This is a genomic window from Acetatifactor aquisgranensis (assembly GCF_943193215.1).
GTDB lineage: Bacteria > Bacillota > Clostridia > Lachnospirales > Lachnospiraceae > Acetatifactor > Acetatifactor aquisgranensis.
On record NZ_CALPDH010000039.1, the window covers coordinates 1 to 41381 of the forward strand.

A 41381-nucleotide genomic window follows, 5' to 3' on the forward strand; every position below is an offset into this window, starting at 1 on the left:
CCGTGTACCGAACGGTACGCACGGTGGTGTGAGAGGTCGGAAATTTCTCAATTAGAGAAATTTCCTCCTACTCGATTATCTTAAAGAAATCTTAATCAATTGGCCTGTTTTTTGTTAATCGGTCTTTTGGTAGAATGTTTTTGTGATAATCATGATAATCATATGAGGGAAAGGTATGCGGACATGTACAATATTTTAATCTGTGACGATGAGAGGGATATCGTAAATGCACTGAAAATTTATCTGAATGACGCTAATTATAGGCTGTATGAGGCATTTGACGGCAGGGAGGCGCTGAAAATCGTGGAGGAGCGCGACATCCATCTGGTGCTGATGGATATTATGATGCCTGAGATGGACGGCATAGAGGCCATGGTGAAGATACGGGAGCGGAGCAATGTGCCCGTGATTCTGCTGACGGCCAAGTCCGAGGATGCCGACAAGATTTTAGGGCTGACGGTGGGGGCCGACGACTACATCACGAAGCCCTTTAATCCGGTGGAGGTGTCCGCCAGGGTGAGGTCCCAGCTGCGCAGGTATATGCAGCTGGGGGCCGGAAATGTGCGCCAGGAGGTGCTGCGGTGCGGCGGCATCGAGCTGGATGACACGGAGAAAAAGGTGCTGCTGGACGGGGACGAGGTGGCGCTGACGCCTACGGAATATGAGATTTTAAAGCTGCTGATGCAGCATCCCGGGCGGGTCTTCTCTCCCAAGGAGATTTACCAGAAGATATGGAACGATCTGCCCTATGGCAGTGAGAATACAGTGGCGGTACATATCCGGCATATCCGGGAGAAGCTGGAAATCAATCCGGCGGAGCCCAGATATCTTAAGGTGGTGTGGGGGCAGGGCTACAAGTGCGAGAAGAAGTTCTAAGTCTGTAAGAGGGGGCATAGCCCACCTCTTTCGTACGCAGAGTAAGAACTTCTAGGATTGTATCTATTTTTTTGCGCTGAGGAGGTTTTTGCCGGGGTGGGCGATGGGGGATGAGGTGGGAGGTGGTTTTGAGGGAAGGGCAGGGTTATGAGTGAGATTATTCGGGAGGTTGAGATGGAGAGAGGCAGGATTGGAACGGGGAAAGAAATGGACAGGCGGAGAGCGGATGCGCAGGAAATGGATGAACAGAGAGCGGATGCGCAGGAAATGGAAAGGCAGAGAATGGATGGGGAAGCTTTGGAGGGGATGGTTGCGGATGAGTGGGCGATGGACGAGTGGGAGGTAAAAGGAGGACGGAAAAAAAGAGGGCGGGGGGAGGGCAGGTATCGGCTGACGGGTTCCCTTGGCGCGAAAATAGTTGCTTTTTTCCTGCTGGCTGTCTCTGCGCTGATAGGAATCGCGGCTTTGGCCGGGTGCATCTGCCTTGAAGCGAACGATTTTTATGGGAACAGCCTGACGGAGGTGCTTTGGAGGCAGCTCCAGGGGCTTGCGTCCAGTGCGATATATGAGATAGCAGGGTATATCGAACAGGGAGATATAAGGGGTGCGAAAACGTTCTGCGAGGGCAGAAATATTGATGTGGAATTGATTCTGGAGAACACGATAGAAGAAGAGTCTGTTCTTTGGAGTACATGGGACGGCTATGATACTCCGTATATATCTGAAATGTATATTCAGTTCGATTTGCCGGACAGTGTATGGCTGGACGGCTACAAGCTGCAGGAAGATGAGCCGTACCTGATCCGGGTTTACGTGGATCCGAGTTTCCTGATAGATGATGATTTTCAGAGAACAACGGAAGTGGTCACAAAGGCCTATGATATCCGGTATATGCTGATATGGGCTGCAGTAGGGGGGATTGTCCTGTGCATTTTTCTGTTCGTGTTTCTGATGTGCGGCGCGGGACATCAGAACGGACGGGATGGCATCGTGCCCGGTGTGCTGGCATCGATTCACTTTGACGTGCTGACTTTTTTGTTCGCAATGATTGCCGTAGTGCCGAGCTTTATCGGGCTGAACGTACTCCGGTACGGCAACGATATGGCGCAGATTGCCCTGTTGGTTATCGGGGGAACTCTGCTGGTGGTCTGGGGAACGCTGTACTGTATGGAATTCGCGACGCGATTAAAGCGTGGGAATTGTTTCCGGTACACTCTGATTTATGCGGTGCTGCGAGGATGCTTCAGGTTGTGCTGGTTCCTGGGGCGGGGCATTGCGGCGATGCTGCGGGGGATTCCGCTGGTCCTGACGGTAGTGGTTGCCTATCTGGGGCTGTGCATCCTTGAATTTCTCGGTGTCATTGTGTTTATCCGGGAGAGCGCCGGCGTTTTCCTCTGGGCCATGGAGAAAGTGGCGCTGTTTCCCGTTATCATGTATATCGCGCTGGCCTGCAGGACGCTCCTGAAAGCAGGGCGCGCCCTGGCGGAGGGACAGGGGGACTACAAGGTGGACACTTCCCGGATGTTGGGCGAATTCAAGGAGCATGGGGAAAACCTGAACAGTCTGGGACAGGGGATTTCCAAGGCCGTGGCGGAGAGGCTGAGGAGCGAGCGCCTGAAGACGGAGCTGATCACCAATGTGTCTCATGATTTGAAGACACCATTGACTTCCATTATCAATTACGCGGATTTGATTTGTGAGGAGAGCATGGGCGGAGGACTTTCTGCGGCCAGGGAGGCTGCCAGGAGTGCGAAAGAGACATTTGAAGAGGCCCGCGGCGGAGTAATGGCAGGAAACCTGGGGGAGACAGAGAAAAGCCATGCCGCGCCTGCCGGGGGCGGCGCCGGGATTGTGGATGGAAGCCCTTTGGACAGGAGAGGCGGCAGCGATGTTTTTGCCGGGGACGGCATCGGAGACGGGAGTGCCCATACGGAACAGGGAAGAGGGATAACAGCCAATCCCCATGCGGATGTGTCCAGGATCGCGGAGTATGCGCAGGTGCTTCTCAGACAGTCCAGGCGGCTCAAGAAGCTGCTGGAGGATTTGCTGGAGGCCTCCAAGGCCACCACGGGAAATCTGGAGGTGAGTCTGGAACCCTGCGAGGTGGGGGTGCTTCTCTCCCAGGCGGTTGGGGAGTATCAGCAGAGGATGGAGGAAAAGCAGCTGGACCTGATTATCCGGCAGCCGGATGAAATCGGCAGAATCATGGCGGATGGCAGGCATCTGTGGAGGGTGTTCGATAATCTGCTGAATAATATCTGCAAATACGCTCAGGAAAGGTCTCGTGTCTATCTGAGCGTGGAGGAGCGGGACGGGTATGTGCGGATTATTTTCCGGAACATGTCCAAATATCCGCTGGACATCTCCGCGGAGGAGCTGGAGGAACGGTTCGTGCGTGGGGATAAGTCCCGGCATATGGAAGGGAACGGCCTGGGGCTGTCCATTGCGAAAAGCCTTGTGGAGCTGCAGGACGGGGAGATGGAGATTACCATTGACGGCGATTTGTTCAAAGTGACGCTGCGTTTTGCCGTGACTTGACAGGAAATTACTTGAAAGAGGGCTTGTTTCCGGACGGATATGTGGTAAAATAGAAATCAAGGAAATTTAATCTGTTGAGCAGTATAAATTTCATATGACGGAAAGGTTGGTGCAGTACTATGGGAAAAGCAAAGGTCTATTTTACCAGAGAAATCACTCCTGAGGCGATGGTACGGATGTATGAGGCCATGGGCGTGGAACTGCCGGGAAAGGTGGCAGTCAAGCTTCACTCAGGCGAAGTGGGGAACCAGAATTTCCTACGGCCGGATTTCATGAAGCCCGCGGTGGACCGCGTAAAGGGAACCATCGTGGAGTGCAATACGGCCTATGAGGGGGCGCGCAATACCACGGAGGCCCATAAGGAAACCATGAAGCTCCACGGCTGGACGGACATCGGCCCGGTGGATATCCTGGACGAGGACGGAGAGCTGGAGCTGGCCATACCGGAGGGCCTGAAAATCAAGAAGAATTTCGTGGGCGGGCATATGAGGAACTATGACTCCATGCTGGTGCTGTCCCATTTCAAGGGACATCCCATGGGCGGCTTTGGCGGGGCCCTGAAGAATATCTCCATCGGCCTGGCTTCCTCCCATGGCAAGGCCTATATCCACGGCGTGGGAGACGTGGAGAATTTCTGGAATTCCGACCATGACTCTTTCCTGGAATCCATGGCGGACGCCGGCAAATCCATCGTGGACTACTTCGGAGACAAAATTGTCTTCATCAACGTGATGAAGAACATGTCCGTGGACTGCGACTGCTGTGCCGTGGCGGAAGACCCTGCCATGGGGGACATCGGCATTCTGGCAGGCACGGATCCCGTGGCGCTGGACCAGGCCTGCCTTGACCTGGTGTATGCTTCCGACGACCCCGGCAGAGACCATCTGCTGGAGCGCATCGAGTCCAGGAACGGCGTGCATACCGTGGAGGCTGCCGCTAAGCTGGGCATCGGCAGCAGGGAGTATGAGCTGGTGGAGATGTAGGGGCCCGGGCATGGCCGGGCTTATGGCAAAGGAATGGATTCGCCTGAAAGGGTGGAAACCGCATATGGGCAGCGCTTTCATCTTGACGGTTTCAGGAATCAGTCTTACAGAGACTGACTATATCAAGGAATGACTGCTCCCGCAGCTGAAAGGCGTTTGTGGAACCGGTACTATGAGAGGAGGCGGCTGGCCGCCTCCTTTTGCTCTGTTTTCCGATACGGAATCACGTCCATTTGGCGGAGGACATGTATTTTTCCTCGCAGTACTTGCAGCGGTACACTTCCGTTTTCGCATCCGCCAGGCAGAAGATATGGGGCAGCTCCTGCTCGATGGAGGTGATGCATCTGGGGTTGTGGCACCGGATCACGTTCTTTATCTGCCTGGGCAGTGTCAGCACTTTTTTCTCCACGATTTCCCCATTCTTGATGACATTGACTGTGATGTTGTGGTCAATGAATGCCAGCACGTCCAGATCCAGCATGTCGATATCGCATTCCACTTTCAGGATATCTTTCTTGTCCATTTTGTTGCTCCGGGCGTTCTTGATGATGGCCACAGTGCAGTCCAGCTTGTCCAGCTGGAGATGTTCATAGATTTCCAGGCTCTTCCCGGCCTTGATGTGGTCCAGCACGAAGCCCTCCTCGATTTTTCCTACATTTAACATATGTCGATCCTTTCCCGATTTTTTTCAAATTTGAATGCCGATTTCCTGCGGGCATTTGTCCGCCGGCATTATACCTGGATTTCCAGCAGTGTCAGAATCAGGGCCATCCGCACGTAGACCCCGTACTTGGCCTGTCTGAAATAGGCTGCCCTTGGGTCAGAGTCCACTTCCACGGAGATCTCGTTGACCCTGGGGAGGGGATGGAGCACCAGCATGTCCTTTTTGGCCAGTGCCATTTTGTCGGAGTTCAGGATATAGAAATCCTTTAATCTCACGTAATCCTCTTCGTTGAAGAAACGCTCTTTCTGAACCCTGGTCATGTACAGGAGATCCAGCCGGGGCATCACATTCTCCAGGCGGATGACCTCTTCATAGGGAATTCCGTTTGCCTTGAGCATCTCAGTGATATAGTCCGGCACCCGCAGCTCTTCCGGGGAGATGAAGACAAATCGGATATCGTCATAGCGCACCAGCGCATTGATTAGGGAATGGACGGTGCGGCCGAACTTCAGGTCCCCGCACAGGCCTATGGTGAAGCCGCCCAGAGATCCTTTGAGGCTGCGGATGGTGAGGAGGTCCGTCAGGGTCTGGGTGGGATGCTGGTGCCCGCCGTCGCCCGCGTTTATGACAGGGATGTCGGATTTCTCCGCGGCCACCATGGGAGCGCCCTCCTTGGGGTGCCGCATGGCGCAGATGTCCGCGTAGCAGGAGATGATGCGGATGGTGTCGGACACGCTCTCGCCCTTGGAGGCGGAGGAGGAGGCCGCGTCGGAGAAGCCGATGACGCGCCCGCCCAGCCTGGTCATGGCGGATTCGAAGCTTAAGCGAGTGCGCGTGCTGGGTTCATAGAAGCAGGTGGCAAGAATCCGGCCGTCGCAGGCATGGGCGTATTTATCGGGATATCGTTCGATATCATTTGCCAGGTCGAAGAGCCTGTCCAGCTCGTTCGCGGTGAAGTCCAGAGGACTCATCAGATGTCTCATAAAGGTAACCTCTTTTCCGCGCTGCCGTTTCAGAACAATGTCTTCTTGAATTGAAGTCTGCATTGGTATTTCGGGAGGGAGGGCAGCGCTGGCATATGGCCGTCCCGAAAAAGGAGTCGAAGAGTTTGGCCTCTTCGACTCCTGATTATGACTGATGGGATAATAAATCCTCAACCGCCTTGCGTCTGGGAGCGGCGGGAGATTCTGCGGGATATCCAATGGGAATGAGAGCCGCCAGCTCCCTGTCCTCGGGGAGATCAAGCAGCTTCGCCGCCTCTTCTTCATCGAACAATCCCATGATAACAGTGCCGAGGCCCTGCTCGTGCGCGGCCAGGCAAAATGCCTCTCCGGCAGCTCCGGCATCATACATCTGCCATCTGTCGCCCTTGGGTGTGGAGAAAGAACCGTCCCGCTCATAGCCGCTGCGTCCCTTGATGATGGTGACGGCTATGACCATAGGCGCGCTCTCCATGATTTTCCCATTGCCGGGGAAAATAGCGGTACACTTTGCCAGTGCGGCCTTTTTCTCGCCCTCCACCGCGATGTAGCGGACAATCTGCGTATGCTTCCAGCTGGGGGCGTAGGACGCTGTCTCGACAACCTGTGCCAGCAGCTCGTGGGAGACAGGCTGATCGGTGAATTTACGGATGCTTCTGCGGCCTCTGATACATTCGTTTGCTGTCATGTGTGAACCTCCTTCGATTTTTTCCATGATACCATGTCCGGGGACGAGTTTCAAGTTTTACGGTTGTATTTTCTGAAAAAATAATCTATACTAGGGGAAACAGGAAAGGACGGTATGCGGTATGGAATATGTGGAAAGAAAGAGATGGGTGTTTTTCGGGCTTCCTTTTACCTTTACGAAATATATGATCAAGGAGGATATGATTACGGTGGCGGAGGGGTTCTTTAAGACCGTGGAGAACGACTGCTATATGTACAAAGTGCAGGATGTGACCCACAGCGCCAGCCTGGGGGAGAAGCTGTTCGGGCTGGGGACGGTGATATGCTATACCGGTGACACCACCCATCCCCAGCTGGTGCTGCAGCATATCAAACACTCCAGGGAAATCAAGGATTTCATCCTGAGGGAATCCGAGGAGGCCAGGATCAAGAGGCGCACGGTGAACATGCTGGACATCGGGCCGGACGGCGTGGACGATATGGATGACTAGTGAGCGGGAGGAAATGGCGGCGCGGGTCATGCTTGCCCGGATTCCCCGGTTTTGCCGCAGGAGAGCAGACGCTCGAACAGGAGCCCCGCGCAGAACCAGTAGGGGGCGAAGTCCAGGCGGATGACGCGCCCTATGTTCCAGCGGCTGCGGTGATAGTCCCAGGGGCAGGATTTGCGTCTGGAGAGCAGGCGACCGGTGAGGTATTCTATGGAGAAAATCAGTCCTGTGTAGGTAAGGCCCCGGGTCAGGGCGGATTTCCCCCGGAGCAGGCGGCTGACAGGGGACAGGATGGCGGCGCTGCCGTAGATGGGGAACATCCAGAGGGAGGTGTGCCCCTTTAGCGTCATGTCCCGGCGGCGCAGGGAGTCCATGGATGTGAAGAGGATTTCCAGGCACCAGCCGGTGAGGCCGCATTTCAGGAAGTTTTTCAGGAAACGTGTCAGGCATTGTGTCATAGGGAGGCTCCTTTTGGGGGTATTGTGGGCAGTCCCGGGGGTGAATGGGACTGTCGGTATCAGTATGGCACGGAAGGGAGAAAAATATTCCTGGAATATTTTCAGGACAGGGCTGGCATGGCAGTTTTTTGCAATCTGGAGTATATATCACAAAATGGCAATAGCTAGCATCTGGCCAAATGAGCCGGAAGCGACAGGGGAACGAGCCGGGAGAAGGCTGAAAGGACAGAGGAAAATGGGAGAAGGGATAGGAGAGAAGATACGGGCGGAATTGTGGGAACTACAGGATGAGGGCTACAGGGATTTCCATGCCAGGCTGATTCCCACAGTGCCGCCGGAGACGATTATCGGGGCGCGCACCCCGCAGGTGCGGAAACTTGCGAAGAAATGGGCGAAAGACCCCCAGATTGGGGAATTCCTGGCGCAGCTCCCCCATACATACTATGACGAAAACAATGTACACGCCTTTGTAGTCGAACAGTTCCGGGACTATGGGGAATGCCTGGAGCAGACGGAACGCTTCCTGCCCTACATCGACAACTGGGCCACCTGCGACATGATGGCTCCCAAGGTCTTCGCCAGGCATACGGAGGAGCTCCTGGAGCCGGTGCGCCGGTGGATTGCCTCCGCGGATACCTATACCGTCCGCTTCGGAGTGGGGATGCTGATGCGTTTCTATCTGGACGAAGCATTCCGGCCCCAGTACCCGGAATGGGTGGCGGGAATCGTCTCAGAGGAATACTACATCAATATGATGCGGGCATGGTATTTTGCCACGGCCCTGGCGAAGCAGTATGAGACCATCGTACCCTTTCTTGAGAAGAAGCGCCTGGATGCCTGGACGCACAACAAGGCCATCCAGAAAGCCTGCGAGAGCAACCGGGTGACGGCGGAGAGGAAACTCTACTTGAGGGGGCTGAAAGTGTGAGCGGCATGAAAGGAGCGGAAGGATTTGACATAGATGCCCCCTGGCTCTATGACGAATTGAAGAATTATGTAAAACCGCATCATTCGGTTGCGGTAGTTGCATTTTCGTTCCGGGGTAACCGTGTAAAGTCTTTGTCGGATTGGGACGCATTGTATGGCAGACTGAATGGTAAGTTTTACGGCGGAATCGTCGGTGGATTTGTCTCTTACGGTATCCCGGAGGATAAAATCACAAAGGCAGACGAGGCCGGTTAGGCTTTGTGCCGGAGGGACAGAAGCCGGAGTCCGGTGAGGAAAGCTGAAGAAGCTGAATCCGGCGCTGGGTCAGAGAGAGGACAGGTGGCAGATGAAGTATGCGGAAGCGCTTGACTTTATGGAGCAGATAGGGAAGTATGGCATTGTGCCCGGCCTGGAGGGCATCCGGGAGCTTTGCAGGCGGCTGGGGGATCCTCAGAGGGAGCTTCGGTTCGTCCATGTGGCGGGCACCAACGGCAAGGGATCCGTGTGCGCTTATATGTCCGCTGTGCTGCAGTGCGGCGGATACCGGGTGGGGAAGTATACTTCGCCTGCCGTGCTGGACTGGCGGGAGGAGATTCAGGTAAACGGAAGCTACATCGCCAAAGCGGCGGTGGGGCGGTATATGGAGCAGCTCAAGGCAGTGTGCGGCGAAATGGCGGCGGAAGGGCGGCCGCATCCTACGCCCTTTGAGGTGAAGACCGCCATGGCATTTTTGTATTTTCGGGACAAAAAATGCGATATCGTGGTGATGGAGACGGGGATGGGCGGGCTGTTAGATGCCACTAACATGGTGGAGGACACCTGCGTGGCCGTGTTGACTTCTGTCAGCATGGATCACATGGGATTTCTGGGGAAGACGCTGCCGGAGATTGCGGCGCAGAAGGCCGGAATCATCAAGAGGGGCTGTCATGTGGTGACGGCAGTGCAGGAGCCGGAGGTGATGGAGGTGCTTGCGGGTCGGGCGGCGGCCCTGGGCTGTCCCCTGACCGTGGCCGATGCGAGGGCAGCGGAGCATGTGCGCTTTGGCCTGGAAAAGCAGCGGTTCGATTACGGCGGGCTGAAAAAGCTGGAAATCACTTTGGCGGGACAGTGCCAGATTGAGAATGCAGTGACGGCGCTGGAAGGATTGCGGGCGTTGGGGATTGGAGCTTTGGGGGGCGCAGAGCCGGGAGCCGGGGCCTTGGAGAGCCGGGAGCCGGAAGCCGGGTGCTTGGAGAGCCGGGAGCCAGGGATTGGGGCTGCGGATGGCAGGGCTCCTGAGGATGAAGAGCCAGGAGGCAGGATCCGTAAGCGGGAATTCCCTGTGACGGAGGAAAAACTACGGCAGGGTATGGCACAGGCAGCCTGGCCGGGGCGCTTTGCGGTGGCGGGGCGGAAACCCTGCTTCATTCTGGACGGGGCGCACAATGAGGACGCCGCCAGGAAGCTTGCCCAGTCCCTGGAACTTTATTTTTCCGGCCGGAGAATCCTTTATATCATGGGGATGCTGCGGGACAAGGAATATGGCAAGGTGATTGAACTGACCCACAGCCTGGCCGACCAAATCATCACGGTGACGCCGCCGGGGAACCCAAGGGCCATGCCGGCCTATGAGCTGGCCGCCGCGGTGGCGCAGGTGCATGAGAAGGTGACCGCGGCGGACAGCCTGGAGGAGGCGGTGGAGATGGCCCGTCTCCTGGCGGATAAGGAGGATGTCATCGTGGCTTTCGGCTCCCTGTCCTACCTGGGCAGGATGCTGGAGATTGTCGGAGGAGGGATTCCGACAGGGGAGCTTAGATGACTACATAGATGAGAGCATGTATGATATGGAGCCGGATGTGTATGAGGCGTCCAGTCGGCACTATTCCTATGCGATGACAGATGTGGTGAACCACGATGCCTCCTATGGGAAGATACTTGTGCCGGAGGACTCCTGTGACCATGTGCCGGTCCCGTTCCTCTCATTGGGCGTCTCCGAGGTGAATGTGCCTGCGCTGCGGCATTTTGAGGGAAGCCTGAGGGAATATCTCGCTGCGGGGGGCTACGATACGGTCTTGATATGCTATACAGAGTTCATGATAGGCGCGCATGACGATCCACAGTCGGCAAATTACAGGATGTTCACTTTTGAGTGAGAGGTTCTGTACTGCCGGGGATCGGCGCTGGGAGGGGTGGATAGAAATGATAGATGCGGATAAAATCAAAGAGGCGGTCCGCCTCCTGCTGGAGGGAATCGGGGAGGATCCTGACAGAGAGGGACTGGCCGAGACGCCGGACAGAGTGGCCAGGATGTACGGGGAGCTGTTCTCCGGCATGGATGCGGATCCGGCGGAACCGCTGTCCAGAGTATTTCACATAGCAAATAGAGGGAGCGGACGTTCTGCGGGAGACGCGGCTGTGGAAGGCGGCGCCCTTGCCGGGGATATGATCCTGGAGAAGGATATTTTCTTCCATTCCATGTGCGAGCACCATATACTGCCGTTTTACGGCAGGGCCCATATCGCCTATATCCCGGATGGCAGGGTGCTGGGCCTGAGCAAGCTGGCCAGGACGGTGGAAATCTACGCCAGGAGGCTCCAGATTCAGGAGCAGATGACAGGGCAGATCGCGGATGCCATGATGGAACGTCTCTCTCCCCGGGGCGTGATGGTGGTGCTGGAGGCGGAACATATGTGCATGACCATGCGGGGGGTGAAGAAGCCGGGCAGCAAGACCGTCACGGTGGCGGCCAGGGGGGTATTCCGGGAGGATGACGCTCTGCAGGAGCGGTTCTTTCGGATGCTGCGGATGTAGCAGACGGTTGGCGGCGGGGTGGGGGCTGCGCTGTCCGGCCGCTGCTGCCGGGCTTGACAGGATGTATGCGTGTAAGCGCAGCACGGGCCCGCTGGACGGACTGCCCTGCGCGGACTGCCCGGGCCGAACCGGCAGGACGTTGAGGGGCAGCCCGTGGCCTCTGAGTTCCGCGCGCCTGCCTGTGAGGGGCTCCCGGCCTGGGGCCATTGCCGCAGAGAAGAAAAAGTTTCCACCTGTGCGGTTGGATGCTCATTCGAGCATCCAATGGCCCATCTGCATTGCAATAGCTTGCATGCAGACAAGCCATTGGATTGCAACCGCACAGGTGAAAAAATTTCCGGGAAGGACTTTTACATCCTTCCCGGAAATTTTTTAGGCCTGCATATGCCGAATCTCGTTATAGATTAGGACTCAGAAGATTCTTCGGAGTCAGCGCCCTCTTCGGATTCGGGATTCTCTTCGGAACCAGTGCCCTCCTCGGAGCCAGCAGCATCAGAGGACTCGGGAGCCTCCTCGGAGCCAGCGGCATCGGAGGACTCGGGAGCCTCCTCGGAGCCAGCGGCATCGGAGGACTCGGGAGCCTCCTCGGAGCCGGCGGCATCAGAGGACTCAGGAGCTTCTTCGGAACTTGTGACCTCAGAGGATTCCTCGGACACAACAGAGGACTCCACGGTGCTCTCTGTGCTGCTTTCCGCGGAGGATTCTCCGCCGCTGGGATTGCCGCCGCAGGCGGTCATGGCAAGCGCCATTGCAGTTGCGATAAATGTTGTTACGATTCTCTTTTTCATAATCATATCTCTCCTTTTATTGATTTATGTCTAACGGCAGCCAGGTGCAATCTGCCGTAGCCACCTGTCTCAATGCCTGCCCGAAGAACCAGGGGCAGTGCGCTTATGTATCCCCCCTGTATTGTCCCATTATACTCATTATCGGGTGGATATAGCAAGTGCCAGAATGCCGAATTTCTCGCTCTGTCCGGGTTTTGTGGTCATCAAAATTAAGCCCTGCCCCGGATTGGGGGAAGCTTTTTGACGGATAGCGGGAGAAGCAACGGGACAAAAATGTGCACTATGCCTATAAAATATTGGCGATTTCTTCGCATTTTGGGGGCAGAATCCGCTGTACAGGCCCGGAAAACCGCGGAATTTCCCTGTGTATGTCAGGGACATCATGATTTCCTGTGGGTGAGGGATGGATTTATCTGCCCGCCCATGGTATAATTCTAGGCGTGCCCCGGATGATACATCTTTGGCGGGGAGAGAGGGATTTTTATGCGGTACAGGTATTGCCCGAAAATGCCGGGGCATAAATTGAAATTTGGATAAAGGAAAGGCGGACAATAGCTTGAAAATCGGAAACAGGGAATTTCAGACCAAAGGACATACATACGTGATGGGAATCCTGAACGTGACCCCGGATTCCTTCTCGGACGGAGGGAAGTGGAACGACAGAGACAGGGCCCTGCGGCATGTGGAGGAGATGCTGGAGGAGGGGGCGGACATCATCGACATCGGCGGCGAGTCCACCCGGCCCGGCTACACGCTTCTGCCGGAGCATGAGGAAATCGAGAGGGTGGTTCCTGTAATCGAGGCTGTGAAGGCTGCTTTCGATGTGCCGGTGTCCCTGGATACCTACAAAGCCCGGGTGGCGTCGGCGGGAATCGCGGCCGGGGCAGACCTGATCAATGATGTCTGGGGATTGAAATATGATAGCTGGTCCCGCAATGGAGCGGACGCGCCGGACAACGGGGCGGGCGGCCAGGGGGGCAGCACAATGGCGCAGGTCATCGGAGAGAGCGGGCTGCCCTGCTGTCTGATGCACAATAGAAGAAATACAAATTATCGGGATTTCGTCCATGACGTCATCGGAGATTTGGAGGGGACTTTGCGGCTGGCGGAACAGGCCGGCATCGGCAGGGAGAGGATTATCTTAGACCCCGGCGTGGGATTCGCCAAAAGTTATGAGCAGAATCTGGAAATCATCCGCCGCATGGGGGAACTGGGGACGCTGGGCTGTCCGCTGCTGCTGGGCTGCAGCCGGAAGTCCGTGATAGGGCTGACCTTGGATCTGCCTGCGGATCAGAGGCTGGAGGGGACATTGGTGACCACCGTGGCCGGGGTCCTGCAGGGAGCCATGTTCGTAAGGGTGCATGACGTCAGGGAAAATGTGCGGGCCGTGCGGATGGCGGAGGCGATTTTTGCGGAATAACGAAATAAGTTCATGCCTGCCGATGCAGGCGGACAGGAGGAGAAATGTATTCGGAATGGGCAAAGGACGAGATACGCATTGAAGGCCTGGAAGTATTCGCGCACCACGGGGTATACGCCGAGGAAACGCAGAACGGACAGGTTTTCTATGTAAATACGACATTATATACAGATGTAAGCCAGGCGGGAAGAACGGACGATTTAGAACGAACCGTAAACTATGGAACGGTCTGCCGTTTTATCACCGACTGGATGCAGGAGAACACCTGCCTGTTGCTGGAAGCGGTGGCGGAGAAGATGGCGGCAGCGATTCTGCTGGAGTACAAAAGCCTGTCCGCCATAGAACTGGAAATCCAGAAGCCCCACGCGCCCATCCCGCTGCCCTTTGGGAACGTCTCCGTGAAAGTCCACAGAAGCTGGCACAAAGCGTACATCGCGGTGGGATCCAACCTGGGAAACCGGGAAGAGCATATCGCAGGCGCAGTGCGGGCCCTGAAAGAGCATTCCCTCATGATTCTGAAGAAGACCTCTGAACTGCTTGTCACCAAGCCTTACGGCGGCGTGGAGCAGGAAGACTTCCTGAATGGTGTTCTGGAAATCGAGACGCTCCTTGGCCCGGAACAGCTGCTGGATGCCCTTCATGAAATCGAGAATGCGGCCCGGCGCGAAAGGACAGTGCGGTGGGGCCCCAGGACGCTGGACTTGGACATTCTGTTTTACGACAGGCTCTGTTACGACAGCGACGATTTGAAGATACCCCATGTGGACTTGGAAAACAGGACATTCGTCCTGAAGCCCATGGCAGAAATGGAACCGTATTTCCGCCACCCCATAAGCGGAAAAACAATGACAGGGCTTTTGCGGGAATTGGAAGAGAGGGAGGTAATCCTTTAGGGATGCGTTTCCCCGGGATTTCCGGGTACAGGGGTTGGCATACCTGATAAAAACGAGTACATACAGGAATGCGACAATATCCTGATCGCCTCCCCAATCTATTTTTCCGAGCTGACCGGAAGGTTGCTGGATGTGGGAAGCAGGCTCCAGACATACTTCTGCGCCAGATTTTTCAGAAAAGGGGAACCAATCTTAAAACCGAAAAAAGGCGCAGTCATACTGGTCGGCGGCGGGGATGGCCACATGGAGAAAGCCTATGGCACAGCATGCACCCTGCTGCACCATATGAACTGCCGCCAGATCCACGAACCGGTATATAGCCACAACACCAACGAAAGACCCGCAGTCGAGGACGAAAGCGCGCTTTCGGGCCTGGACAGCATTCTGGATTTTTTCCACCTGTGCGGTTAAAATCTGCAGTCCACTAAAATCTGCTCCTTGTATTTCTGATATAAATATATTGCCGGATCAGAACGCTGCTATCATGCCTGACATGGACGCAACCGCTCAGAAATAACTTTTTCAGAGCCATTTCTGGTTCCAATCAATTATGGAGCAATTTGCAGAAATTGTTAAAATTTTGACAATATCTAAGAAGATTCGAGGTGAATTCACATGATGAAACATATCCGAGATAACGACTCAGTACAGTTGCCACAAACTGTTAGCGGATTGTGCTGAGGAGAAAGAAGACTGCTGACAGTCGCAGCTGTACTGCCTCAATGGAAACCATGACATGTGAGAAGGAGGACAGCTATGCGCTATATGAAGGAAATATTAAAAAAGAACAGAAATTGGGTACTTGTATACCTGGCTTTGGGGCTGGCCAGCGCGTTTCTGGCAAACTACAAGGCCGACTATTTTCAGAAGATCGTAGATGGTCTGACAGACAGGACGATAACATTTCATGGAATCCTGCTCTACGGCCTTGTCCTGATCGTGAGCTACGGCATGAACTATCTGGACAACTATCCGGACGCGAAGCTGGGAAACGAAATCTACCTGGATTTCAAATTGTTGGCATTGCGGAAAATCGGCAGGATGGACTATTCGGAATACCAGAGACTTGGAACCGGGAAACTGATACAGCAGATTGAAAACGGAGCCGATGCGGGAAAAGGCGTCCTCTATGGCTTTTGGTTCAGCGTGGTCAGGAACCTGGTTCCCACGATTCTGTTCAGCCTGTACTTTATCTGGAAGATAGACAGGAACATCACCTGTTTCCTCATGGCGGGATACCTCATCGTATTCCTGGTGACCAACCTGCTGCTGAAGGGTCTGTACCAGATAAAGGAGAACATCCTGACCAATGAGGAGGAACTGAACCATTTTCTCGTGCGGGGATTCATGGAAATGCCACTTTTCCGCATGAAGCGGCAGTTTCCGGGCGAAATCGGGAAAGCGTCCAAAGCCAAGCGCATCATCGTAGCGTCAAAGGTAAAAATGACCATGATACATGAAGCGTTTTTCACCATATTTGCGGTGCTGGTGGCCTGCCTGGACGTAGGAATCCTGGCCTATGCGTGGAAAAACAGCCACTTGTCCGTTGGGTCCGTGGTGGCGCTGATCACGCTGATTGACAATGCGTATACGCCTATCGCCATATTCAACGTCATTTATGTGCAGTACAAACTGAACAAAACGGCCTGGCAGCGCTTCGAGGGGCTGTTGGATCTGAAGGAGGACGGACAGCTTCAGGAGGGCATCTCGTTCCAGGGGCTTTCCAGGGAGATTCGTGTGGAGGATCTGTCCTATTCCTATGAAACATCTTCTGAAAGGATGCATTTTAACGATAAAAAACAAACTGTAAACAGAAAAACACTCCGGTCTGTGAGCCTGTCGATTCGAAAAGGGGAAAAAGTGGCATTTGTGGGAGAGTCGGGCTCCGGAAAATCCACGCTGGCGAAAATCCTGATTGGACTGCTCAAGTATGAGGAGGGAACCGTACTGCTGGATGAAGAGCCGCTGAAAACGCTTTCCCTGGAATCGCTGTATGAAAAAGTATCCTATCTGTCCCAGGACGCGCCCATATTTGACGGCACAATCCGGGAAAATCTGATATTTGACAGAGAAGTCCCGGAGGAAGACATCCGCGTGAGCCTGGAGGCGGCACAGCTGCTGCCCTTGCTTGCCACATTGGAGCAGGGACTGGACACCAGAGTCGGCGAAAAAGGCGCATGCCTGTCCGGCGGAGAAAAGCAGCGGCTGGCACTGGCCAGGCTCATGCTCGACCGTTCCGAGATCGTCGTCCTGGACGAGGCCACATCGGCATTGGACAATGTCACGGAACGCGCCGTCATGAAGAACGTCCTGGAGCGGGTGGCCCATGCCACGGTAATCGCCATCGCCCACCGCCTGTCCTCCATCAGCGGATTCGACCGGATTTATGTATTCCGGGAGGGCAGAATCGTGGGGGACGGGACTTTTGAGGAGCTGCTGGCAGACAACAGCTATTTCCGGGAATTGTACCGGAAAGAAAAGGAGAGAGCCGGGGAATGCTCCTAATGACATGCGCGGCGTCCGGGAACTGCGCGGGGAATGAATATACGCTTATACGGTATCCGGGGGAAGGGGCGGAAGGAGCCTCCCGGCGAAGCCGGCGCAAAGTCCCGTAAAAAGCCCTGTGACTATCCCGCTCAGGATAAGGAAAGGCAGGTAGGCCGCCACCCTGGCGGTTCTGGTAATCGCGAAAGCCACGGCCAGCTGGCCCAGATTGTGGGTCAGCCCGCCCATGGCCCCTGTGAGGAAGATAAGTTTTTTCTGTAGAACTTTCATCACCAGCGCCATGACGCACAGGCTGCACAGCCCGCCCGTCAGGCTATAGAGCAGGGACAGGGCCTGCCCGAACAAAAAAGCGGACAGCAGTATCCTGGAGACCAGCACCACAAGGGCGTCCCTGGCGGAGAACTGCCGCAGCAGAATCAAAGTGACGATATTGGCCAGCCCCAGCTTGATGCCCGGAATGGGCACCAGGGGCGGGATGGCGCTCTCTGCGGCAAAGATGGCCAGGGACAGGGTGGTGAAGAGGGCCAAAAGCGTAGTCTTTCTGACGGACATGGGGAAGCTCCTTTCTAGTAAGTGACCGCATCCGGCGCTGCAGCGTTTCCCGGGGAATCAGACACAGGCCGCAGCCGGATTACCAGCCGGTTGGGCAGGCATGTGATGGGCAGCCTGGAATCGCTGATGAAGCCCTGGTGGACGCAGAGCTTGTCAGGGCAGTCCGCGGAGATGATGGCAATGCTGCCGGGGCGGACTTCGATTTCGTTGACGCAGCCGTTTTCGCCCTCTACCGTAAAGGTATCCGGCTCATGGATATCGTCCAGCAGAATAGTTCTTATCAATATACCGTTCTGAAAAATGTCCGCGGCACAGCTTGTTTCTTCTTTCTCAGCCAGCAGAAAGAACAGGCTTGCTGCCGACAGGAGCAGAAGGAACGCTGCGATTGCGATAGCGGGTTTTTGACAGGCTGTGTTTTTTTTCATGGGAATGGCCTTTCTGTCAATAGACATCAATAGGGTACGCCGCAGGGCTGCCTTTAGTATAGCAAAAAGGAATGGGAAAATGAAGCTTTTTTTCAGGACAGCGATATGCTGTATTATAATGACGGTAATCCTCTGCTGCGGCTGCGGGGATGCCGGCCCGGGGGAGAGGACGGACAGAGCCGGGCAGAACACCGCCTCCTGGCAGTACATGGATACCGCCATGGGAACGGTAGTGCAGCAGACGATTTATGCAAAGGATCAGGAGACTGCGGAGGATTTTTCCCGGCAGGCCTTTGATTTGCTGTCGCGGCTGGAGAGCGAGGAGATTTCCTGGCGGCTGGACACTTCTGAGGTGTACCGCGCCAATGTGTCCGCGGGGAGCGGGGAAGGCTTTGGCCTTTCGGAAGATCTGTCCGGGCTTTTAGAGGCCTGCAAAGAGCTGTGGGAGCGTTCGGACGGGGCATTCGACGCCACGCTGGGGGCGGTGACGCGCCTGTGGAACATTGACAGCTGGGCAGTGGAAGAGGATACGGAAGAGTTCGCGCCGCCTGCGGAGGGGGAGCTGGAGCGGGCCCTGAGCACATGCGGCAGCCAAAGGATGCGGCTCGTATGGGAGGAGCCTGGGGAAAGCGGCCCGAAATTGGGAACCGATTCTGTGACAGAAGGCGATTCGGCTGCCGCGGCATCTGCCTCCTTGCAGGAGGGGAACGGGCAGGCGGGAAGATGCCGTCTCTATCTGCCGGAAGGGATGCAGCTTGACCTGGGCGCTGTGGGAAAAGGATTCGCCATGGAGAGGCTTTTGGGTCTGCTGGAGGATTCTTCTGACGTGACCGCGGCGGTGATATCCCTGGGCGGCAGCATCCTGACCTATGGGAGTAAGCCGGACGGGGGACCGTGGCGGGTGGGGATCGTCGATCCTTTCGACACGTCAGGCAGCGTCGGCACATTGACCCTGGAGGGGCAGTGGTGCGTTTCCACTTCAGGGGATTATGAGCGGTATGTGGAGGCGGACGGCGTGCGGTACCACCATATCCTGGACCCGAAGACCGGTATGCCCGCTGTCAGCGACGTGCGGGGCGTGACCATACTGATGAAGGACGGCCTGCTCAGCGACGGCCTGTCCACGGCCTGCTATATTCTCGGGCCGGAGAAAGGGATGGACCTGGCCGGGCAATACGGGGCAGAGGCGCTGTTCGTCATGGCCGACGGCAGGATAGAGATGTCGGAGGGGATGGAAGTGTATTTTACGGAAAATGAGAACAGGAGATAATACAGACTTATGGCAATCATAAAATTTATTGATTTTACTTATAAAAAGGGTTATAGTATAATAGCATAGTAAATGAAAACAATAGAATCCATACTTTGCGGGGATTCTATTTTCATGAATGAAATCCTGCCGCCTGGCGGCGGGGAATGGAGGAGAACTATGGTCAAGGCAATTGTAGGAGCCAACTGGGGCGATGAAGGAAAGGGCAAGATTACGGACATGATGGCGCAGGAGGCGGATATCGTAGTGCGGTTCCAGGGCGGCGCCAACGCGGGGCACACCATCGTGAACGATTACGGAAAATTCGCGCTGCACACGCTTCCCTCGGGGGTATTTTACAGCCATATCACAAATATCATAGGCAATGGAGTAGCGCTGAACATCCCGCTGCTGTTCAGGGAAGTGCAGTCTCTGGTGGAGAGGAATGTGCCCAGCCCGAAGCTTCTGGTATCCGACAGGGCGCAGATTGTGATGCCGTATCATATCCTGCTGGATCAGTATGAGGAAGAGCGCCTGGGAGGAAAGTCTTTCGGCTCCACGAAATCCGGCATTGCACCCTTTTATTCCGACAAATATGCCAAAATCGGCTTTCAGGTAAGTGAGCTTTTCGACGAGGAAATACTGGAGGAGAAGACACAGCGTGTCTGTGAGATGAAGAATGTGCTCTTTGAACATCTTTACCATAAGCCTGTAATCAACCCGGAAGAGCTTCTGGAGACGCTTCACGGATACAGGGATATGGTGGCTCCTTTTGTGGGCGATGTATCCGCCTTTTTGGACAGAGCACTGAAAGAGGGCAGGACAGTGCTGCTGGAGGGACAGCTGGGCACATTAAAGGATCCGGATCACGGCATCTACCCCATGGTGACATCTTCTTCCACGCTGGCGGCTTTCGGCGCTATCGGGGCAGGGCTGCCTCCCTATGAAATCAAGCAGATCGTGACGGTCTGCAAGGCATATTCTTCCGCGGTAGGCGCGGGGGCGTTTGTGTCGGAGCTGTTCGGCGACGAGGCGGAGGAGCTGCGCCGCAGGGGCGGAGACGGCGGGGAGTACGGCGCCACTACCGGACGGCCCAGGCGCGTTGGCTGGTTCGACTGCGTGGCCTCCAGGTATGGATGCCGCCTGCAGGGGACTACGGACGTGGCCTTTACCGTGCTGGACGTGCTGGGCTATCTGGACGAGATTCCCGTGTGCGTGGGCTATGAGATTGACGGAGAGGTCACCACGGATTTCCCGGTGACCGGCAGGCTGTCCAAGGCAAAGCCCGTATTCAGGACCATGCCCGGATGGAAATGCGACATCAGGGGCATCCGCAACTATGAGGAACTGCCGGAGAACTGCCGGAATTATATCGAGTTCATCGAGGGACAGATCGGCTATCCCATCACCATGGTCAGCAACGGGCCGGGCAGAGAGGACATCATTTACAGAAAATCAGCGCTGTAGGCGCGGGCCTGACGCATGCGGCAATGCCGCGCAGGCGGGAGGAGAGATATGGTCGGGAATCTGGAGTATTTCAAGGTGTTCTACTATACGGCCAGGCTGGGAAGCGTCACGGGAGCGGCCAGTGAGCTTTCCATCTCTCAGCCCGCGGTGAGCCAGTCCCTGAAAGCGCTGGAGCGCAGCCTTGGGGTGGCGCTGTTCCAGCGGGCCCCAAAGGGTGTCCGGCTGACCGGGGAGGGACAGCTTCTGTACTCCTATGTGGCGAAAGGCTACGAGGAGATAGAGCGGGGAGTGGAGAAAGTGAAACAGATGCTGAATCTGGAGCTGGGGGAGGTGCACATCGGCGCCAGCGACATGACCCTGCGCTTCTATCTGCTGCCTTTTCTGGAGGAATTCCATGAGCGTTATCCGGGAATAAAGGTAATCGTGGCCAACGCGCCTACCCCGGAGACGCTGAAACTCCTGCGGGCGGGAGAAATCGATTTCGGCGTGGTCAGCACGCCCTTTGACCAGGGCGCGGACATCTGCGCGGAACCGGTCAGGGAGATAGAAGACGTGTTTGTAGCCGGGCGCAGGTTCATTTCCTATAAGAATAAGATGCTGGATCTGCAGGAGCTGGAGAAGCTGCCGCTGATTTATCTGGAGGGGAGCACCAGCACCAGGACCTACATGGACGCCTATCTGGCGGAGAACAATGTGGCGGTGCAGCCGGAGTTCGAGCTGTCCACCAGCGACATGATCGTGCAGTTCGCTTTGCGCAATCTGGGAATCGGCTGCGTGGTCAGGGACTTTGCCATGGAGGCCGTGGAGTCGGGGCGGCTGTTTGAGCTGCGGTTCAACAAAATGATACCCAAAAGACAGTTCTGCGTGGTCACCAGCCGGAAAGCGCCTCTGGGCGTGGCGGCGGGAAAGCTGTTGGAGATTATGCGGAATCAGAATAGGAGAACGAGGGATGATTCGTAATATTATATTTGATATCGGTAATGTGTTGACGGATTTTCGGTGGAAAGCATTCCTGGAGGACAAGGGATTTGACGAAAAAACCGTGGAGCGCATTGCGAAAGCTTCGGTGCAGACACCGCTCTGGAACGAAATAGACCGGGGAGTCTGGGACCTGGAGGAGCTGATGCAGGCTTTCATTGCCAGGGATCCTGAGATTGAGCCCCAGCTGCGCAGGGCCTACGACAATGTGGCCGGCATGGTGACAAAGCGGGACTATGCCATTCCCTGGATCCGGGAGCTGAAAGCAAAGGGCTATGGAGTATACTATCTGTCCAATTTCTCGGAGAAAGCCTATGCGGACTGCGCGGATGCCCTTGACTTTATGCCCTATATGGACGGCGGTATTCTGTCCTATCAGGAGAAAATCATCAAGCCTGACCCGGAGATCTACAGGCTGCTTCTGTCCAGGTATTCTCTGAAAGCGGAAGAAAGCGTGTTCCTTGACGATACCGCGGCAAACGTGGAGGCGGCCAGAGCGGTGGGGCTGTACGGTATCCGGTTTGAGACGAAAGAGCAGGCGGAAGAAGAGCTGCGGGGGCTTGGAGCGGATGTGTAATGGATTTCCCATACCTTTCCAAAGACATTGTTTCAGAGATGGGCAATCGGAACGGATAGCGGCCAAAGCCGGGTTATTGCAGACCTGGCTTTGGCCCGATTGGTTTTGGGAACATCAGCGTGGGTCCTGTCTCTCTCCCGATGCCTTGTCTGCCGCCGCCTTGTCTGCTGCTGCGGCCTCCGGTTTATCCGGGTCGCCGATAGTCTTTTTCCCGGTGAGCCTGCCGTACATCCAGGAATAGATCCAGATGACCAGCGGCAGGGCGAAAGTGCCGAACAGGCAGATCCGGAACCAACCGGCGGACTGGCTGCTGTCCGCGATGGCGGCCACAAGGGTGACGACATACAGGAGAATCAGCAGCGCCACGCCGACGATGGCGACAATCTGCCTTGAGTTCCTTTTTCTTTTTGGCGCATTCGGTTTCGTTTCTTTCATGGCTTCCTCGTTTCTGTTGTCTCCCCGCACGGATGGGCGCGGCGCGAGGGATGTGGATAGGATGATTGTAGCATGTTTGCTCCTGGTTGGCAACAGGTCGGACTCCAAATTGCGCATAACGCAAAAATCCCGGGCCTGCACCTGCGCGAAGCCCGGAATAAAGGGGAGGATTCAGGTTCTGTCACGCAGAGGCGAACCGCTGCGCCACAGAACCTAAGTATTATTTTATCTTCGGTACGATCAAAGGAGGGGGTTCCCTGACATTCAATAGTGTGACCCTAAATCCGGTATTTATACACGCTCAGGGAAATTTTTGAAAATTTTTTTATTGTGTTAAAACATATTCTGTTATATACTGATTAATGTGGCGGACATTTTGGAATGTCCGGCTAAAATACAGCCGGCAAAAGCCCGGTGGGATTGAAAAAGGTGGTAGATATGGCATTATTGGAAAAATGGAGAGAAGAGGCATATAACGAGGCGGTTGGACAGGACAAGCTGCAGAAGCTTTGGGCGGCATATTTTCAGGAAGAGAAAGAAATCTATGCCCGGCTTCTGAAGAATCCCGACGAAGTGGTTCAGGGCACGGTGCGGGAGCTGGCTGACAAATACCAGGTGACCATCATGACGATGACCGGCTTCCTGGACGGCATCAACGACAGCCTGAAAGAGCCCAACCCCATCGAGGAGATGGAAGAGGATACAGTGGTGAACCTTGGTTTTGAGAAAGCGCTGCTCTATAAGAACATGGTGGCGGCAGAGGCTGACTGGCTGTATAATCTGGAGGAGTGGAACGATATTTTCGACGAGGAGACAAGGAGGGCCCTCTATAAGGAGCAGAAATCCTCCACCACAATCGTAAAGGAGGCAAAGGTCTATCCCAACGATCCATGCCCCTGTGGAAGCGGTAAAAAGTATAAAAAGTGCTGCGGCAGGAAATAAGAGGAATCCGGTATGAAAAAACTCTTGAAACAGATAAAATGGGAGACGCTTCTGACATCGGCGCTGTACATCGTGCTGGGAGTGGTGGCACTGATTATCCCGGATACGATGGTGAAGACGCTGGGTTATCTGATCGGTATCCTGCTGATCGTGGCGGGAGCGGTTTCCATGATATGCTATCTGCTGCGGGAGGCCAGCCTGAACTATTACCGGAATGGTTTTGGATATGGGCTGGTGAGCATAGCGGTGGGCATCCTCTTTTTGTACAAGGTGGAGTGGATTATCTCGCTGGTACCGGCGATTCTGGGCATCCTGGTGGTGGCCAGCGGCTGCCGGAAGCTGCAGGACGTGATAGACATGAAGCGGATGAACTATGGCAATTGGGTGGCGGTGCTGATTCTGGCAGCGGTCAATGTGATACTGGGCGCGGCGCTTATCTTCAATTCCCTGGAGGCAGCGCTGTTCTTCCTGCAGCTGGTGGGCGCCGGCCTGATTTTCAGCGGCGTCACGGACTGTATTACCTGCTTTTACCTGGCGAAAGAGGCAAAAGGATATTTTGACAATCTGGAGGCCGTGGACAGCACCTTTACAGAAGTGGCGGACACGGATGAAGAGGGAGCAGAAATTTGAAAGAAGTACGCTTTCGGACTTTTTGATTTTCATGCGCGCCAAAGCGCGCAAGGGGTATAGAAAATGAACATTGCATCCTTTTTATTGCCCAAAGCGGAGGTGGCCTATCTGCGGGATGACATGACGCTGAGGCAGGGCCTTGAAAAGCTCCGCAGAAGCGGCTTTTCCGCCATACCTGTCATCGATATTGAAGACAGGTATGTGGGCGTTGTGGGCGTAGGGGATTTTCTGTGGAATATACTGGCATACAACCAGAACCTGGAGAATATTACGCTGAAGAATCTGGAGCATACATGCGTGCGGGATTTCCTGCAGAACGGAAAGGTGAAGCCGGCCTGCATCGATACGCCCATGGAGAATCTGCTGGAGCGCGCGAAGAACCAGAATTTCGTGCCGGTAATAGACGACAGGAACGTATTCATCGGAATCGTCACCCGCAGCGATATCATCAAATATTTTACGGATAAGGCGAGGCTGAATACGAAAGAAAGCTGAAAGAGATACATAAAAGAGAGGTGGACAGGAATGAAGAAACTGGAGGAATATGTAGTAAGCATCCCGGATTTTCCGGAAGAGGGAATCATCTTCCGCGACGTGACCAGCGTCCTTCAGGATGCGGAGGGGTTACAGCTGGCAGTCAACACCATGCAGGAGAAGATAAAGGATCTGGATTATGATGTGGTGGCGGGACCTGAATCGAGAGGATTTATATTTGGAACCCCCATTGCCTATAATAATAAAAAGCCTTTTGTGCTGATTCGCAAGGCTGGAAAGCTTCCCAGAGAGACGGTTTCCGTCTCCTATGAACTGGAGTACGGGCAGGCTACCATCGAGATGCACAAGGACAGCATCAGGCCGGGACAGAAAGTACTGGTGGTGGATGATCTGATTGCCACAGGCGGCACCACGGAGGCCATGATCAAGCTGATCGAGAGCATTGGCGGCGAAGTGGTGGGCGTTGTGGTCCTGATGGAGCTGGCGGGTCTGAAAGGCCGTGAGAAAATCGCCGGATACCGTCTGGAGTCGGCCATCTGTTATCCGGGCAAATAGCGTGCAAAGAAGTTCTAAGACAGCAAAGTACGCTGTCTAAGAACTTCTATGTTGCACGCGGAAGAATCCGCGGGGCGGATTCTTCCGGGATTGGGATTTGGAAGACTGGGAGCATGGATTTTGGGGTGCGGGGCGGAAGACATGGTAGAAAGCGTGGGTATCTATGGCAGAAGAAAAATTCGATGAAATTTTTGATGATGGAAAGATGAGCGAGTATCATGAATTCGTGAATCCTGAGGGTCTGTATCAGGAGCTGATTCAGCGCGTTCAAAAATATCATCCCAGCGACGACATTTCCATGATTCAAAAGGCTTACAATGTTGCGGCGGAGGCCCACAAGGACCAGAAACGCAAATCCGGGGAACCCTATATCATCCATCCGCTGAACGTGGCCATTATCCTGGCAGATCTGGAGCTGGATAAGGAGACTATCGTAGCCGGCATCCTCCATGACGTGGTGGAGGATACTATTATGACAGAGGAGGACCTGAAGCGGGAATTCGGAGACGATGTGGCGCTGCTGGTGGACGGCGTCACCAAGCTGGAGAAGATTCCCCTGTCCGCCGGAGGCGACCAGCCGGATGAGAAGCTGGAGATGCAGGCGGAGAACCTGCGGAAGATGTTCCTGGCCATGGCCAAGGACATCCGCGTCATACTGATCAAACTGGCGGACCGCCTACACAACATGCGCACCCTCCAGTACAAGAAGCCGGAGAGCAGGCAGCGCATCGCAAAGGAGACCCTGGAAATCTATTGCCCCATCGCCCAGCGGCTGGGCATCAGTAAGGTGAAGATTGAGCTGGACGATTTGTCCTTGAAATATCTGGAGCCGGAAGTGTACTACGACCTTGTGGACAAGATTTCCGAGCGCAGGAGCGTGCGGGAGAAATATATCCAGAGCATCGTGGACGAGGTCAGCGAGCATATCAGCAACGCGGGCATCAAGGCCAAGATAGACGGCCGGGTGAAGCATTTCTTCAGCATCTATAAGAAGATGAAGAACCAGAACAAGACCCTGGACCAGATATATGACCTGTTCGCCGTGCGCATCATCGTGGACAGCGTCCGGGACTGCTATGCGGCCCTGGGGGTCATTCATGAGATGTATAAGCCCATCCCCGGGCGTTTCAAGGACTACATCGCCATGCCAAAGGCCAACATGTACCAGTCCCTGCACACCACCCTGATTGGCAGCTCCGGCCAGCCTTTCGAGATACAGATCCGCACCTTTGAGATGCACAAGGCGGCGGAATACGGCATAGCCGCCCACTGGAAATACAAGGAGGCCTCGGACGGCAAGAAAGTGGCCGCCCAGGAGGAGGAGAAGCTGGTATGGCTGCGCCAGATTCTGGAATGGCAGCGGGACATGTCGGACAACCGGGAGTTTTTGAAGCTTTTGAAGAACGATTTGGATTTGTTCTCCGACAATGTGTACTGCTTCACGCCCACGGGGGAAGTGAAGAACCTGCCCGCAGGTTCCACCACCATCGATTTCGCCTACAGCATCCATTCCGCCGTGGGCAACCGGATGGTGGGGGCCAGGGTCAATGACAAGCTGGTGACCATTGATTATCAGATCAATAACGGCGACAGGATTGAAATCATCACTTCCCAGAACTCCAAAGGCCCCAGCCGTGACTGGCTGAACGTGGTGAAGAGCACCCAGGCCAAGAACAAAATCAATCAATGGTTCAAGAATGAACTGAAAGAAGACAATATCATCAAAGGGAAAGATCTGCTGTCCGCTTACTGTAAGGCCAGGGGCGTGGTTCTCTCTGATTTGCTGAAAACCGATTATATGAATGCGGTCATGCGAAAATACGGATTCCGGGACTGGGATTCCGTGCTGGCCGCCATAGGCCACGGTGCCCTGAAAGAGGGCCAGGTGGTCAATAAGATGCAGGATCTCTATGACAGGGATCATAAAAAGGAGCTGACCAATGAGGAAGTCCTGGCCAGCATCGCGGAGAGCGGGGCGTTGTCCGCCGCAAAGCCCGCCGCCATGAAAGCCAAGAGCGGCATCGTGGTGCGGGGCATCGCGGATCTGTCGGTGCGGTTCTCCAAGTGCTGTTCTCCGGTGCCCGGGGATGAAATTGTGGGCTTCGTCACCAGAGGCCGGGGCATTTCCATCCACCGCACGGACTGCGTGAACATGATGAATCTGCCGGAGATAGAGCGGGCACGGATCATCGACGCGGAATGGCAGGCGCCAGAAGATGTCTCCGAGAAATATGTGGCGGAAATCTCCATTTTTGCCAATAACCGCAACGGGCTCCTGGCAGACATCACCAAGGCGCTGACGGAGAAGAACATCAGCATTCTGTCCCTGAATACCAGGGTCAGCAGGCAGGGGCTGGCCACCATGCAGATATCTTTTGAGGTGGAGAGCAAGGAAGAGCTGAACCGGGTCATTGACAAAATCCGGGGAATTGAGAGCGTGGTGGATATCGAGAGGGCCACGGGTTGAGTGCGAGAAGAACCTACAGCGATTTAGCGGAGTTTCAGGAGGCGAATGTGATGGGTGAGATTAAGATAGGGCGCATGGTGCTGGGGGTCTGCCAGACGAATTGCTATTTTCTGTATCGGGACGGGGAGCATGACGCCATCGTGGTGGATCCGGCGGACAAGGGGGCGAACATTTACGCCGCCCTGCAGAAGAACGGATTCCGTGTGGCGGGGATATTGCTGACCCATGGGCATTTCGATCATATCTGGGGGCTGGATGCCCTGCGGGACGCGGCAAATGCGGCGGCTGAAGCGGATGGGCTTAAGCCTGTGAAGGCTTATGCCTGCGAGGCGGAGCGGGAGCTTCTGAAGAGCCCGCGGCTGAATGTGTCGGAGCAGGCGGGCAGGGCCTGTGCCACCTATGCGGATGTGTACGTGAAGGACGGGGAGGAAATCTCCCTGGCGGGCATGACCTGCAAGGCGATTGCCACCCCCGGGCATACGGCGGGAGGCTGCTGCTATTATTTCGCGGAGGCGGGCATCCTGGTCAGTGGGGATACGCTGTTCGCGGAGTCGGTGGGACGGACGGACTTCCCCACGGGCAGTATGGGCACTCTGGTGCGCTCCATCAAGGAGAAGCTGTTCGTGCTGCCGGAGGACACGCGGGTGTATTCCGGGCATGGAGAGAGCACTACTATCGGTTATGAGAAGAAAAATAATCCGTTCTGCGTATAAAATACCAGGACAGGGTTCATGTGCGGCGAGGGCCGCGCAGGCAGGGCGGTGGCTATGGTTTCGGACAGGCGCTTTTCGGGAGAGATGCCAGAGAGCGGGAATCAGGGGCCACTGCCTTTTGTACATTTTGGCAAAGGGATGATGGGATAATTTTGGGTCACTGTTGTTGATAAAAATACAGAGGAACATGTGGGCGTGCTCAGGCCTGGATTGGATGAAGGGTGTCCTGATTTAGCAAGGAGGATGAACATGAACTTAATTGCTTTACTGGAAAAGAAACGACTCAACTGGAATTTAGGCTCGCGGCCACAGCGGCAAACCACATCGCTCGTGAGTATAGACTTGGAAATTTGAAATCTGAGGACAGATAAATTTCCGATAACGGATTAAAAAACGATTGAATGAGAGCATTTCGGAGGAGATATAAGATGTTGGTGGTGGAGCTGAACAGGGCGAATTTTGAGTATGACGTGAATTCCATCGTGAGGGCCTTTTATCCGGAGGAGCAGGTGTATGTGCTGACTCCGGAATGCAGAGAGGAGAAACGGGCGCAGTTTGGCGGGAGCGTGCGTATAAGGGTAGGGCTGCGGGAGGATGGGGCCCTGCTGTCTATAGACGGAAATGACTATCTTTGGGAGTGGCGTGGGGATGCACCGGAGGATTTTGGATTTTCCGGCAGTGCCTATGTCTGCGCCGATGTCGGAACGGTACCGGAAGAGGCGGGAGACGTTGCCGAGGAGCCGGATTCGGCAGTCGTGAGGCCTGAGGACATGATTTGTGCGGAAGAGGCGGCTGTACATGGGAAGACGATAAAAGAAACGGAGGAAGACGAAAAAGAATACAAATACGGCTTCAAATGTTTCTTTTACCGCACCCTGTGTGAGGAGACCGGAAAAGAGCTCCCCTGGGGGAACCTGACAGGGATACGTCCTACCAAGATAGCCTATCAGCTGCTGGAGCAGGGGGCCTGCGAAGAGGATATCATAGAACATTATATGCAGAGATACTATGTCAGCCGCGAAAAGGCAGAGCTCTCCGTGGATATCGCCAGGAGAGAGCGGGAGCTGCTTTCCGGCCTGGGCAGCAAGGGGGAGCTCCCGGGAGAAGGTTCCGGCTACAGCATTTATATCGGCATCCCTTTCTGCCCCAGCACCTGCCTGTACTGTTCCTTTACCTCTTTCCCGATTGCAGCATATCGGAAAGACGTAGACCGCTACATCGACTGCCTGATAAGGGAGATGGAACATGTGGCGGAGCTGTACCGGGACAGGAGGCTGGACTGCGTCTATATCGGCGGAGGTACGCCCACCACTCTGGAGGCGGAGCAGCTTGAGCGTCTGCTGGTAAGGCTGAAAGGCCTGTTCGACTTCTCCTCCGTCAGGGAATTCACGGTGGAGGCAGGCCGGGCGGACAGCATCACGGAGGACAAACTACGGGTGCTGTACCGGTACGGCGTGGACAGGATATCCGTGAATCCCCAGACCATGAAGCAGGAGACCCTGGATGTCATCGGCCGGAAAGCCTCCGTGGAGCAGGTGGAGGAGGCCTACGCGCTGGCCCGCCGGGCAGGCTTCGACAATATCAACATGGACTTGATACTGGGCCTGCCGGGAGAGCTGGAGGCGGATGTGCAGCGCACAATCGACAGGGTGGTGGAGCTGGCTCCGGACAGCCTTACGGTGCACTCCCTGGCCATCAAGCGGGCCTCCAGGCTGAACCGGTGGATCCAGGAAAATGGGATGCCCGTCCTGCACAATACCGATGAGACCATGGGGATAGCGGCAAAGGGCGCGGAGCGCCTGGGCCTGGTGCCCTATTATCTCTACCGCCAGAAGAACATGTCCGGGAATTTCGAGAACGTAGGTTATGCCAGAGAGGGGAAATTCGGGCTATATAATATATTAATTATGGAGGAGAAACAGACCATAGTCGCCTGCGGAGCCGGTAGTATCTCGAAAAGGGTATACCCTGACGGGCTGATTAAGCGAAGCGAAAATGTGAAAGACGTTTCCCAATATATCGAGAGAATCGGGGAAATGATAGAAAGAAAACGTGTATTATTAGAAGATTAACAATTCAAAATTCAGAGTAAAATTGCCTCGTGTGATGCAGATTTTGGGTACAACAAAAATACCGGAAGTCCAACAAAAGTCCAACAAAATTTTTTGCGTTGGTACATCATAATACGCCATAATGCAATTTTCATCTCGGAGTCCAACAAAATCAGTGTAAATTCACAGATTCCTAAGGAGCGTTTCGGAAATAATCGAAGCGCTCTTTTTTACGCCTTTCAAAGAGGATTTTAGCCATTTAGAGGAAGCTGTTACATCGGGCTAGTCCAACAAAATTAAAATGCACATTTGGTAACAGTCATTTTATTCAATGAAAAGGAAAAGGAGGTTCACGGGATGAACAACACAGCGTTAAGAGCAGGGGCGCAGAACGCCAACAACACACACATGGTTTTTACAGACAGCGAACATGAGAAGTTTTATTATGAGAAACTGGAACAGGCGAGGTACCAAGACTGCTATCATAAGGCTTTGATCTACATTCTCGGTATTTCTGAGGACACGAGGAACCATTTTAGCCAGATTTACGATATGAAGTCCGGGTGCGTCAAAACAGAGTGTCTGCATCAGGGCTGGCAGACCAGCGGAAGTGTAAAAGTGGTCAGACTGGCATTTAACCTTTACACGGACGGAACGCCGAGCATTGATGACTATAAGCGCAAGGACGAGCAGATCGGCGAGTGCAGGGAATATTCCGTAAGCGATATTTTCTGCTGCGGCTATGCACTGTACTTCTGGCAGGGCATTAAGCTCCGTTACCCGGAATACTGCCGGAAACAGAGGTCTATGGAAGAGATCCTTGCAGAAATGGAGAGGGAACGTGCTGAAAATTCGACTGATGGGAACGAAGAATGATATTAAGTGGTTCGAGAGGCTCCTGCAAAGGCAGCCCAAAGTGGCTGTGACGGAAGTTTCCGAGCTGTACCGGAACAAGGGTACAAACAGGTATTACCGGGCTTATGTGGAAGTGCAGAATGTCGGACGGCAAATTGAGGGAGACACAAACTGCGAATTATTTTTCCAACCCTTATCCCATTGACTGCGCAGTGCCGTCTGTGAATGCATGATCCTGCCGCAAATGCGGCGCACTGTTGTCAGCATGGATTTCTCCCTGAAACATAAAAGGCCATGGATCCCATCATGGGATCCACAGCCATACGAAGTATTTAGTTTTTCAGCTGTACGGCAGCCATGGCAGGCAGATGGACCAGTCCGGTGGCGACAGTCACCGCATCCACCTTCCGCATCAGGGAACCGATCCTTTCTTCATTCCAGAAGAAATCGGAGAAATCGGAGAGCTCGCAGCCTATATCGTGGTTGGGGATGCACAGGTAGTTGCCATATTTATGCTGTCCGGCGAGGATGTGGAAGTAAGTCCCGCGTCCATTGATCCCAGCTTCATACCATCCGTTTCCCGCTCCCGGCAGGATGAGCTCTCCTGTCCAGATCTCCCTGCGGGAGCCACTTTTTAAGATACAGGTATAATCCATGTTCCATGCCCCCTATCCGAGATTCTGGCTGCTGACGGAAGCCAGGATGACATCCATATCGATCACCTTCTTCTCCATCTGCGCGCCAAGCGTCAGTGCATCGGTCATCAGGTTGTCCACCAGGCGGGGGCTCCCCTGGGAATGGCTGTGGACGGCGGAGAGCGCTGCCTGGTCGATGATGGAGGAGGCCCCTCCGGCACAGGCGATCTTGTGGAGGATGTACTGCGCCACTTCTGAATCCGAGAGTCCGGAAAAGTTGTAATGCACGGTGATCCTCTGGCGCAGGGCCTCATGGACGGGCTTCTTCAGGGTGCTGTTCAGGTGCGGCTCCCCGCAGAGGATGAGAGTGAAGCAGTTGAGGGAGTCATACCCGTAGTTCATGAGCATCTTGATGTCCTCCAGGATGCCGGTGGAGAGGTACTGTGCCTCATCGACTGCCAGGAGGAGGGGCTGCTTCTTGTCCTTGTAGAGGTAGAGGATCTGCTCCTGCACGGCGCGGAACATCCCAGGCTTGCCGCCCCTTGGCTCTACCCCTAAGACAGAGCAGGGCTGGCGGTAGAACTCCATGACGCTGACGGTGGAGAGGCAGATGTATTCCATGTGGTAGAGGTTGGGGTTGAGGCTCTTTGCAAAGCAGCGCAGGGCGAAGGACTTGCCCATGCCGGGGCGTGCCGTGAACAGGCCGATGCCCCTGGTGTCCTTGAGGTAGTCCAGCCGGGACGCCATCTCCGAGATGTCCCTTGAGAGGAACCGGTCCTTCTCTTTCGCATTCTGCTTGTCAAAGGGATTGAAGGAAAGCCCATAGTAGGAACGGAACATCAGCCCTCACCTCCGATCCTTGAATAATCGATGGACGGCGTGTTATTGCGTTTCGTCCGGCAGTTCCCATTCTTATCCGTAGGGCGGATGGGGTAATGCTCCCCTTCGTAAAGGATGAAGGCGGAGGACATGTCGTCCGGCAGGAAGCGGATCTCCACTTTCGATGAGATGAACTGCATGGGGACGTCATAGGACACTTTGTCGATGGAGATGGTGGAGTCCCTGTTCACCTTCCTGGTGATGCGGTTGAGGAAGCATTCCTCCAGCCATTCCCTGGATTTGGGCATGCGGATGGAGGAACGGGTCTGCTGGTAGCGCTCCAGGGGCGTGGTGCCGATGCCGGAATGGAGGGATGTATTGTAGGTGCGCATGTAGTCCTTAAGCAGCCCGCCAAACTGCGCCAGCGAGGTGATGGAATCCAGGTCCAGCGTATAGAGCCAGGTCTCCTTGAACGTCCTGAACTGGCGTTCGATTTTGGCCTTGGATGCACCGTCACGGATTTTCGTATGTAAAAGTACGGTGCCGATGGAGCCGCAGATGAGGGAAAGCTGCTCATTGGAGTAGCTGCAGCCATTGTCGACATAAAGTTTTGCCGGGATCCCGTGGGCGGCCACGGCGTCCTTGAGCACCTTCTGGAAGTTATAGGCATTGTCGCTGTAGAAGAGCCCGCCGCCCACCAGGAAACGGGAGTGGTCATCAATGACCATGATGCAGTAGACCCTCCTGCGCTGGCCGTCCTCCGTGATATAAGGAAGATAGCACGTATCGGCCAAGCCATGCCTGCATGGCTTTCCACATCCTTCCCAAAGGAGTCTTCTTCAAATGCTTTCCTGTCCCGCATGTTCGGGTTCCGTGCCGATTTGAGGTCATGGTTCTTCACGAAGCGCTGGACGGCACAGACGCTGACCGTGGCGGGGATGAATGCTGTTTCCACAAGATGCTTATGGATCTGGGTGGAGTTCAGCCTCGGGAAAGCCTCCTTGAGCCGGTAGATCTCTTCGATGGCTGTAGCTGGGAGCACCCGGGTGGCCCCCTTATCGGACCGTTCCTGTGGCATGAGCGCATCGATGCCGCCGTTCTGGCAGAGGGACACCCATTTGCTGAGGGTCTTCGGGCTGTACTGGAATACGGAGCCGTCAGGCAGGGTAAGGGGCCTTTCCGTGACCCTCTGGTAATAGGCGTTCCTGGACGCATCAGGATAAAGGCCATGGATGACCGGGGCGATGAGCGCCAGCCGGAACTGCGCCATGGCGGCAGCGTCCGAAAGGTTCTTGGGATTGTTGTCCATAAAAATGTCCTCCTTAAGTGGCTTTCCCCCATTATGGGGCAGAAACGGGAGGAAAGCCATGCCCATGGCGTGTGGTTGCAGGAAAACAGTTCATGGGCCGAACACCTGCTGGCAGTAAGGCGCCGGGTTCTTATGGGACTGGAGGAAGGACTTTGTAAAACGGCGGACAAAGGCGGAGGCGAAATCCGAATAGGCTGCCTGCATGAGCAGGGCTTTCAGGAAGGAAAGGCTGGAAGCCTCCATGGAGGAAAGGGCACCGAGCCACTCCTCCTTCTGCGTCTGGAAAAGATCCAGCCAGCGGCGCAGCTGGGAAAGGGTGATGGAGAAGCGTTCGCAGAGCCTTTCCACAGTGGAAAGGCGCAGGAAATACTCCGCCAGGACACGGAGGAGGAAGAACAGGCCATATCCGGAGTAAGGGATGATGAAGTCCGGGAGGATGGCATGGGTATGGCCGCAGGTACAGATGAGGCGCATGATGCAGAGGCTGTGGCGGACAGGGGCACCACTTATGAAATCCACCAGGGAACGGCCATAATAGGCATGGATGCGGCAGGAACCCCTGGCCCCACAGCAGGGACAGGTCTGCAGCTCAGGGCGGAAACCGGCCATGAAGGAACCGAACAGGGCCTTTGATGAACTTTTTATACGGATCAGCTTGCAAAACGGGGAGTTTTCTCTTATCATAGTATATGCTGGTGGTGCCGGGGCCTCACGAGTGGGATACGATCCCGTATATGGCAGGCACACTGGTATGTGAGAGAAAGAACGAACTGTAGGAGGTGCTGTTCTTTCTCTTTTTTTGTTCCATAAAAACTATATCGGAACAGCAAGGGATGGTCAAGAGGAAAACGCGCTGCATCCTACAGCACGCTCTTATAGACAGTATTTGAAAGATGAGATTTTAATTTGACGTTTTTGTGCGGGAGATAGGAACTTTAGTTTGCAGGGCTACAGGCCGAGGGAGTATGACGGCGAGCATCTGAAATTCCCCGGCATGACACCGGATATTGAGCTAAAGCCCCACCAGAAAAGCGCAGTCGCACACGTTTTATATGGGGATAATACCTTACTGGCGCACTGTGTCGGGGCGGGCAAGACCTTTGAGATGACAGCGGCGGCGATGGAGAGCAAGCGGTTAGGATTGTGCCAGAAAAGTCTGTTTGTGGTTCCAAACCACTTGACGGAGCAGTGGGCGAGTGATTTTCTCCGCTTATATCCCGGTGCAAATATTCTTGCGGCAACAAAGAAAGACTTTGAGCCTGCCAACCGGAAGAAATTCTGTTCCCGGATAGCGACAGGCGACTATGATGCGGTGATCATCGGGCATTCGCAGTTTGAGAAGATACCGCTGTCAATGGAGCGTCAGGAAGCCATGATAGAGAGGCAGATCAGTGAGATCGAGCTTGCCATAGAGCAGGCGAAAGCCGACAATGGGGAACGCTATACCATTAAGCAGATGGAGAAAACAAGGAAATCTCTTGAAGCAAGGCTTGAAAAGCTGAACGATACATCAAGGAAAGACAATGTAGTGACCTTTGAGCAACTTGGTGTTGACAGGCTCTTTGTAGACGAGAGCCATTTTTACAAAAACCTTTTCCTGTATACAAAGATGCGGAACGTGGCGGGCATCGCACAGACGGAGGCGCAGAAGTCCTCGGATATGTTCGCAAAGTGCCAGTATCTGGATGAACTGACGGGCGGCAAGGGCGTGACTTTCGCAACCGGAACGCCGATCAGCAACAGTATGACGGAATTATATACTAATATGCGCTATCTCCAGTACGGCACGCTGCAGAAGTTAGGGCTTGGGCATTTTGACAGTTGGGCTTCCTCTTTTGGCGAAACACAGACAGCGATAGAATTAGCCCCGGAGGGAACCGGATACCGGGCAAAGACAAGGTTTGCGAAGTTTTTCAACCTGCCGGAACTGATCTCCCTGTTCAAAGAGAGCGCCGACATTCAGACACCGGATATGCTAAAGCTGCCCGTGCCGGAGGCGGAGTATGAGAACGTGGTGCTAAAGCCCAGCGAGTACCAGCAGGACATGGTTTCCTCACTGGCTGACAGGGCGGAAGCGGTGCGTAACAGGCTTGTGGAGCCGTATGAGGACAATATGTTGAAGATCACAAACGATGGGCGGAAGCTGGCTCTGGATCAGCGCCTTATCAACGATATGCTGCCGGACAATGAAAATTCCAAAGCGGCAACCTGTGTCGGCAAGGCGTTTGAGATATGGGAGCAGACAAAGGAACAGAAGTCCACGCAGCTGATCTTTTGTGATCTCTCGACACCGAAAGGGGATGGTACATTTAATGTCTATGAGGACATAAAAAATAAACTGGTGGAGAAGGGAGTGCCGCCGGAGGAAATAGCGTTTATCCATGAAGCGAATACGGAATTGAGGAAAGCGGAGCTGTTTGGCAAGGTAAGGAGCGGGCAGGTTCGTTTTTTATTGGGTTCCACGCAGAAAATGGGTGCAGGAACCAACGTGCAGGACAGGCTGATTGCGTTACACCACCTGGATGTGCCGTGGCGCCCGTCCGATGATGGACGGACTTTGCGGACACATACCAAAGCGGAGGCACCTGTCAGGGTGTCTCCGCTTTTTTCAAGGAAGGATGTAAGAAATTACTTTGTGTCGGTGGGGTATCTTGATTAAATGCCTATTGCCGTCCGCAAAATGCCAGCTAAAAATTTTGTAAAAAGTCACGGGAAAATAAAGGTTCCGTTTTGGGCCTTGAAAGTTGTAGTAGGGAGTTGAGGGATATTCCCTCAATGCTCCTTGACAACTGGACACGCATTCGTCAAGTACATCAGTTCCGATGTGCGAAAGCATGAGCCACAGCAGCGGGGTGCGCCATGACCCCCGACCTACCGGGCCGAGCGAGAATACCCCCTGCAAGTGCCGGTTTGCCACCGGCATGGCGATGACAGTCGGAATGACAATGGTACTCCCGCCCAGCCACAGCTTCACACAATGGGGGCGGCTCTGTCAGAACGGCAGTTGGGGTGAAACTCCCGTGAGGTGGTGCGGCACACCGCCGCTTGACGACTTCCCTTTGCGGGCCGGGGTGTCGGGGACAAATGGGCTTGCGGATACATAGTCATACTCCCGATTTTGGCAGGGATTTTGCTACGTTCATCTCCTCGATAAACTGAAATTTATCACACACACACCGATAATACTTAAATCCGTCCGCCTCTCTTATATACTGAAATCCTACTTTTTCAAGAACGTGTTGGCTTCGAGTATTCTTTATAACTGTATCAGCATTTACTGCGACCATTCCCAAAACATTAAAAGCGTACTGCAAAATTAACCGTTCTGCACAGGATCCATATCCATGCCCTTTTACGTCGTCATTTTGCATATGAATACTTAATGTGCATTCTTTGCTCTTGTAATTGATTTGCTTTAGTTGAATCTCTCCTATTGGTTTGTCATCTTTCATAATTGCAAAAAGGACACGGGAGGAATCCTGCTTGGAGTCAAAATATCTGTTTACTGCGTTCTCATTATATTGGTAAGGCTCAAACAAATCCATGTCCATATATATGTCAGGATCATTCTCCCAACCTTTATATAATTCGTGGCAAAGCTCTCTGGTCATAATACATAGAGATATGTCTTTCATAGAGGCCTCCAAATTCCAGTTTGTCGGTTAGTTTTACTATCGTCATTATACCAGCACCCTCCAAAAATTTCAACATACTTTTGGCGGCAAAGGAAGGATGTAAGAAGTCACATTATATCGCTGCGTACATAGGGCCGGGTAACTCCCAGCCCTATTTTTATGCCATAATCAAACCAATGGAAGGAGCGGTCACATGACAGAAATCGAAATCACAAAGGCCAGCGAGGTCAAGGTACGGGAGATCGAATGGCTGTGGTATCCCTACATCCCCTTCGGCAAGATAACGGTGGTGCAGGGGGACGCCGGGGACGGCAAAAGCACCTTTGTCCTCAACCTCGCCGCCATGCTGAGCCGGGGACAGCCCATGCCCTTCACGGACGGCACAGGCCAGCCCCCCATCAACATCATCTACCAGTCCAGCGAGGACGACGCCGATGATACCATCGTCCCCCGGTTCATCAGCGCCGGGGGCGACCCGGAGCGCCTGCTGTTCATCAGCGAGAAGGAGCGGTATCTCTCCTTTTCCGATGAACGGCTGATTCAGGCCGTCAGGCAGACCGGCGCAAGGCTGGTCGTCCTCGCCCCCTCTCCGCTTACATCGGGGAGGAAACGGGTATCAACGCCGCCAACGAGGTGCGGCGGCAGTTCCGCCCCCTTATTGAGATTGCCAGGGAACAGCGGTGCGCCGTCCTCATCGTCCATCACATGAACAAGGCTATCGGGCAGAAAGCCATCAACCGGGCCGTCGGCTCCGTGGACATCGTGGGCGCTGCCCGGAGCGTCCTGCTGGTGGCCCGGACAGACCGGGAACACCCGGACGAGCGTATCATGGCCCAGGTGAAGTGTAACGTGGGGCCTACCGGCAGCGCCATCGTCTTTTCAGTAGGTGGCGGCGCTGTCCAGTGGCTTGAGGAAACCGCCAGGACAGCGGATGAAGTGCTGGGCAACGTGTTCGCCAGCCTGGGCCGGCCTGACACCCAAATGCGGCAGGCCAAGGAGGTAATAAGTCAGCTTCTCTCGGACGGGCCGAAGCCCCAGCGGGAGGTCATGGAGAAGCTGAGGGCGGCGGGCGTTGGGGAGAGTACGGCGAAAAAGGCGAAGCAGCTTTTGGGCGTCCGCTCTGTCAAGGCCGGGGCTGTGTGGCTATGGTCGATGCCGGATGGGGACGGTCTATGAAGTCGTGCGGAAGGGAGTCCAGAGGGAAGCCCTCTGGCCCACCACCTTGCCTGCAAGGTGTAGTGGGTTACACAACACTTGCGCCTGCGGCGGAGGTTGTGCTGCGAGCCGGGGCGAGTGGCACAACTATCGCCAGATACCGCTATGTTTTGAGAGCGGGAGCGAACAAAGCATGGCGGTATCTTTTTGCGGGCGCAAATGTTGTGTACCTGACCCCGCCGGTCTTGAAAACGTCCGTTCCAAATACAGACGGAGGGATGGGAGATACCGCCCGCTTCTACGGGACAATGTGACTTCTTACATCCTTCCTCAAAGGAGGTCGCTATGGCGAATTACGCAATCATGCGGATAGAGAAACGAAAGCTGCCCTCGGTGGGCCGTATCAACAAGCACCACGAACGGCAGAAAGAGGAATACAAGAGCAACCCCGACATCGACCGGGAGCGCACCGGCCTGAATTACCACATCGTCCAGCCCCCAGGCCCCTACCGGGAAGCGGCGTTGGCCCGTATCGAACAGGCTGGGGCACGACGGCGCAAGGACAGCGTGGTCTTGCAGGACTGCTTTGTGGGCGGCACCCCTGACTGGCTGAAGGCAAAGAGCCGGGAGGAACAGCGGGCGTATTTCAGCCACGCCTACCAATTCTTTGAGGACAATTTTGGAAAAGAGAATATCATCTCCGCCGTGGTGCATATGGACGAGGCTACTCCCCATATGCACCTTTGCTTTGTCCCCATCACCGCCAAAGGCCGCTTGTCCTCCAAGGACATCATCGGCGGGCCGCAGGGTCTTGTGAAGTGGCAGGACAGGTTCTATGAGCATATGCGCCAGCGTTACCCCGACCTGTCCCGTGGGCTGCCCAAAAAGCTGACCCACCGCAAGCACGTCCCGCCCTATATGTTCAAGCTGACAGCGGAGCTATACAAGCATTATGACGAGATTTGTCAGGCTATCAACAGTATCGGCGTTCTGAACAGCGGCAGGAAAAAGGAGGAAGCCATCGCCCTTCTCGGCAGGTATGCCCCGGAAATGACCCAACTAAAGGCCCAGGTCGCCAGCACGGACAAGCAGATCGCAGACCTGGAACGGGAGCTTGCCTATGTGATGGAGGGCAGGGCCACGGCATGGCGGGCCAACCAGGACTACAAACAGGAGTTGGAGGAAACCAACTACAAGCTGTATCAACTGAACCGGGAGCAGAAAAAGCTGGAGGGTATTATCTCCCAAATCCCCCCGGAACTGCTGGCCCAGTTGACGAAAACTGAGCGGGACGCCCGCAAAAATCAGGAAAGAGGGAAAAATAGATGAACATTCAAGAAATCAAGGTGTCGGAGTGCGCCGCCTTTCAGGACAACCCCTTTCAGGTCAGGGACGACGAGGGGATGGAGTTGCTTGTCCAGAGTATCAAGGAGTTTGGCGTCATGACGCCCGTTGTGGTGCGCCCGGTCAAGGAGGGCGGCTATGAGATCGTCAGCGGGCACCGCAGGATACACGCTTGCCGGAGGGCGGGGATTGAGGAAATCCCCGCCCTTGTCCGTGATATGGAGCGTGACAGCGCCGTGATCTTCATGGTGGATTCCAACATCCAGCGGGAGGGCCTTTTACCCTCTGAAAAGGCGTTCGCCTACAAGATGAAAGTGGAAGCCCTGCGGCACCAGGGGAAAAGGTCTGTCCAACCTGGACAGAAGTCGTCAAGGGGCGCTGTGGCGGAGAACGCCGGGGAGAGCGAGACACAGGTGCAGCGGTATATCCGCCTGACCAATCTGGAAAAGCCCCTCCTGTCCCTGGTGGACGAGGGCAGGATCGCTTTTACCCCCGCTGTGGAATTGTCCTATCTGAACCAGCGGGAACAGCTTGATTTGCTGGAAACCATCGAGAGCGAGGACTGTACCCCCTCTCTGTCCCAGGCCATCCGTATGCGGAAGCTGAGTGAAGCGGGCCAGCTTGATATGGACGGTATCTTCCACATCATGTCGGAGGTCAAGGGCAATCAAAAGGAGTACATCAAGCTGTCCAGTGATAAGGTCGGGAAGTACCTGGGCAAGCTGCGTACCCCCCAGCAGAAGGAGGACTTCATTTTGAAGGCCCTGGCCTTTTACGCCCGCCACTTGGAACGCCAGCGTTCCAGCCGGGACGGGAGGTGAGGGGCATGGCGAAGCAGACCGCCCCCAAGCGGCAGAAGCCCCGTCTTATTGTTCAGCGGGTATTCACCGGGGAAAAGAGCATGGAAGATGTTCTTTTCCCCGTTATTTACGAGGATTTGCGGCGGCAGCTTGAATGCCGCCGCACTTTGGACAAGGAGGGTGAGAACGGATAAACTGTCCGTAAAGTCTGTTCAACACAAGTCCAGCTAAGAAATGTCAATAGGTAAAACGAAAAATGTTTAAAAAGTTTTTTTCAAGCAGTTGATGTAAAAAAG

45 protein-coding genes and 2 pseudogenes are annotated in these 41381 nt (G+C 54.8%); 34 read left to right on the plus strand and 13 right to left on the minus strand.

Features of this window, described 5'->3' with window-relative positions; all coding sequences use genetic code 11:
* The first annotated feature begins 183 nt into the window (after positions 1-183).
* From NFS35_RS24190 to NFS35_RS24205, 4 genes are all read left to right on the plus strand, one after another.
* Positions 184-876: a response regulator transcription factor gene (locus tag NFS35_RS24190; protein ID WP_251209667.1), complete on the plus strand. Its 693-nt coding sequence runs from the start codon at positions 184-186 to the stop codon at positions 874-876.
* Between the two features lie 147 nt (positions 877-1023).
* Positions 1024-3414, plus strand: a complete 2391-nt coding sequence (locus NFS35_RS24195) for a sensor histidine kinase (protein ID WP_251209625.1) — start codon at positions 1024-1026, stop codon at positions 3412-3414.
* Between the two features lie 119 nt (positions 3415-3533).
* Positions 3534-4397 (plus strand): DUF362 domain-containing protein, encoded by an 864-nt coding sequence (locus NFS35_RS24200; RefSeq protein WP_251209626.1) that lies wholly within the window; start codon positions 3534-3536, stop codon positions 4395-4397.
* Entirely contained in the window at positions 4378-4530 is a 153-nt protein-coding gene (locus NFS35_RS24205; protein ID WP_251209627.1) for a hypothetical protein, read from the plus strand. Before NFS35_RS24200 ends, NFS35_RS24205 begins: the two co-directional genes overlap by 20 nt.
* Positions 4531-4620: 90 nt before the next feature.
* Here the strand turns inward: NFS35_RS24205 and NFS35_RS24210 are convergent, their stop codons facing one another.
* From NFS35_RS24210 to NFS35_RS24220, 3 genes are all read right to left on the minus strand, one after another.
* Positions 4621-5061, minus strand: coding sequence for an aspartate carbamoyltransferase regulatory subunit (locus NFS35_RS24210; RefSeq protein WP_251209628.1), 441 nt, complete (start codon positions 5059-5061; stop codon positions 4621-4623).
* A gap of 68 nt (positions 5062-5129) precedes the next feature.
* The gene (gene pyrB / locus NFS35_RS24215) at positions 5130-6044 is read right to left on the minus strand and encodes an aspartate carbamoyltransferase (protein ID WP_251209629.1); all 915 of its coding nucleotides are present in this window, start codon (positions 6042-6044) and stop codon (positions 5130-5132) included.
* A gap of 145 nt (positions 6045-6189) precedes the next feature.
* On the minus strand, positions 6190-6729 hold the full coding sequence (locus tag NFS35_RS24220) for a nitroreductase family protein (RefSeq protein WP_251209630.1): 540 nt from the start codon (positions 6727-6729) through the stop codon (positions 6190-6192).
* Between the two features lie 121 nt (positions 6730-6850).
* Here NFS35_RS24220 and NFS35_RS24225 point away from each other — a divergent pair, with 121 nt between their 5' ends.
* On the plus strand, positions 6851-7219 hold the full coding sequence (locus NFS35_RS24225; protein WP_251209631.1) for a PH domain-containing protein: 369 nt from the start codon (positions 6851-6853) through the stop codon (positions 7217-7219).
* A 26-nt stretch (positions 7220-7245) separates the two neighbouring features.
* Here the strand turns inward: NFS35_RS24225 and NFS35_RS24230 are convergent, their stop codons facing one another.
* Positions 7246-7674 (minus strand): putative ABC transporter permease, encoded by a 429-nt coding sequence (locus tag NFS35_RS24230; protein ID WP_251209632.1) that lies wholly within the window; start codon positions 7672-7674, stop codon positions 7246-7248.
* A 154-nt stretch (positions 7675-7828) separates the two neighbouring features.
* On the opposite strand from NFS35_RS24230, the gene NFS35_RS24235 reads away from it, so the two are divergent.
* The 5 genes from NFS35_RS24235 (at position 7829) to folE (ending at position 11391) form a co-directional block, all read left to right on the plus strand.
* Positions 7829-8602 carry a DNA alkylation repair protein gene (locus NFS35_RS24235; RefSeq protein WP_330640434.1) on the plus strand — a complete coding sequence of 258 codons (774 nt, stop codon included), beginning with the start codon at positions 7829-7831 and terminating at the stop codon, positions 8600-8602.
* On the plus strand, positions 8599-8856 hold the full coding sequence (locus NFS35_RS24240; protein WP_251209633.1) for a hypothetical protein: 258 nt from the start codon (positions 8599-8601) through the stop codon (positions 8854-8856). The genes NFS35_RS24235 and NFS35_RS24240 overlap by 4 nt, the downstream gene beginning before the upstream one ends.
* 91 nt (positions 8857-8947) lie before the next feature.
* Entirely contained in the window at positions 8948-10399 is a 1452-nt protein-coding gene (locus NFS35_RS24245) for a bifunctional folylpolyglutamate synthase/dihydrofolate synthase (RefSeq protein WP_251209634.1), read from the plus strand.
* Entirely contained in the window at positions 10362-10733 is a 372-nt protein-coding gene (locus tag NFS35_RS24250) for a hypothetical protein (protein WP_251209635.1), read from the plus strand. The genes NFS35_RS24245 and NFS35_RS24250 overlap by 38 nt, the downstream gene beginning before the upstream one ends.
* A 46-nt stretch (positions 10734-10779) precedes the next feature.
* Positions 10780-11391, plus strand: coding sequence for a GTP cyclohydrolase I FolE (gene folE, locus NFS35_RS24255; RefSeq protein WP_251209669.1), 612 nt, complete (start codon positions 10780-10782; stop codon positions 11389-11391).
* 404 nt (positions 11392-11795) lie between these two features.
* Here folE and NFS35_RS24260 read toward each other — a convergent pair whose 3' ends face one another.
* On the minus strand, positions 11796-12179 hold the full coding sequence (locus tag NFS35_RS24260; protein WP_251209636.1) for a hypothetical protein: 384 nt from the start codon (positions 12177-12179) through the stop codon (positions 11796-11798).
* Positions 12180-12735: 556 nt separating this feature from the next.
* Between NFS35_RS24260 and folP the strand changes: the two genes are divergently transcribed.
* The 4 genes from folP to NFS35_RS24280 all read left to right on the plus strand — a co-directional run bounded on the left by folP (position 12736) and on the right by NFS35_RS24280 (position 16997).
* Complete coding sequence (gene folP / locus NFS35_RS24265) at positions 12736-13599, plus strand: dihydropteroate synthase (RefSeq protein WP_251209637.1); 864 nt, start codon at positions 12736-12738, stop codon at positions 13597-13599.
* A 44-nt stretch (positions 13600-13643) separates the two neighbouring features.
* A complete protein-coding gene (gene folK, locus NFS35_RS24270) occupies positions 13644-14492 on the plus strand; it encodes a 2-amino-4-hydroxy-6-hydroxymethyldihydropteridine diphosphokinase (protein WP_251209638.1) in 849 nt (282 codons plus the stop codon).
* A 132-nt stretch (positions 14493-14624) separates the two neighbouring features.
* Entirely contained in the window at positions 14625-14903 is a 279-nt protein-coding gene (locus NFS35_RS24275; protein ID WP_251209639.1) for a hypothetical protein, read from the plus strand.
* Between the two features lie 345 nt (positions 14904-15248).
* Positions 15249-16997 (plus strand): ABC transporter ATP-binding protein, encoded by a 1749-nt coding sequence (locus NFS35_RS24280; protein WP_251209640.1) that lies wholly within the window; start codon positions 15249-15251, stop codon positions 16995-16997.
* A gap of 45 nt (positions 16998-17042) precedes the next feature.
* On the opposite strand, the gene NFS35_RS24285 is transcribed toward NFS35_RS24280, so the two are convergent.
* Complete coding sequence (locus NFS35_RS24285) at positions 17043-17549, minus strand: Gx transporter family protein (RefSeq protein ID WP_251209641.1); 507 nt, start codon at positions 17547-17549, stop codon at positions 17043-17045.
* A gap of 14 nt (positions 17550-17563) precedes the next feature.
* Positions 17564-17974 carry a NusG domain II-containing protein gene (locus NFS35_RS24290; RefSeq protein WP_251209642.1) on the minus strand — a complete coding sequence of 137 codons (411 nt, stop codon included), beginning with the start codon at positions 17972-17974 and terminating at the stop codon, positions 17564-17566.
* 79 nt (positions 17975-18053) lie between these two features.
* Between NFS35_RS24290 and NFS35_RS24295 the strand changes: the two genes are divergently transcribed.
* The 4 genes from NFS35_RS24295 to NFS35_RS24310 all read left to right on the plus strand — a co-directional run bounded on the left by NFS35_RS24295 (position 18054) and on the right by NFS35_RS24310 (position 22245).
* On the plus strand, positions 18054-19244 hold the full coding sequence (locus tag NFS35_RS24295) for an FAD:protein FMN transferase (protein WP_251209643.1): 1191 nt from the start codon (positions 18054-18056) through the stop codon (positions 19242-19244).
* A gap of 159 nt (positions 19245-19403) precedes the next feature.
* On the plus strand, positions 19404-20690 hold the full coding sequence (locus NFS35_RS24300) for an adenylosuccinate synthase (RefSeq protein WP_251209644.1): 1287 nt from the start codon (positions 19404-19406) through the stop codon (positions 20688-20690).
* Positions 20691-20738: 48 nt separating this feature from the next.
* Positions 20739-21650, plus strand: coding sequence for a LysR family transcriptional regulator (locus tag NFS35_RS24305; RefSeq protein ID WP_251209645.1), 912 nt, complete (start codon positions 20739-20741; stop codon positions 21648-21650).
* A complete protein-coding gene (locus NFS35_RS24310; RefSeq protein ID WP_251209646.1) occupies positions 21640-22245 on the plus strand; it encodes an HAD family hydrolase in 606 nt (201 codons plus the stop codon). Before NFS35_RS24305 ends, NFS35_RS24310 begins: the two co-directional genes overlap by 11 nt.
* A gap of 114 nt (positions 22246-22359) precedes the next feature.
* On the opposite strand, the gene NFS35_RS24315 is transcribed toward NFS35_RS24310, so the two are convergent.
* Positions 22360-22680: a hypothetical protein gene (locus NFS35_RS24315; protein ID WP_251209647.1), complete on the minus strand. Its 321-nt coding sequence runs from the start codon at positions 22678-22680 to the stop codon at positions 22360-22362.
* A gap of 438 nt (positions 22681-23118) precedes the next feature.
* On the opposite strand from NFS35_RS24315, the gene NFS35_RS24320 reads away from it, so the two are divergent.
* The 9 genes from NFS35_RS24320 (at position 23119) to NFS35_RS24360 (ending at position 31593) form a co-directional block, all read left to right on the plus strand.
* Positions 23119-23622 carry an SEC-C metal-binding domain-containing protein gene (locus NFS35_RS24320; RefSeq protein WP_251209648.1) on the plus strand — a complete coding sequence of 168 codons (504 nt, stop codon included), beginning with the start codon at positions 23119-23121 and terminating at the stop codon, positions 23620-23622.
* Positions 23623-23634: 12 nt separating this feature from the next.
* Positions 23635-24252, plus strand: coding sequence for an HdeD family acid-resistance protein (locus tag NFS35_RS24325; protein WP_251209649.1), 618 nt, complete (start codon positions 23635-23637; stop codon positions 24250-24252).
* Between the two features lie 63 nt (positions 24253-24315).
* A complete protein-coding gene (locus tag NFS35_RS24330; RefSeq protein WP_251209650.1) occupies positions 24316-24747 on the plus strand; it encodes a CBS domain-containing protein in 432 nt (143 codons plus the stop codon).
* A gap of 30 nt (positions 24748-24777) precedes the next feature.
* A complete protein-coding gene (locus tag NFS35_RS24335) occupies positions 24778-25302 on the plus strand; it encodes an adenine phosphoribosyltransferase (RefSeq protein WP_251209651.1) in 525 nt (174 codons plus the stop codon).
* 163 nt (positions 25303-25465) lie between these two features.
* The gene (locus tag NFS35_RS24340; protein WP_251209652.1) at positions 25466-27769 is read left to right on the plus strand and encodes a RelA/SpoT family protein; all 2304 of its coding nucleotides are present in this window, start codon (positions 25466-25468) and stop codon (positions 27767-27769) included.
* On the plus strand, positions 27766-28482 hold the full coding sequence (locus NFS35_RS24345) for an MBL fold metallo-hydrolase (protein WP_330640435.1): 717 nt from the start codon (positions 27766-27768) through the stop codon (positions 28480-28482). Before NFS35_RS24340 ends, NFS35_RS24345 begins: the two co-directional genes overlap by 4 nt.
* 428 nt (positions 28483-28910) lie before the next feature.
* Complete coding sequence (hemZ, locus tag NFS35_RS24350) at positions 28911-30554, plus strand: coproporphyrinogen dehydrogenase HemZ (protein WP_251209653.1); 1644 nt, start codon at positions 28911-28913, stop codon at positions 30552-30554.
* A gap of 336 nt (positions 30555-30890) precedes the next feature.
* Entirely contained in the window at positions 30891-31409 is a 519-nt protein-coding gene (locus tag NFS35_RS24355) for a DUF6075 family protein (protein ID WP_251209654.1), read from the plus strand.
* Positions 31375-31593, plus strand: coding sequence for a hypothetical protein (locus NFS35_RS24360; protein ID WP_251209655.1), 219 nt, complete (start codon positions 31375-31377; stop codon positions 31591-31593). Before NFS35_RS24355 ends, NFS35_RS24360 begins: the two co-directional genes overlap by 35 nt.
* Positions 31594-31720: 127 nt before the next feature.
* On the opposite strand, the gene NFS35_RS24365 is transcribed toward NFS35_RS24360, so the two are convergent.
* From NFS35_RS24365 to NFS35_RS29985, 4 genes and pseudogenes are all read right to left on the minus strand, one after another.
* Positions 31721-32044 (minus strand): DUF6618 family protein, encoded by a 324-nt coding sequence (locus NFS35_RS24365; RefSeq protein WP_251209656.1) that lies wholly within the window; start codon positions 32042-32044, stop codon positions 31721-31723.
* A 12-nt stretch (positions 32045-32056) separates the two neighbouring features.
* The gene (locus tag NFS35_RS24370; RefSeq protein WP_251209657.1) at positions 32057-32863 is read right to left on the minus strand and encodes an ExeA family protein; all 807 of its coding nucleotides are present in this window, start codon (positions 32861-32863) and stop codon (positions 32057-32059) included.
* Positions 32863-34151 (minus strand): annotated as a pseudogene (locus tag NFS35_RS30070) (DDE-type integrase/transposase/recombinase). Before NFS35_RS30070 ends, NFS35_RS24370 begins: the two are co-directional and overlap by 1 nt.
* Positions 34152-34241: 90 nt before the next feature.
* A complete protein-coding gene (locus tag NFS35_RS29985) occupies positions 34242-34835 on the minus strand; it encodes a DUF6431 domain-containing protein (RefSeq protein ID WP_408629656.1) in 594 nt (197 codons plus the stop codon).
* Positions 34836-35103: 268 nt separating this feature from the next.
* Here NFS35_RS29985 and NFS35_RS24385 point away from each other — a divergent pair.
* Together NFS35_RS24385 and NFS35_RS24390 are read left to right on the plus strand one after the other, a co-directional pair.
* Positions 35104-36810: pseudogene (locus tag NFS35_RS24385) on the plus strand (DEAD/DEAH box helicase family protein); the annotation flags it as partial.
* Between the two features lie 175 nt (positions 36811-36985).
* Positions 36986-37255, plus strand: a complete 270-nt coding sequence (locus NFS35_RS24390; protein ID WP_251209660.1) for a hypothetical protein — start codon at positions 36986-36988, stop codon at positions 37253-37255.
* Here the strand turns inward: NFS35_RS24390 and NFS35_RS24395 are convergent, their stop codons facing one another.
* Positions 37256-37786 (minus strand): GNAT family N-acetyltransferase, encoded by a 531-nt coding sequence (locus NFS35_RS24395; protein ID WP_251209661.1) that lies wholly within the window; start codon positions 37784-37786, stop codon positions 37256-37258.
* Between the two features lie 193 nt (positions 37787-37979).
* Between NFS35_RS24395 and NFS35_RS24400 the strand changes: the two genes are divergently transcribed.
* From NFS35_RS24400 to NFS35_RS24420, 5 genes are all read left to right on the plus strand, one after another.
* Positions 37980-38495 (plus strand): AAA family ATPase, encoded by a 516-nt coding sequence (locus tag NFS35_RS24400; protein ID WP_251209662.1) that lies wholly within the window; start codon positions 37980-37982, stop codon positions 38493-38495.
* Complete coding sequence (locus NFS35_RS24405; protein WP_251209663.1) at positions 38420-38962, plus strand: AAA family ATPase; 543 nt, start codon at positions 38420-38422, stop codon at positions 38960-38962. The genes NFS35_RS24400 and NFS35_RS24405 overlap by 76 nt, the downstream gene beginning before the upstream one ends.
* Before the next feature lie 324 nt (positions 38963-39286).
* Positions 39287-40270 carry a MobV family relaxase gene (gene mobV, locus NFS35_RS24410; RefSeq protein ID WP_251209664.1) on the plus strand — a complete coding sequence of 328 codons (984 nt, stop codon included), beginning with the start codon at positions 39287-39289 and terminating at the stop codon, positions 40268-40270.
* A complete protein-coding gene (locus tag NFS35_RS24415) occupies positions 40267-41106 on the plus strand; it encodes a ParB/RepB/Spo0J family partition protein (RefSeq protein ID WP_251209665.1) in 840 nt (279 codons plus the stop codon). Before mobV ends, NFS35_RS24415 begins: the two co-directional genes overlap by 4 nt.
* Positions 41107-41111: 5 nt before the next feature.
* Complete coding sequence (locus NFS35_RS24420) at positions 41112-41279, plus strand: hypothetical protein (RefSeq protein ID WP_251209666.1); 168 nt, start codon at positions 41112-41114, stop codon at positions 41277-41279.
* The last annotated feature ends 102 nt before the right edge of the window (positions 41280-41381 follow it).

Bases quoted from the DNA above. Each gene is read 5' to 3' on its own strand.
- NFS35_RS24210 (WP_251209628.1), bottom strand. From the start codon at position 5,061: ATGTTAAATGTAGGAAAAATCGAGGAGGGCTTCGTGCTGGACCACATC.
- NFS35_RS29985 (WP_408629656.1), bottom strand. From the start codon at position 34,835: ATGATAAGAGAAAACTCCCCGTTTTGCAAGCTGATCCGTATAAAAAGT.
- folE (WP_251209669.1), top strand. From the start codon at position 10,780: ATGATAGATGCGGATAAAATCAAAGAGGCGGTCCGCCTCCTGCTGGAG.
- NFS35_RS24285 (WP_251209641.1), bottom strand. From the start codon at position 17,549: ATGTCCGTCAGAAAGACTACGCTTTTGGCCCTCTTCACCACCCTGTCC.
- NFS35_RS24290 (WP_251209642.1), bottom strand. From the start codon at position 17,974: ATGAAAAAAAACACAGCCTGTCAAAAACCCGCTATCGCAATCGCAGCG.
- NFS35_RS24310 (WP_251209646.1), top strand. From the start codon at position 21,640: ATGATTCGTAATATTATATTTGATATCGGTAATGTGTTGACGGATTTT.
- NFS35_RS24205 (WP_251209627.1), top strand. From the start codon at position 4,378: ATGAGCTGGTGGAGATGTAGGGGCCCGGGCATGGCCGGGCTTATGGCA.
- NFS35_RS24190 (WP_251209667.1), top strand. From the start codon at position 184: ATGTACAATATTTTAATCTGTGACGATGAGAGGGATATCGTAAATGCA.
- NFS35_RS24295 (WP_251209643.1), top strand. From the start codon at position 18,054: ATGAAGCTTTTTTTCAGGACAGCGATATGCTGTATTATAATGACGGTA.
- NFS35_RS24280 (WP_251209640.1), top strand. From the start codon at position 15,249: ATGCGCTATATGAAGGAAATATTAAAAAAGAACAGAAATTGGGTACTT.
- NFS35_RS24415 (WP_251209665.1), top strand. From the start codon at position 40,267: ATGAACATTCAAGAAATCAAGGTGTCGGAGTGCGCCGCCTTTCAGGAC.
- NFS35_RS24330 (WP_251209650.1), top strand. From the start codon at position 24,316: ATGAACATTGCATCCTTTTTATTGCCCAAAGCGGAGGTGGCCTATCTG.
- NFS35_RS24315 (WP_251209647.1), bottom strand. From the start codon at position 22,680: ATGAAAGAAACGAAACCGAATGCGCCAAAAAGAAAAAGGAACTCAAGG.
- hemZ (WP_251209653.1), top strand. From the start codon at position 28,911: ATGTTGGTGGTGGAGCTGAACAGGGCGAATTTTGAGTATGACGTGAAT.
- NFS35_RS24220 (WP_251209630.1), bottom strand. From the start codon at position 6,729: ATGACAGCAAACGAATGTATCAGAGGCCGCAGAAGCATCCGTAAATTC.
- NFS35_RS24300 (WP_251209644.1), top strand. From the start codon at position 19,404: ATGGTCAAGGCAATTGTAGGAGCCAACTGGGGCGATGAAGGAAAGGGC.
- NFS35_RS24390 (WP_251209660.1), top strand. From the start codon at position 36,986: ATGAGCCACAGCAGCGGGGTGCGCCATGACCCCCGACCTACCGGGCCG.
- NFS35_RS24325 (WP_251209649.1), top strand. From the start codon at position 23,635: ATGAAAAAACTCTTGAAACAGATAAAATGGGAGACGCTTCTGACATCG.
- NFS35_RS24420 (WP_251209666.1), top strand. From the start codon at position 41,112: ATGGCGAAGCAGACCGCCCCCAAGCGGCAGAAGCCCCGTCTTATTGTT.
- NFS35_RS24305 (WP_251209645.1), top strand. From the start codon at position 20,739: ATGGTCGGGAATCTGGAGTATTTCAAGGTGTTCTACTATACGGCCAGG.
- NFS35_RS24195 (WP_251209625.1), top strand. From the start codon at position 1,024: ATGAGTGAGATTATTCGGGAGGTTGAGATGGAGAGAGGCAGGATTGGA.
- NFS35_RS24355 (WP_251209654.1), top strand. From the start codon at position 30,891: ATGAACAACACAGCGTTAAGAGCAGGGGCGCAGAACGCCAACAACACA.
- NFS35_RS24370 (WP_251209657.1), bottom strand. From the start codon at position 32,863: ATGTTCCGTTCCTACTATGGGCTTTCCTTCAATCCCTTTGACAAGCAG.
- NFS35_RS24365 (WP_251209656.1), bottom strand. From the start codon at position 32,044: ATGGATTATACCTGTATCTTAAAAAGTGGCTCCCGCAGGGAGATCTGG.
- folK (WP_251209638.1), top strand. From the start codon at position 13,644: ATGTATTCGGAATGGGCAAAGGACGAGATACGCATTGAAGGCCTGGAA.
- NFS35_RS24260 (WP_251209636.1), bottom strand. From the start codon at position 12,179: ATGAAAAAGAGAATCGTAACAACATTTATCGCAACTGCAATGGCGCTT.
- NFS35_RS24245 (WP_251209634.1), top strand. From the start codon at position 8,948: ATGAAGTATGCGGAAGCGCTTGACTTTATGGAGCAGATAGGGAAGTAT.
- NFS35_RS24340 (WP_251209652.1), top strand. From the start codon at position 25,466: ATGGCAGAAGAAAAATTCGATGAAATTTTTGATGATGGAAAGATGAGC.
- NFS35_RS24335 (WP_251209651.1), top strand. From the start codon at position 24,778: ATGAAGAAACTGGAGGAATATGTAGTAAGCATCCCGGATTTTCCGGAA.
- NFS35_RS24320 (WP_251209648.1), top strand. From the start codon at position 23,119: ATGGCATTATTGGAAAAATGGAGAGAAGAGGCATATAACGAGGCGGTT.
- NFS35_RS24400 (WP_251209662.1), top strand. From the start codon at position 37,980: ATGACAGAAATCGAAATCACAAAGGCCAGCGAGGTCAAGGTACGGGAG.
- NFS35_RS24225 (WP_251209631.1), top strand. From the start codon at position 6,851: ATGGAATATGTGGAAAGAAAGAGATGGGTGTTTTTCGGGCTTCCTTTT.
- NFS35_RS24230 (WP_251209632.1), bottom strand. From the start codon at position 7,674: ATGACACAATGCCTGACACGTTTCCTGAAAAACTTCCTGAAATGCGGC.
- pyrB (WP_251209629.1), bottom strand. From the start codon at position 6,044: ATGAGACATCTGATGAGTCCTCTGGACTTCACCGCGAACGAGCTGGAC.
- NFS35_RS24395 (WP_251209661.1), bottom strand. From the start codon at position 37,786: ATGAAAGACATATCTCTATGTATTATGACCAGAGAGCTTTGCCACGAA.
- NFS35_RS24235 (WP_330640434.1), top strand. From the start codon at position 7,829: ATGGCAATAGCTAGCATCTGGCCAAATGAGCCGGAAGCGACAGGGGAA.
- NFS35_RS24200 (WP_251209626.1), top strand. From the start codon at position 3,534: ATGGGAAAAGCAAAGGTCTATTTTACCAGAGAAATCACTCCTGAGGCG.
- mobV (WP_251209664.1), top strand. From the start codon at position 39,287: ATGGCGAATTACGCAATCATGCGGATAGAGAAACGAAAGCTGCCCTCG.